Genomic DNA, 57,671 nt, shown 5'->3' with positions numbered 1-57,671 from the left:
CGGCGACGGTGGCTGTCTATTACAACATCGGCTTCCGCATCGAGCCGAAGGACCGCACGGGCTTCGCGCACCTGTTCGAGCACATGATGTTCCAGGGCTCGCGCAACCTGGGGAAGATGGAGTTCATCCGCCTCATCCAGAAGAACGGCGGCGTGCTCAACGGCTCCACGCGGTTCGACTTCACCAACTACTTCGAAATCGTCCCGGCCAACGCGCTGGAGACGATGCTCTGGGCCGAGGCGGACCGGATGCGAAGCCTGGAGGTGACGCCGGAGAACCTGAAGAACCAGCAGGGCGTGGTGGCCAACGAGGTGAAGGTCAACGTCCTCAACCAGCCGTACGGCGGCTTCCCGTGGCTGGACATGCCGCAGGCGGCGAACACCAACTGGTACAACGCGCACAACTTCTACGGCGACCTGAAGGACCTGGAGGCGGCGACGCTGGACGACGTGCGCTCGTTCTTCAAGACGTACTACGCGCCGAGCAACGCCGTGCTGGTGGTGGTGGGTGACTTCGAGCCCGAGCAGGTGAAGGGCTGGGTTCAGAAGTACTTCTCCGCGCTGCCCAAGATGGAGCAGCCGAAGAAGCCGGACATCTCCGAGCCGCGCCAGGAGCAGGAGAAGCGGCGCGACAAGCAGGACGCGCTGGCGCAGCGCCCGGCCCTCGCGGTGGGCTACCACATGCCGTCGCCGGGCACGCCCGAGCACTACGCGATGGCGCTCATCGACCAGGTGCTGGTGCAGGACAACGACAGCGCGCTCTACCAGCGGCTCGTGCAGCAGAAGGGGCTGACGGGCGAGGTGCAGGGTGGGGTGAACCAGCTGGGCAACCCGTGGAACTACTTCGGGCCCATGCAGTGGACGGCGTACCTGTACCACGACCAGGCCACGGCACCGGACGCCATCGTGAAGGAGATCGACGCGGCGGTGGAGGCCCTGCGCGAGAAGCCGCTCGACGAGGCGACGCTGGCGCGGGCCCGGGTGAAGGCGCGCTCGCAGCTCTACCGGCAGGTGGAGTCGCTGTACGGCTTCGGCCGGGCGGACCTGCTGGCGTCGTTCGCGCTCTTCTACGACGACCCGTCGCGCGTCAACCGCCTCGAGGGCGAGCTGATGAAGGTGACGCCGGAGCTCATCCAGAAGACGGCGCGTGAGTACCTGCGCCGCGAGAACCGCACCATCCTCACGGTGACGCCCGCGCCCGCGGCCGCCGCGAAGACCCAGGCCCCCTGAGGAGACCGCGACATGAACATGAACTCCCTTCGCACTCGCATCGTGCCCGCGCTGATGGTGCTCGGGCTGGTCTCCTCGCCGGTCGTGCTCGCCCAGGCCCCCGTGAAGGAGGCGCCGCCCGTGGCGGGCGCGCCCAAGCCGTTCAATCCGCCGGCCCGCACGGAGCTGAAGCTCGACAATGGCTTGCAGGTCTCCATGGTGCCCTATGGCGACATGCCCATGGTCACCATCCGGCTGATGGTGGATACGGGCAACATCCACGAGAAGACGAACGAGACCTGGCTCGCGGACCTGATGGGGCGGCTGTTGCCGGAGGGCACCACCACCCGGTCGGCGGAGCAGATCGCCCAGGCGGCGGCGCTGCTGGGTGGCTCGCTCAACGTGTCGACGCGCCAGGACCAGAGCGCCATCGGCATGGAGGTGCTGTCCGAGTCCGCGCCGGAGGCCGTGGCGCTGGTGGCGGACGTCGCGATGAACCCCACCTTCGCGCCCGCGCAGGTGGAGCGCTTGAAGGGCGACCTCCTGCGCGACATGGCCATCTACAAGAGCCAGCCGCAGGTGCTCGCCGACGAGAAGCTCGCGCAGTCGCTCTACGGGGACCACCCGTACGGGCGCACGTTCCCCACGGAGGCGATGCTCAAGGGGTACACGCCGGAGCTGGTGCGGGCCTTCTACGACGCGAACGTGGGCGCGGCCCGCTCGCGGCTCTACATCGTCGGGCGCTTCGACGCGGCGGCGGTGGAGAAGGCGGTGCGGGACGCGTTCTCCGGCTGGAAGGCGGGGGCCGCGCGCGTGCGCAACGTACCCAAGCAGAAGGTGGCGAAGACGGTGCAGTTCATCGACCGCCCAGGCGCGGTGCAGTCCACGGTGCGTGTCGCGGTGAAGGCCGTGTCGCCCACCAGCCCGGACTACATCCAGCAGCGGGTGATGAACGTCCTGCTCGGTGGCTACTTCAGCTCGCGCATCACCGCGAACATCCGCGAGAAGCGCGGGTATTCGTATTCGCCCATCAGCATGGTGACCCTGCACCCGGACGATGCCTTCTGGGTGCAGCGCGCGGACGTGACGACCGCCGTCACGGGTGAGTCGTTGAAGGAGATCCTGGGCGAGGTGGAGTCGCTGCGGAAGACGCCGCCGCCCGCGGACGAGCTGCGCTCCGTGCAGAACTACCTGGCGGGGACGTTCCTGCTGGAGAACGCGTCGCGCGAGGGCATCATCAACCAACTGGCGTTCGTGGACCTGCATGGCCTGTCGGACGCGTACATTCGCGACTACGTGCAGGCGGTGATGGCCGTCACGCCGGAGCAGGTGCAGCAGGCGGCGGCGAAGACGCTGGTGCGTGACTCGATGACGTTCGTCGTCGTGGGCGACCTGAAGACCGTGAAGCCGCAGTTGAAGGTCGTCACGCCCGCGCTGCGCTGACGTCGCTCCGGAGGGCGGAGGGCCGCGTGCCTCCGCCCTCTCGGGTGCCCGAGAAGTCTCGCGGGGCATCTGCTCCCTTTCGTGGGACACTTCCTGGAGTCGCGGCTTCGCCCTCGATGAAGCGAGGCAGGCCCGCCTGGTTGGGACACCCCGCCTGGAGACTCCCTTGAGCAACCGCCTGGACCCCCGCCGCCTCGAGACCTTCCGTGTGGTGGCGACCACGGGACAGGTGTCCGCGGCGTCCCGGTTGCTGCACCTGTCCCAGCCCGCCGTCACCGCTCAAATCCGACAGCTCGAGCGCGAATGCGGCCAGCCCCTGTTGGTGCGCACGGCGCGTGGCGTTCGCCTCAACGAGGCCGGACAGCGCCTGCTGGCGTATGCGCAGCGGCACCATCAACTCCTGGAGGAGGCCGCGCTCGCGGTGGCGGGTGAGGACGTCCTGAAGGGCGAGCTCGTGCTGGCCGCGAGCACCACGCTGGCCAGCTACGTCGTCCCGGACCTGCTGGCGTCCTTCCTGCGCGTGCACCGGGGACTGCGGGTGCGCCTGGAGGTGGGCAACTCCGAGCAGGTGCTCGGCTGGGTGGGGGAGGGCCGGGCGCCGCTGGGGTTGGTGGAGGGGCATGCCCGCGCCGCCGGCCTCCGCCTGGAGCACTACCTGGACGACGAGCTGCTGCCCGTCGTCGCCACGCACGCTCCCGGGGAGCTTCTGCGGGTGCGGACCCTCGACATGCTCCAGACGGTGCCGCTGCTCTGGCGCGAGCTGGGGTCGGGTACCCGCGCGGTGCTGGAGCGCGCGCTGAAGCGGGCCGGCGTGAGGCGCGGTCCCCAGGCGGGAGACCTCCAGCTCGGTGGCACCGAGACCATCAAGGGCGCGGTGGCGGCGGGGTTGGGGGTGGGGTTCCTCTCGCGCTGGAGCATCCAGGCGGAGCTGGGTTCGGGGCGCTTCCGAGTGCTCCCCCTGCCCGACCTGCGGGTGCGGCGGACCTTCTCCTGGGTGCTCCCGGTGGATGTCCCCGCCGGCATCGCGGGCCACTTCCTGCGCCATGCGCGCGCGGCGCCCCCTTCGCCATCCCATGCGTGAGGGGACCCCGCGGCCTCACGTGATGACGTGGAGGACGAGGGCTCCCAGGCTCAGGCCCGCCATGCAGAGCCACAGGGTGATGCCCTGGGCCAGCGGCTCGAGGCCCACGGAGCGGAGGGCCTGCCGCGAGAAGCCGGCTCCGATGAGGAACAGGGTCAGCACGAGGACTCGTTGGGACACGTGGGTCACGACGAGTCCCGCGGGCTGGAGCGAGGGCACCCAGGTCACCAGGGCCGCCACGGAGAGGAAGCCGAGGATGAACCACGGCCTGCGCGCGGGCCCTTGCCCTTGCGCGGGCGTCCTTCCCGTTCGCCGGAGCCAGGAGCCCACGGCCAACGTCAGCGGGACGATCCACAGCGCGCGCGCCAGCTTCACCGTGGTGGCCACCTCCAGCGCCTGCGGCCCGTACCGCATGGCCGCGCCCACCACGGAGCTGGTGTCGTGGATGGCCAGCGCGCTCCACAGGCCGAACTGGCGAGCATCCAGCCCCACGGCCTGTCCCACGATGGGGAAGACGAAGAGTGCCACGGCGTTGAGCAGGAACACCGTCCCCAGCGCGATGGACACGTCCTCCTCCCGAGGACGCAACACGGGCACCATCGCCGCGATGGCGCTGCCTCCGCAGATGGCCGTGCCGATGCTGATGAGCAGCCCTGCTCCGCGCGAAACACCCAGCCACCGCGTCAGCAGCGCCCCGAGCGTCAGACACGTGGCGATGCCCACCACCGTGTAGAGCGCGCCGCGAGCGCCCTCCGCGGCCACCACGCGCAGGTCCATGCCCGCGCCCAGGCCCACCACGGAGAGGGACAGCAGCATGTGCGTCGCGCGACGGGTGAGCGCCGCATAGGGGTTGCCCACGCTCAGGGCCACCAGCATCCCGGCGACCAGCGCGACCGCCGTGGACACGCCGGGCCAGAGACTCACCAGCGCCCCCACGGGAATCAACACGCGCCCGAGCGTCAGCGCGGTGTCGCGGAGGGAGCGAGGGGCTTCGGGCTGTGCGGGTGTCGCGGGCATGTCTCTTCACTGCCCGCCGTGCCATCCACGGACCAGTCGCAAGAACTGATGAGCCATCCGTGGATTTGATGGCTGTACAGCGCGCACGACGGTGGATGGGTGCCCGTGAAGGTGCTGGATTGCAGGTGGGCGGTGGGTGCCCTATCTTGAGGGCCTCCCCGCGTGTTCGCGGTCGGTCTCGCCAGCCGGACCCAAGTCGGCGTGCCATGTGTCAGCGCAGTCCAGGTTGAAGTGGTCCTCGCGCGAGAGTCTCCGCGCGCAGTTGCGTACCCTGTTCGACGAGACGCCCGCGGAACCCGTGGGGCCGAGGTGCCGGGCGCTCTGGCTGCTCGGCCTCGTCGGTGATGAGGCGCGGCTCCCGTTCTTGAAGGCCCTGCTCCTCGATTCGGAGGCGGATGAGGCGCTTCGAGACACGGCATTGCGTGTCGGGTCGAAGCTGGGGTTGCGCTTGTCCCAGGAGGAGTTCGTCCAGCTCCACGAGGAGCACACGCGGACGGGCGCCACGGGGCTCTCGCTCGAATACCTCCTGCTCTTCGCGAGGCTCGAGGCCTTCGGGCCCACGATGGAAGGATTGCTCGAGCAGTTGACGCCGGATGACCGGGCGCGCCTCCTCATCACGACCCGGGAGCGGCGCCGCGTGGAGGGATTGCGAGGGTTGACGAGGAGGCATCGGCTGAACCTGGCCTGGCTCGACGAAGACCAGGCGCGGTGCCTTCGCCCGTGTGTCGGGGTGCCTCAACCCGCCGCTTTCGAAGAGGCCTTGTTCGAGCGGTGGTATTGGAGTGACAGCTTCGTTCTCGAGGACCAGGGTGGCTCGGGAGGTCAGCGCAACTTCGATGTGGCGCTCGCCCAGCGCGCGCGTCCCGAGGCCTGGGCGCTGCTGGTGGAGTGGTGCCAGGACCTGTCCGCGCATGAGCTGGAGCGGAACGTCATCGCTCCGTGTTGGGGGCTGTCACGCGCCGAGCTGACACGACTGATGGAGGCGTGCCCCGAGCTGCGTCAGCGGGCGGCGGAGGGGCTCATGCTGTCCGTGGACGACCTGCGAGCCCACTTCGGCGACGGCAAGCTGGTCCAGCGTCTCTGGCACGTGGTCCGGGCCAGGAGCTTCGCGTACCTCTCGACCCGGAGGAGGAATCGGCCCTCACCCGCGTTCAACTGGGCGCTGGATGTTCTGCGGGAGTGGAGGGAGGCCCGTCATCACGTGTTGTACCGAGGGCTGTGTGACGTCGGATTGGTGCCGTGGGTTCGGTGTCACTTGCTCGAGCACCTGTGGGACCACGACCCCGCCGTGGTCATCCGCTGGGCGCTCGTCGCGCTGCGCTACCCCGACAATGCGCCGCTGCTCGCGGACGTCCTGCTCCTTGCCTGGCGGACCCGGCAGCCGGATTCGCGTCCTCTGTTCCTGGCTGTGTTGAAGGGCTCGGACGAGGCGCTGCAAGCCCTGGCCATCGCCGGACTGGTGGGGCTCGGTGAGTCTGGCGACGGCTGGTTCGACCGGCTGCTGATGCTGTCGAACTCCTCGCATCCCGAGGTCCGGTTGCAGGCGCTGGCGGGCTTGGTCCAGCAAGGGCAGCGTGAACGGCTCCCGTCGCTCCGGGAGCTGGCGCTCACGCCGGACGACCCGGGGTTGCGCGCCCAGGCGATTCATTGGCTCGGCGTGTTGGATGGGGAGGGCAGTCGGCCCGTCTTCAGCGAGGTCCTCGCCCAGGCGCCTTCGCGGGAGCGATGCGGTGTTCCCTTCTTCGGAGCCACGCCGCGTTCTGCTCCCGATGTCGAGGAGGCCATCCTGGCGCTCTCACGGCTTGGAGGCGACGAGGACCTCTCCGTGCTCGTGGAGCTGAGCCTGCGCGGACAGGGCTCCCGACTGCTGGACGACCAGCTCGTGTATCACCTGGCACGGCGTGAAGGGCGCGTCGTGGAGGGGGTTCCTCCTCACTGCGACGACATGGCCTCGCCCGTGACGAGGTCGATGCCCGTCCCTCGAAGTGTCATGAGGATTGAGGGGAAGCGGCGCGTGAATGAGGCATGGCCGCGCTCGGTGTCGTCGATGAGGGCGGAGCCTGTCCTGGACACGGAGATGCCGGCGCATGAGGTAGTACCCAGGCAGAATGGTCCGTGGGATGCCCTTTTCTCCGAGGCCGAACGAGCAGCGTTGGAGCAGGTCTCTCTGCGCTCCGAAGAACAAGGGATGGCAGACGTTCTTTCTATCGAAGGGTTGCTATGGAGTTGGATCTTCTTCACGTCGGGGCAGGGGCAGTCGATACCGTGGATCGTCGAGGAGTTCGAACAGGTCCTGACTCGTAGAAGCATGTTGGAGCGCGCGGTCCGAGAGTGCCCCGAGCCACTCGGGTTCAAACTCAAGGCCCTGGTCGATGCCGCCGACGCAGCGTACCGGAAGGTCTCCCGCGACGACCAAGGGCGTGCGCTCTCCAAGCGGATGAGGTTGGTCTACGTGACCGACATGTGGTGGTGGCACCGTCGACCGGTGACCGGCTATCCCGGTGTGGACCTCAACTGAGGCAGCTCACGCAGGAACGACGCGGCTACCGCGCCCAGGTGCTCGGGTTGGTCGTATGGCAGGCCGTGCGAGGCATCCTGGACCTGTTCGATTCGCACGCGCGGGTTGAGGCTCCGCAGCTCCGTTGCCATCTCGAGCGTGACGACGGGACTCCTGTCCCCGATGACGAGCAGGATGGGCACGTCGATCTCGCGTATCACGTCGCGATACTCGGGGTTGGGCGGCGTGAGGACGTCGAAGGCGTCGAGGCGGGTCTTCAGCCTCGCCTCGGCGAGGTGCTCGATGATTTCGAGCGAGCGCCCCGGGCTTCGGGCTCGGGCCTGGGCAACCAGCTTGGACTTGGGGAGGTCGAGGGTCCGGCGGTGTTGCTCGGCGACGTCGCTGTCGTGAACCTCGCGTTGACGCTCGGGGCTCAAGAACGTCGGGTCGACCAGCACGAGGCCACGGAGGCCCGCCGTCCTTCTGCTCGCCACCACCGCGGCGGTCATCCCGCCCATCGAGTGGCCGAGCAGCACCGGACGCGCGAGCCCCAGGCCGCGGATGAGTCCCACGACGTCGTTCGCGTGGTCGTCGTACCGGTAGCCGTGTCGCGGCGCGCTCGAAGCGCCGTGCCCTCTGGCATCGGGCATGACGACGTCGGATTCAGCTTCGAGCACGCGCGCCACGGGACTCCAGCACGCACCGCTCCCCATCAACCCATGGAGCAGGACCACGGGTGGATGGTCACCCCCGGTTCGGACGTAGTGGAGGTCGATGCCGTTCGCTTCGCTGACTCCATGTAACCAGGTCGTCATGGAACGGGCTCTTGGCATCGACGTGGCTTCCTCACGCCGGCAAGCGCGGTCGGGTGGGGAGGGTTCTCCTGGTGACCCCGTGGTGTGTGGGAGGCTCGTCGCCCTCGTCCTCGGGTCTACCGCGAAGTGAGGTCCTGCACGAGCACTGTGAGCGGCCCCTCCTTCCGCCAGCGCATCGGGGTCACCGTGACGAGACGCCGCATCGTGAGCCCGTCCCCACGCGGGGGGACGCTCCATCCAGGGCAAAGGGAGACACCGGTCTTCGGACACGTCAGGGCCGGGAGGATGCCATGCCGTGGCGTGGACGCGAGGATGTCTGTGAATGGAGCGCGCCCGGCGTCCGCTACTTGCCGTAGCTCGTGCTGTGGACGTCCGTCAGCTTGCCGTCCTTGAACGTGACGACCTGCATCAATCGATTGGGGCCGAAGTTGTAGGTCCACTCCTCGATGTGGATGGTGACCGAGGTCGTGGTGCTCTGGCTGGTGCTGTTCTCGCCATCGCCCTGACGGGCCTTCGTCCGGGTGGAGGTCGTCTCCTCGCGGTGGGCCGTCGACATGGGCTCGCCGCACTTGAACCGGACTTCGGAGGGGGAGTTGCCGTCCGAGGCGAGGTTGTTGCCACAACGGAGGGAGGCCGCTTCGCCACGGGCGGGCAGGGCGAGGGCGGCGAGGGCGAGGGCGGCGGCGAGGATTCGCACGAGAGACTCCAGGGCGGGGGTCGAACGCGAGCACGACGGAGGTCGCCGCCGGATATTCACGGTGTCCGCGCGATTCCCGGGTCGGCGCCTCCGGCCCCGGGGCGGTCGGCTATGCTTCGGGGCATGAGTGAGCTCCGGGAGATGCCTCGGACCGTGGTCGCGCGCCCCCTGTCACCCGAGGGCTTCGCGCCGTATGGCGATGTCATCTCCGCGGGCCTGGCGCCCGGTGCGCTGGCGAATCAGGGCACGGCGGTGCGGTTCGACTGGTCCGCGAGATTGGAGAACGGACGCGACGGCGCGAAGCCCAACCTCGCGGTGTTCCGGTCGGTGCCCCAGGCGCTGCCCTTCACGGTGAAGCTGCTGGAGCACCACCCACATTCGAGCCAGGCGTTCCTGCCCATGCGCTGCGAGCGCTACCTCGTGTGTGTCGCGCCCACCGCGCTCGATGGGGGGCCGGAAGTGGAGCGGCTGGAGGCGTTCATCTGCGGGCCGGGGGAGGGCGTGAACTACCACCAGGGCGTGTGGCACCACCCCATCATCGCGCTCGACGCGCCGGCGGAGTTCGCCATGCTCGCGTGGGAGGACGGCAGTGCGGGGGACTGCGTGGTGCGGCAGTTCGCCGCGGCGAGCCACGTGCGCGTCGAGGGGTGAGGCTCCACGCCCGCGCTGCCCGGGCTCGCGCCATGTCCATGCGGGCATGACCTGGACGCCGGCTCGCGCACCCGGGACTCGGAACCCCACCCGACGCGTTGGCCCCGGATTCGCAATGAGTCGCGACGTCGTCCGTGTCCAGGTGGGGAGACGCGGGACTCCGGGGAGCGGCCTCGATGGTGAGCCTGTGGGACATGTTGACGCTGATGTCGTGGTCCGCCGCGATGGGGGGCGCGGCCGCGGCGGCCCAGATCCAAGGCGGCGGTGTCGCCCGCTATGTGCTGGCCGGAGCCCTCGGCTGCGGGTTGGGCGTCCTGGCCGTGCTGGCCATCCGGAGGATGGGGGCGTACGTCTTCAGCACCCTCCCTCCCGACGACCCGGCGAACCCGGCGAAGAAGCCACCGGTCCGGTTGACCCTCACCTACGTGGGGGCGGGGGTGTGGTGGGTTCCCGTCACGGCGCTCAGCATGTGGACCGTCGGGTTCCTGCTGACCTGGACGTTCCCGTGAACGCGACGGATTGGCGCGCGGACCGCGGAGGCCCGCTGCCAACCTGTCAGTCCACCGGCAGGTCGTTGTGCGCGCCGCTGGTGGAGGCCGTCTCCCACGGGAACGCGTCGGCGCCGAGCGCGGGCCGCAGGTCGAACAGCCACGTGGCCTGCTCGTCGTACTTCGCGAAGAACGGTCGGCCCACCCACTCCGGGTTGCGCGCCTGGATGAAGTGGAGCACGAAGACCTTCTCCCCGCCGATGTCGGCGACGCCGTCCACGCAGACCTTGCCCGGCGTGGCGGACATGGAGGGCCCGCGCACGGTGCGCCCGAGGCCCGACACGCGCTGGTAGGCGCTCCGGAAGATGTCCACCGCGCGGGCCAGCGGCACCGCGAAGTAGTCCCGGGGGCCCGTGTCCCGCTCGACGAACATGTAATAGGGCACCATCCCGTGGCGCAGGTGCGTGCGCCACATGCGCTCCCACGTCGCCGCGTCGTCGTTGATGCCGCGAATCAGCGGCGCCTGCGTGCGGATGACGGCGCCCGTCGCGCGGATGCGCCGCACCGCCTCCAGCACCATGGGCGAGGCCAGCTCGTTCGGATGGGAGAAGTGGGCCATGAGCGCCAGGTTCTTGCCGGCGGCCACCACGCGCTCGAAGAGGCGCAGCGTGTCGTCCGCGTCCGGGTCGCTGACGAAGCGCTGCGGCCACCACGCCAGCGACTTCGTCCCGATGCGGATGGCCTCCAGGTGCTCGATGTCCAGCAGCGGCTCGATGTAGCGCGCGAGCACCCGCTCGTTCATCACCATGGGGTCGCCGCCGGTGAGGAGCACGTTGGTGACCTCCTCGTGCGAGCGCACGTAGTCCACCAACGACGCGATGTCGCGCGAGGCGAACTTCAGGTCCGCGTCCCCCACGAACTGCGCCCAGCGGAAGCAGTACGTGCAGTACGCGTGGCACGTCTGGCCCTGCTGGGGGAAGAACAGCACCGTCTCCGCGTACTTGTGTTGCAGGCCCGGCAGCGGCTCCGCGTTGGCCAGCCGGGGCACGTTGAGGTCCATCTGCCCGGCCGGGTGGGGATTGAGCCGGGCGCGCAGCGGCTGCACCACCGCGTTCAGCGCCTGCGCGGAGGCGCCCGCGCGCAGCAGGTCCGCGATGCGCGCCACGTCCTCGGCGGGCAGCATGTCCGGCTGGGGGAACAGCAGCCGGTACATGGGGTCGTCCGGCGCGGCCGCCCAGTCGATGAGCTCGTCGACGACGTAGCTGTTCGCCCGGAAGGGGAGGACCTGCGCCACCGCCTGCACCGCGAGCCGCTCGTCGGCGGACAGGCCCGCCCGCGTCGTCAGCTCCTCCAGGTGACGGGTCGTGTACGCCCGGTAGCGGGGCTCCGGGGACAGGGGCTTCACCGCGTGGGTTGTCACGCTCACGCCGCTCCTCCAATGGCAGGCAGGGGGCGGCCCGTCGGAACCCCTCACTCCGTCACCCCGTGCGACGAGGAGGTGGGTTCCGTTTGACCACCAAGTAACGAGCGGTCAGGACTACCATGGGCTCGTGGGCGGCGTCACCCGTCTCGGATGACGCGGCAGGTCGAAGCCAGACATGTGGTGCGGGTCGGCGGGCGGGTGGGGTCAGGTCCTCGCCAGCGGGAGGTGTTCCCCTATCATCGCGCGCTCTCGCGTCGAGCTCGGAGGATCCGAATGGGACAGCAGGCGGATGTCATCGTCGTGGGCGGAGGGTTGGCGGGGTTGGTGGCCGCGACGGAGCTGGCGGATGCGGGCAAGCGCGTCATCGTGCTGGACCAGGAGGCGGAGCAGAACCTGGGCGGTCAGGCGTTCTGGTCGTTCGGTGGGTTGTTCCTGGTGGACTCGCCGGAGCAGCGGCGCATGGGCATCCAGGACTCGCACGCGCTGGCGCTCGAGGACTGGATGGGGACGGCGGGGTTCGACCGGGAGGAGGACCGGTGGCCGCGCCAATGGGCGGAGGCGTTCGTCGCGTTCGCGGCGGGGGAGATGCGGCCGTGGCTGCACGCGCAGGGCATGCGCTGGTTCCCCGTGGTGGGCTGGGCGGAGCGGGGTGGCTACGGCGCGGTGGGGCACGGCAACTCGGTGCCGCGCTTCCACGTGACGTGGGGCACCGGGCCGGGCGTGCTCGCGCCGTTCGTGCGCCGCGCGCAGGCGGCCCGGGCGCAGGGGAAGCTCGAGTTCCTGTTCCGCCACCGCGTGGACGAGCTGCTCGTGCAGGACGGCGCCGTGGTGGGGGCGCGCGGCATGAAGCTGGTGCCGACGGACGTGCCTCGGGGCGTGAGCTCGCCGCGGGAGACGGTGGGGGACTTCGAGGTGCGCGCCTCGGCGGTCATCGTCACGTCGGGTGGCATCGGCGGCAACCACGAGCTGGTGCGCAAGAGCTGGCCCGCGCGGATGGGGCCCGCGCCGAAGTTCATGGTGCAGGGCGTGCCGGCGCACGTGGACGGGCGGATGATCGCCATCACCGAGGCGGCGGGCGCGCGGCTCATCAACCGCGACCGCATGTGGCACTACACGGAGGGGTTGCGGAACTGGAGCCCCATCTGGCCGCAGCACGGCATCCGGATTCTGCCCGGGCCCAGCTCGCTGTGGCTGGACGCCACGGGCAAGCGGCTGCCGCCGCCGCTGTTCCCGGGCTTCGACACGCTGGGGACGCTCGAGTACATCCTGAAGACGGGGCACGAGCACACGTGGTTCGTGTTGAACCAGCGCATCATCAAGAAGGAGTTCGCGCTCTCCGGGTCGGAGCAGAACCCGGACCTGACGAACAAGGACTGGCGCGGGGTGCTCAACCGGGCGGTGGGCAAGAAGGCGATGGGGCCGGTGGAGGCGTTCAAGGAGCACGGGGTCGACTTCGTCGTGGCCAACGACCTGCGCAAGCTGGTGGAGGGGATGAACGCGAAGACGGAGACGCCGCTGCTCGACTTCGCGACGGTGGAGCGGGAGGTGGTCGCGCGCGACAGGCAGTTGGACAATCCGTTCGGCAAGGACCTGCAGATCGCCGCCATCCGGCAGGCGCGGTCCTATCGCGGAGACCAGCTGGTGCGGACGGCGAAGCCGCATCGCATCCTGGACCCGGAGGCGGGGCCGCTCATCGGCGTGAAGTTGAACATCCTCACGCGCAAGACGCTGGGCGGGTTCGAGACGGACCTGTCCGCGCGGGTGTTCGGCGCGAACGGGCAGGTGGTCCCCGGGCTCTACGCGGCCGGCGAGGTCGCGGGCTTCGGCGGTGGTGGCGTGCACGGCTACCGCGCGCTGGAGGGCACCTTCCTCGGGGGCTGCATCTTCTCCGGGCGCGCGGCGGGCCGCGCGGCGGCCGGGGCGGTGTAGGGCGGAGGCGCGGGCACGAACTACCAATCTGGTACTAATTTCGTGGCTGGATTAGGAGTTCGGGGTCATGTGGTCGGTCCGTTGGCTCGGGGCCGCGACATGGCTGATGGGTGCAGCGCTATTGGTCGGCGAGCCAGTAGAGGCGGTTGTTGCTCGCGAGGGCGCGGGTGAGGAACTCCTGGAACGATGCCGCGACCTGCCGGACGCTTGGGTAGGTTTCGTGGAACGCGTCGAGCATCGGATAGGGGGCGGGACGCGCGACGTTCACGAGGATGAAGTCGCTGTCCTGGCAGTCCACCAACGTCCACCAACTGGCGGGCCCCATCGAGTCGTCATCGATGCCCCGCATCCTCACACGAGCACGTTGAAGCTCTGCCAGTGAGAGGATGGAGTACCGTGCGTCTGGGAGCGGTACGAACAGCTCCGCGCCGTTGCTCCGCCGATAGAATGCGTGCAACTCCGGGCCGAGGCGCCAACCCGCGCGCGCCTCGAAGTCCGAGATTTCTTGCTCAGACGCGGGGGCGTGCGGGAAGTGCTCGCGCACCACGATATCCAGCAGTTCATCGAGTGGCGTCATGGCTCAGTCGCTGTAGGGCCTGTCGAGCCCGACGGCGCTCCACCTGCTGCCACGTGTGTAGCACTGGGGATAGGCGTTGTTGATGACGGTGTGCACCGCATCGGGGACGGGGAAGATGTTGTGCGGGTCCGTGGGGTGCCCTCCATGGGCAAGGTCGCGGATGTGGTGACCGGGCCAGTTGCGCGCCCCGGTCTGCGGCCATGCACCGAACTCCTCGACCCAGTCGCGGCGGAACGCGTCACGTGCATTGTCCCATTGTCGCCGTCCAGGCGCGGGGTCCGTGGTCGCATAGTCGCAGCAACAGTGTGTCAGCGCGTAGCGGGTGCCGGCCTCTGCCGGCAGCGCGGCCCAGCGTCCCACCCAGTCTCCCTTGATGTCCGCCAACCAGATGCAGCCCATCAGGGCGCGTCCTTCGGTTGCGCATCGTCGCTGGCAACGTGACAGCCAGCGCTCATTGCATTGCCAGGGTCCGTAATAGAGCGCGTAGCGCACCGTCCCACCATCAGGTGTCGACACCGGTGGCCCGACCCATTTCGCGCTGGCAGGCGGGCCCGTGGAGCCGACAGTCGCGGAGCCACAGGCCATTGTGCAAATCGTGACGACCACCAAGGCGAGACGGAAGGAAGCCATGCAGGGGCAAGGATATCGCCAGTTCCGATTTGGAGGGTAGGTCGCCGGAGTTCATCCTCGTGAGGTAGGGTCACGGTGAGAGGACACGCGCCGGCGCGCCAGATGTCCGCGAGTCCACGCGCGTGTGACGTCGGCCTTGCCGCGCTCCACCAGCGGGGGATGCTCGGTCCCATGTGGACGACACCGGGGGTGACGACGACAGGCGCGTGGTGGGCGTGGGCGCGCACGGGCGGGGAGGTCTAGCCGCGTGGCGACCGTGTCCCTGGAGGACGTGCGCAAGGTGTACCGGGGGGGCGTGGTGGCGGTGAAGGGCGTCACGCTGCGGGTCGCGGACGGCGAGTTCGTCTCGCTCGTGGGGCCGTCCGGCTGCGGCAAGTCCACCACGCTCAACCTCATCGCCGGGCTGGAGGACCTGTCCGGCGGCACGCTGCGCATCGACGGCGCCGTGGTGAACGACCTGTCCCCGAAGGAGCGGGACATCGCCATGGTGTTCCAGAGCTACGCCCTCTATCCGCACATGGACGTGGCGCGGAACCTCGCCTTCCCGCTGGAGGTGCTCGGCATGTCCCGCGCCGACATCGACGCGCGCGTGCGCGAGGTGGCCACCACGCTGGGCCTGGAGTCCCTCCTCTCCCGCCGCCCGAAGGAGCTGTCCGGCGGCCAGCGCCAGCGCGTGGCCCTGGGGCGCGCCCTCGTGCGCCGGCCCAAGGTGTTCCTCTTCGACGAGCCCCTGTCCAACCTGGACGCCGCCCTGCGCACCCAGATGCGCGGCGAAATCAAGAAGCTCCACGAGCGGCTCGCCGCCACGTTCATCTACGTCACCCACGACCAGGCGGAGGCGATGACGCTGTCGGACCGCGTGGTGGTGATGAGCCAGGGCGAGGTGCAGCAGGTGGCCCCACCCCGCGAGCTGTACGACGCTCCCGCCAACCTGTTCGTGGCCGGCTTCTTCGGTTCGCCGCGCATCAACCTGGTGAAGCCCCGGACGCTGGGGCTCCCGGAGGGCGACGACGTGGTGCTCGGGCTGCGTCCGGAGCAGCTCGACATCACCTCGTCGGACGTCGCGGGCGCGCTGTCGGGCCGCGTGTACCTGGTGGAGCCCATGGGCCCCGAGTCCTGGGTGACGGTGGACGTGGCGGGCGAGCACCTGGTGGCGCGCGCGCCAGGAGACTTCCGCGCCGCCACGGGGTCGCCCGTCTGCCTCCGCTACGACCCCGCGAAGCTGCGGCGGTTCGACGCGCAGTCGGGCCGGGCGCGCTGACCGCGCGTCACGCGGGCGCGCCCACGCCCAGGTCCACGGGGGCCCGCCGTCCTGCCCGGTCGTGGACGATGTCGCCGAGCAGCGGCGCCTCCAGGTTCATGAAGTCGTCGAACCGCATCTCCAACGCCTCGGCGTGCGAACCCGCGCGGAACAACAGCCGCCCGGCGTCGCGCAGGTGCGCGTCCACCACCACCGGCAGGCCATAGAGCAGGCCGAAGGGCGGCTCGGCGCCTATCTCGCATTCGGGGAAGAGGTGCGCGAACTCGGACTCCTCCGCGAGCCGTAGCTGGGAGGCGCCCGTCAGCCGGGAGAAGCGGTCCAGGTTCACCGTGTCCGCCGCGCTCACCACGCACATCCAGAGCCGGTCCCGGGCCTGCAGCATGACGGTCTTCGCCACCTCGAAGCCGCTGACGTGCAGGGACGCGGCGAGCGCCTGCGCGGTGATGGCCTTGGGGTGCGGCCGGCGGTCGAAGGGAACACGGCTGCGCTCCAGGTATTGGATGATGCGCTGCGGAATCATGGCGGGCCTCCTCCGGTGCTCGCCGTGAAGGTGGTCCCGCGCCGCCCAGGCGCCACCGCGCCCAAGCACCTCCCGTGCCTCGCATGGCCGCCCGGGAGGCGGCCCGCGACGACGGTCGCTCAGGCGTAGACCTGGCTGTCCTCGAGCGACGACTCCAACCGTCGGGCCAGCGGCTCCAGCCGCTCGTACCGCTCGCGCAGCATCGTGCGGAAGGCATCCGTGTCCGTGTGGGCAATCTCGTCGAGCAGCTCGTGCAGCGCCGTGTCCAGCGCCTGCTTCAGCTCCCGTGCTTCCACCGCCGACAGCTCCAGCAGCATGGGTCACCTCCTGCGGCGAACGTTAGGCACCCCCCGCCGGGTCCGCCGCGCGTGGGCCGGATTCCCGCCCCGTCGCCCGCGGGCCCGCCCGGGTCTCCCGTGAGCGAGGGCCCGTCTGTCCGGTCCCTCGTCACCGGATGGCAGCGTCCGAGGTCGCTCGCAGGTTCTTCGAGAGGGGCCCCGGATGCGCCGGGCTCCCGACGAGCCACGAGGAGGCGGCGATGGTCCAGGCCGGTGCGGTGCGAGAGGGCATGACGGTGCGGACGTCCGACGGGCGCAAGGTCGGGCGCGTCGCCGCGGTCGGAGACATCCACTTCGAGCTGGAGCAGGGGCTGGTGCCCATTCCACGCAAGGACTACCTGGTGGAGTACCGCGACGTGGACTTCGTCAAGGCGGACGTCGTGTTCCTGGTGCAGGCGGACCACCCGTTGCTCCACCTGGAGGTGGATGACGACGGCGGCGCGCTGCCTCCACGCCACTCGCGCGGCATGGACACCGAGCCCGTCAACGCGTCCTCCCTCCCGGATGTGGAGCCCGCGCGCCACTGAGCGCCGACGCTCGCGGCCGCGACCCGCGGGCCCTTTCAAGCGTTCGGAATCACTCAGGTCGGACCCCCCGGAAATGTCAGACCGTCGGGCTACACGGTGCCTCCTCGAACAGCCAGCCGGGTGGCCTTCATGCGACGCGTTTCGACCTCGTGTATTGCCGTGGCGCTCTTTGCGCTCGTGTTCTCCTGCAGCTCCGGTCCGCGCGCGGACGAGGTGGACCCATCCCGCGCGGCGGCGCCAGGGACGCTGGCGACACCCCGCAAGCTGCTGCCCTTCGTCACGCTGTCGGACGGGCGCGTGCTGGCGTCGGGAGGCCATGATGGTCACCGCACGTTGTCGAGCTGCGAGGTCTTCACGCCGGAGACGGGGCTGTGGAGCGCGACGGGGTCGATGCGGATGCCCCGGCGCAACCACGCGGTGGTGCGACTGACGGACGGGCGGGTGCTCGCGGTGGGGGGGACGCACGGCGTGGCGATGGGCGCGATGTCGGACGCGGAGGTGTACGCGCCGGAGACGGGCGTGTGGACGCTGGTGGCGCCGATGAGCGAGGCGCGCAACGACCCGGCGGCGGTGCTGCTGCCGGACGGGCGCGTGCTGGTGGCGGGCGGGACGGACGTGGACCGTCGTCCGCTGCGCTCGGCGGAGCTGTTCGACCCCGTCACGGGCGCGTGGACGCGGGCCGCCGCGCCGGGCTTCGTGCGAGGTGGCGCGGGGACGGCGGTGATGCTCCCCAATGGGAAGGCGCTCTTCGCCAGTGGGCTCCAGGCGGAGCTGTATGACGTGGCCACGGGGGCGTGGGAGAAGGCCGGGCCCGCGGGGGGCGCGGCGGGGACGCATCGGTCGGGGCACTCGGTGACGCTGCTGCCGGACGGGCGCGTGCTGGTGGTGGGGGGCGGCACGGCGCGCGCGGCGAGCACGGCGGAGGTGTACGACGTGGTGACGGGGCTGTGGTCGCTGGTCGCCGCGCCGTCCGTTCCGCGCGAGCACCACGCGGCGGTGGTGACGGAGGATGGCGCGGTGCTCGTGCTGGGCGGCGAGCACTACACGACGGGCGCGCTCGCGTCGGTGGAGCGCTTCGAGCCGGAGACGGGGGCGTGGAAGGCCGCGCCCGCGTTGACGGACCCGCGTGGGATGCCGGGGGCGTGGCTCCTGCCGGACGGCGCGGTGTTGCTGGCCGGTGGCGCGAACGAGGCGGAGGGGATGCTCGTGGAGAGCGAGCGGTACGTCCCGGGTGGGTGTGTCCCGGTGACGTGCGAGGCCCGCGCGGGGGCCTGCGGCGCGGTGACGGATGGCTGTGGCGGGATGCTGTCGTGCGGCGCCTGTGTGGCGGAGGGATGTGTCTCGCCGGGTTGTGGCGACGAGGTGGGCACGCCGGTCGCCGTGGGCCTGCCGCGCCGGTGAGCACGCCGAGCCGGAGCACCGGGCGGGCGAGGGTGGCCGGGCGACGGTGGAGATGACGTCGAGCCCGCGTCCAGGTCAGATGCGGGCATGGGACGGTTCGTGTTCGCGGTGGTGCTCCTGGGGCTCGGAGGATGTGGTGGGGAAGGGGAGACGCAGCGCTCCTTCTCCGAGTGGTCCGAGCGGGCCTCCGCCACGATGTGCGCGTATGCCGAGCGCTGTGAGGGCGCGACGACCCCTCACGAGGACTGCGTGGTGGCGCTCCTCGATGCGTACGCGGCGCTGGAGCGCGACCTGGACGACGGGCTCGACGGCGCGAAGTCCGGCTGCGTGCGGTGCATGCGCACGCGCACGGAGGCGCTGGACGTGGCGCTCGCGAGCGGGTGCGAGCAGGCTCCCGACGTCGCCAGAATCGACGCGGCCTGCGGTGTCGACAACAGCGCTTGCGCGGGCGTGCCCTGAGCGCGAGGCGTGACGGAGAGGTCCATCGGATTGCCCCAGCTCACCTCCATCGACGACCCGATCGCCGAGGACGTCTGGTCCTACGAGACCGAAGCCGGGGCCCAGGTCCTCGCGCGCATCGTCGTGGGACGTCCCCTCCCGTTCCAGGTGACCCGGACGGGGATGGGTACTGCCCACTGCACATCGAGCAGGGCCAGCGCTCGGAGTGGCTGTCCGCCCCGGGGGTCGGCCCGGTCGACGTGTTGAAGAACGCCATCCAGGTGGTGAGCGACGGCTTCCGCGACGCGCGCAAGCTCAGCCCGCGCGCGAAATCCCCCACGACTCCCTGAGCGCTCGCGCGCCGGAAGCCGCGCAACCCCCGAAGCCCCCGCGCGCCCATGAGGCTCGCGTGGCGCGACGACCTGCCGGGTGCGTGCCACACTGCCCGGTCATGCGAACCCGCCTCCGCCTCCTCGCGCCGCTCATGCTGTCCACCGCATGCGCCTCCGTGTCCACGCAGACGCCGGAGTCCCCCGCCGTCCCGGCGAAGTCACCCGCGCGCCCCTTCGGCACCCTGCGGGAGCAGGCCGAACGCCAGCAGGCCTGGCTCCGCGAGCGCCTGGACACGGCGATTCCCCAGCTCATGCGCCGCTCCGGCGTCGACATGTGGGTCATCCCCATGCGCGAGTACAACGAGGACCCCGTCTTCAAGGCGCTCGCGGCCCCCACCACCTTCGCCGCGCGCCGCCGCACCATCTACGTGTTCTTCGACCGGGGACCCGAGAAGGGCGTGGAGCGGCTCGCGCTCGGCGGCGGCTCCCAGGGCGGCGTGTTCGTCCCCCGCCGCTCCGAGCGCCAGGTCGACCGCGGCGGCGCGAACCGTCAGGCCGAACTCTGGGGCCCCGACCAGTGGCTCGTCCTCAAGCAGGTCATCGAGGAGCGTCAGCCCCGGAGCATCGCCATCGACGTCTCGCGCACCTTCGCCTTCGCGGACGGCCTCTCGCACGGGGAATACGAGGGCATGGCCGAGGCGCTCGGCCCCCCGTGGACGCAGCGCTTCAAGCCGGCAGAGGGGCTCGCCGTCGACCTGCTCGCCTGGCGCGTCCCCGACGAGGTCCGCTTCTTCGAGGACGAGACGAAGCTCGCCTGGGACATCATCGGGACGGCCTTCTCCCGCCAGGTCATCACGCCCGGGGTGACCCGCGTCCAGGACGTGGAGTGGTGGATGCGCCAGCGCCTCACCGACCTGGGGCTCGACACCTGGTTCCAGCCCTCCGTGGAGGTGCAGCGCCAGGGCGCCACCGAGGCGTCGCTCGGGGACAATCCCATCATCGAACGCGGCGACGTGCTCCACTGTGACTTCGGCGTCACCGCGCTGCGCCTCAACACGGACACCCAGCACATGGGCTACGTCCTGCGCGAGGGCGAGACGGACGCGCCCGCCGGACTCAAGGCCGCGCTCGCCACCTCCAACCGGCTCCAGGACATCGTCTTCGAGGAGCTGCGCCCCGGCCGCACCGGCAACGAGGTGCTGCGCACCTCCCGTCAGCGCATGACCGACGCCGGCATCGACGGCACCGTCTACTCACACCCCATCGGCCTGCACGGCCACGGCGCCGGACCCATGGTCGGCCTGTGGGATCGCCAGGAGGGCGTGCCCGGCAACGGCGACCACACCGTCATGCCCAACGAGTGGTTCTCCATCGAGCTGCAGGCCACCAGCCCCGTGCCCGAATGGAACGGCCAGCGCGTGCGCTTCGCGCTCGAGGAGGACGTCGTCCTCGACGCCCAGGGCACCGTGCACTGGGCCTGGAAGCGCCAGACGGACCTCCACCTGGTGCGCTGAACCCTCCCGCGCGCGCACCCTCCCCGTGCCCTGGCGATGCGTCAGGGGCGGGGAGGGCTTCCTCCGCTCGGCAGACGAGCGGAGGCCCCGTGCGGTGTTGGGATTCGATGAACCGCCGGGCTCAGCCGCAGTTGACCGTGAAGTCGCGCGTGCCCGTGGTGTAGCTGTTCATCTTGATGGTGGACGGCTCCGGGGTGATGGTCGGCGCCGCGCCGCTGTCGCACTTCAGCGTGGCGTCGGAGACCGCGCTCACCTGCAGGTCCGTGTTGCTCGGAACGCCGGAAACCGTGAACGAGCAGCGACCACCGCGGCTCGTCTTCACCATGGCGTGACCGAGCGCGTCCGTGGGCGAACCCGGGTGCGCGACGATGACCTTCAGCTGGTCGCAGGCGTTCTCCGCCTGGGACAGGCCGCTCTGCGGCAGCTTGATGACGCCCGCGACAGTGGCGTTGCCCTCACGACCACCGCCGCTCGTCGTGGCACAACCAGTGGCGGCGAGAATCAGGGCGGCAACGGCGATGCGATACATGGAAGAGTCCTCGATTCTTGGGGGATAAAAGGAAGGCGGCTCGGTCGCCTCACGGACGACCTACGGCGCGCGCTCACTACAATTGCGATGGGATTTCATTCCACCCATTCCTTCCGCGCGCGCAGTGCCGGATTCCGAGCACGAGGCGCGACGCTTCGTGTGGTTCGTGACAGCTCGTCCCCGAAGGTGACACCGCCAGTGCTCTCTCGATGAGTGGGCTTCATCGCTCGAATCAAAGACAGACATGGGGCACGGCCCCGTCCCCGCCGCGCGTCCCACAAGCGGGCGTTCGTGCCGATTCCGGGAATGCATGCCGGAACCGGACGCAGCGCGGAGCATGCGGCCATGACGCAGCCGGGTCGCCTGCTGCGACACGTCCCGGCGACCCCCACGGTGAAGGCGCGAGACCACCAGAGAGGAGACGCGCCATGGCGATGCAGAGGCAGGAGACGACGCAGTCGTGGTCGGGGCTCGGCGTGGGGACGGACCGCAAGTCCTTCCTGGAGGCCGTGTCCGCCCAACTCCCCGACTACGAAGCGGACAAGGCCGTCGAAGCGGTGCTCTGCGGCTTGTCGGGGTTGCTGTCGGAGGGGCTGCTGCGGCAGTTGCGCGAGCAGCTTCCGGAGGACGTGCGCGACCTGATGGACGTCTGCCCCCGTCACGAGGGCGCGGCGCGGGGGGAGAAGGTGGACCGCGACGACTTCTACCTGCAACTGGCCAACCACCTGAACGCCGAGCCGGAGAACATGCGCCTGGTGCTGCACGGCGTGTTCGCCGCGCTGCGCACGCAGGTGACGGACCAGGAGGCGCGCAAGGTCGAGAGCCAGCTTCCCCGGTGGCTGCAGGGCACGTGGGCCGCGGCGCGCCTGGGCGTCGACCGGCCCTTCTGAGGTCGCGACCTGACCTGGAGGGCGTCCGGGCTCCCCGCGTCCGGACGCCGTCCTGTCTTCCGGGCGCCCGCATCTCAGTAGGTGCCGCCGACCTGGAGCGTGGCGATGTAGCGGCCGTCCATCCAGTCCGGCTTGGCCGCGGTGGGCGCGAAGTCCTGGTCGAACAGGAAGTTGTAGCTGACGCGCGCGTCGGCGGTGACGAGCTTGCCCACCTGGTAGCGCAGGCCGAGGCCCGCGGGCACGTAGCCGGCGGTGTCGTCGTGGTAGCCGAAGCGCTCGCCCACGCTGTTGTGCCGGACGTTGTAGTCGTCCACGCCGATGCCCGTCACCGCGTAGGGCTGCAGCCTGGCGTCGGTGAAGTTGCCGAGCACCAGCGCCTGGCCGCCGTTGCGCACCAGGTCCACGCCCCGGTCGATGTTCACCGAGCGGCCCGGGACGTCCAGGGTGTTGATGCTGCCCTGGTAGCCCAGCTCCACCGCGAGGTACGGCATGGGGCGGTAGCCCACGGCGGCGCCATAGGCGAAGCCCGCGCCCGTCTCCGGGTTGAGCTGGCCGGTGTAGCCCTCCACGCCGCCGCCCAACTGCGCGTAGAGCCCCAGGTCCGCCTGGTCCCGCTCCTTCGTGGACTGCACCTGGAGCGGCTCGATGTCCTCCCGGGTGGCGCGCTGCGCGCTGGGCCGGTAGTCCTCCTCGGCCACCGCCGCGCATCCCCACACCGTCGCCACGCACCCCGCGATCCGCACGAATGCCTTCATTGCCGGACTCCTTTCCCGAGCGTCCGGAAGGCAACGTGGCGTCCGCGCCGCGGCGCGACAATGTTCCGCCGTCGCGGCAGGAGGAGACCGCCCCCTCGGCCCTCCCGCCCCGGAAGGTGGGGCGGGGCCCCGCTCAGGGCCTGGGGCCGGCCAGGGCCTCGAGCGCCGCGCGCGCCTGCACCAGGCCGTGGCCGTAGCCGTCGTCGAAGCCGTTGGGGCCCAGGTCCTTGGCGGTGGACAGCATCGCGCGCTTCACTTCCTCGGGCGTGGCCGTGGGCACCGCGCTGAACAGCAGGGCCGCCACGCCGCTGACGTACGGCGTGGACATGGACGTGCCGGACATGTACGCGTAGTCGGCCGCGTTCACGCTCACCTTGGCGGTGGACCCGAGCATCCGCCCCAGGAGCGAGCTGCCCGGCTGGCTGATGGTCACCGCGGGCACCCACTGGCCGCGCTGCGGCACGGCGAGGATCTCCACGGTGCTCTCGACGGTGTCGTTGCCGAAGATGACCGCGCGCGCGCCCTGCATCATCACGTTGACCATGATGTGGTCGGCGGGCGTGGGGCTGGGCCGCACGTAGGCGATGAAGCCGTCACAACTGCCGCCCTCGCCACACGAGTCCAGCGTCTCTCCCGTGCCACAGTCCACCAGCGCGCCGGTGGTGTCCCCCTTGGGGCCGTACAGCAGCGAGCGGGAGAGGGGCTGCGTCTCGCCCACCTCCAGCGAGGCGAAGGCGCCCAGCGCGCGGGGGAAGGTGGACAGCACGTCCACGCCCGGCGCCACCAGCCCCATGCTCGACCCGCCCGAGGAGAAGAAGGCGCGGCGGTTCTGCGCGTCCACCGCGCCCACCGCCAGCACCGACGGGTCCGACGCCGGATAGGACACCAGGTTGCCGCCGTCGTTGCCCGACGCGGCCACCACCAGCATCCCGTGCTCGAGAGCCGCCTTGAACGCCTCGCGCGTGGTGGGCGTGCCCAGGCCTCCGCCCAGGGACAGCGACGTCACCTTCGCGCCCTGCTCCTGGCAGTACTCCAGGGCGAGCATGACCAGGCTCATGTGCGTGCGGCCGTAGAGGTCCAGCACGCGCACGACGATGAGCTCCGAGCCCGGGGCCACGCCCATCACCCCGCGCTCGTCGAGCACCGGCGGCCCCATGCCGCCATGGCCCGGCCTCGCGCCGATGATGCCCGCCACGTGGGTGCCGTGGCCCGTGCCCCAGCGCTCGCTCCCCGAATCCGTGGGGATGTCGTCCCCGTCCAGCAGGTCCCGGCCCGCCACCATGGCTTCCCGCAGCTCCGGGTGGTCCGGGTCGATGCCGCTGTCGATGATGCACACCTTCACGCCCGTGCCCGTGGGCGCGCCCGGGTCCAGCACGCCGTCGTTGTCCCGGTCCCACACCGCGTTCGCCTGCACCTGGCGCAGGCCGTCCGTGTACTCCCCCTGGACGGTGCCCCGGCTCGCCGCGCCCGCGAACGCCAGCGCGGGCAGGGTCGCGGGGCCCAGGGCGCGCAGCTCCTCGTCCGGCTCGATGGCCTCCACCGTGGGGTCCGCCGCCAGCGCCTGCCGCTCGCGGGACGTCAGCCGCGCGGCCACCGCCGGCACGGTGCGGAACGCCGCCGTCACCCGTCCGCCCAGCGCCTGCACGCGGGAGGAGGCCGCCACCCGCGCGTCCTTCCGATAGCGGACGATGAAGCGCTCGCGACCCTCTTCCCCGCGCGCGGCCGGTGGGCTCATCGCGAGCGTCGCCTCGGGAAGCTCGCCCGCGGTGACACCGGGGCAGATGTGCTCCAGTGCCTCCGGAGTCGTCGGTCCGTCCGGCATGCACGACACCAGTGCCACGAGCCCCATGAGTCCCCAGCGCTTCATGAGCCACTTCCTTCCATCACGAACAGGGCGCCACCCGGCGCGGCCGCGACGGCGCGCACCCCGGTGTCCTCCCAGGGAGTGCATCCCTCCCCCCCACGGCAATGTCGGCGGCGCGCGCCCGGCGCTCGGAGGTGCGCGGGTTCACATCCGGTGTTGTCCGGGTGTTCCAAACTGGCTCCCGAGGAGCGACCACCCCAGCCGCCTCATGTCCTCCCGCCAGCCCCCGTCACCCACTCCGCGCGGGGAGTGGGCCCACGCCGCACCCGGTCCCCACCCTGCCTGGAGGGGGGCGCGCGACCTCTTCGGGAGGGGGGACCCGGGGGCTTGCGAGCCCCTGACGGCCTGGTCCCGGGGGGCGGGCTTTGCCTTGGGACGGGTGTGCGGTGTCTGACAGGAGGGAGAGTGTCCCCGGCTGCTTGATTCCGTGTGTGTCCGGGTGCTTCGCTGCCAGGAGAAGCCAATGAGCACCGCACCTACAGAGACCTCCCGCTTCCTCGGGCGCTACGAGCTCGTCCACCCCCTGGGCCAGGGGGGCATGGGGGAGGTCTTCCTGGCGAAGATCAGCGGCGCGGCCGGCTTCGAGAAGCCGTGCATCGTCAAGACCATCCTCCCGTCGCTGCTGAAGGACCGGCAGTTCCTGGACCGCTTCCACCACGAGGCCAAGGTGCTGGTGCACCTGGTCCACTCGTCCATCGCCCAGGTGTACGACATGGGCGAGGCCGAGGGCACGTACTACATGGCGTTGGAGTACGTGGCCGGCGTGGACCTGGCGTACCTGCTCGAGCAGTCGCGCGTGCAGGGCGTGGCGGTGCCGGTGCCGGTGGCGCTGTTCCTCGGTCAACGCATGGCGGAGGGGCTGGGGTACGCGCACCGCAAGGCGGGGCCGGACGGCACGCCGCTGGGCATCGTCCACCGCGACGTGTCCCCGCACAACGTCATGGTGTCCTACGAGGGCGAGGTGAAGGTCATCGACTTCGGCCTCGCCAAGTCCGCCGCCCGCAGCAAGTACACGCTGCCGTCCACGGTGATGGGGAAGCTGGGCTACATGTCCCCGGAGCAGGTGCGGGCCGAGCCGCTCGACCACCGCAGCGACATCTACTCGTGCGGGGTGGTGGTCTGGGAGATGCTGGCCGGCCGGTCGCTCATCCCGCACGGGACGGTGGGCGAGATGATGGCGGCCATGTCGTCGCCCACGGTGCCGGCGCTCGGCTCGCTGCGGCCGGACGTGGACGCCTCGCTGGACGCGGTCGTCCACCGGGCGCTCGCCATCAAGCCGGACGAGCGCTACGGGCGCGCGGACGAGCTGGCGCGGGCGCTCAACGGGGAGCTGGTCCGCTCGGGGTCGGCCGTGGGCGCGGAGGAGGTGGGCCAGTTCGTCCGCTCCCTGTGTCCGGAGGCCTTCGCGACGCAGCGCGAGCTCATCTCCAAGGTGACGTCCTCCGCCAGCCACCGCCGCACGCCCACGCCGTACGTCCAGCCCGCCGCCGGCACCGGCACGGGGATGTTCGGTACTGGACCCCAGGGCCCCGCGTCGCAGGCCCCGGGCGCCGACGCGCCGGGCTCGGACGCGACGCTGATGCGTCAGGGCGGTGAGGCCGCGCCGGGCAAGCCCCGCTCGGGCGGCATCGCTCCGCCAGCCGCCGCGGCGGGAGGCTTCGAGCCGACGATGATGCGGTCGGGTGGCGACGTGGCCCCGGGCGCGCCGCGCTCGGGTGGCATCGCGCCGGGAGGCTTCGAGCCGACGATGATGCGGTCGGGCGGCGACGCGGCGCAGGGCGCGCAGCGCTCGGGCGGCATCGCCCCGTCGGACGCGGGGACGGTCGGTGGCTTCGAGCCGACGATGATGCGGCCGGGGAGCGAGGTCGCGTCGCGCTCGGGCGGGGTGGCTCCGGTGGGTGCGCAGGGGGCCGGGTCCGGCGTGGCGCCGGCGGTCCCCTCCCACGTGGCTCCCGTGCCCACGCCCCGGCGGGAGGAGAAGAAGGGCTCCCGGACCGCGCTCGTGGCGCTCTGTGTCCTGTTGCTGATGGCGGGCACCGCGGCGGGCACCGCCTACTTGATGCGCGGGGTCGGCGCGACCGCGCCCGGGACGCCGCCGGTCTCGGGGGGGACTCCCACTCCGACCCCGCCGAGCGAGCCCCCGAAGCAGCCCGCTCCGCCGCCCGTCGTCGCGGACACCCCGAAGCCGCCCGAGCCGACGCCTCCTCCCGAGAAGCCCACCGAGCCGGACAAGGTCGCCACGAAGGACCCCGTCACCCCCAAGCGCCCCACGACGTCGAAGGCGCCCAAGCCCCCTGTCACCAAGGCGGCGGAGACCGCGTCCGTGACCTACGTCACGCCCGCCGCGTCCTCCGTGCTGCCGGTGTTGGAGGACGCGGGCGGGGTCGTCGTGAAGGGCCCGCTCGCCACGCACCTGGAGGCGGGGACGGTGCTCCAGGTGGTGGGGCCCCCGAACAAGGGCGGCCAGCGGGTGCTGCTGGGCACGGCCCGGGTGCTGCCCATGGCGGGCGGCCTGGGGACGCGGAAGGCGATGCGGGTGCTGGAGGTGGCGAGGGTCCGGCTCGACGAGGATGCGCTCTCCGCCGAGGGCACCCTCTTCGCCGTCGTGCCGGCCTCGGTCGTCGCCAACTCGAGCGAGGAGGAGGCACCCGAGGCGCCCCCGGCGGAGACGAAGCCGCCGCCCAAGCGCGCCCTCCAGGGCGTCGTCCTCGTGGCCACGGGCCTGGGGCACCTGAGCAAGCGCGACGTGCTCGTGCGCAACACCGACACCATCAACTGGACCAACTGCTACGTCGTGAAGCGGCTGCGCCAGCGGGGACGGCTGGGAGACCTGCCCAAGGGCTCGGAGCGCATCGTGTCGAGCTTCGCCCCGTGGGCGGAGTTCCTGGTGGGCAACAACGAGGTGGGCGTCTTCTGCAAGGAAGGCGAGCTGAAGGCCTACCTGCCCAACGTGCGGTGAGGAGTGGCCCCCGCCAGGGGGCTCACTTCGCCGTCAACCGCTGGGTGGCCACCGGACAGTCGGCCACGACGGCCTGGAGCTGCGCGTCGTCCGGATGCGAACGGGCGTTGCGCACGACGCGGTCCAGCGACGTCCGGCACTCCCACGTGACGTCCCGTGTCCCGTGGCAGCAGTGCCACCCCGTCAACGTCCGGCCCAGGTACTTGAGCATCTCCGCGCGTGTCGGCGTGACGAGCAGCCACGCCGTGCCCGCGAGCACCCCCAGCCAGGGCAACTGCCACGTCAGGCCCTTGAACCAGGCGCGCGTGCTGGTGCCCGCCTGCTCCGCGTAGAGTTCCAGGCGGGTGTCGAAGGGTCGTCGCAGCAGCACCGCGGTCAGGAGCAGATCCAACGGGGTGGTCAGCCCGCGGGCCAGTCCCCGGAGCGCGCCGGGCGGACGTCCCCCGCGCACCAGGCGCACGCCCAGGAGCTGACGCCATAGCGTCCTGCCCGTCAGCCCCCCCACCACGGACAGCGCGAGCCAGGCCAGTGTCATGGCGAGCACCATCTTCCCCGGCGTCCGCTCCTGCTCCAGCCCCCGCAACGCGGCCCAGCCGACGAGCGCCGCCGTCGCCATGTCCAGCACGTCCGCGCCCCACAGCCGCCACTGGTAGCGGGACTCGGTGCTCACCCTGTCCGTCGAAAACAACGCCCCGTCGCTCATCCACCCTCTCTTCGGGGCGCGGAGCATAGACCGGCGCGACCACGCGGGGAGTGGGCTCGCGAACCATGTGTCCGCGGACGACGCGAGCCGCCATCCGCGGGGTGCGGATGCACCTCACGCGGTGCGTAGGCCGCCGCGTCGTCGGGACCTGACCGAGGCCGGGCGGGAAGGCCATGCGCCGCCGGGCCGCCTGGGCACACCGGGGGACGTGACTGCTGTCTCCTTCCCGCAGTGGCGCGGGAATACGCCACCTCCCATCTTCCTCCCAGCGCGATGCGGCGAGACTCCCTCCACCACCGGAGCCTCGACGCGATGAGCGCTCGGGCCATGGCCCCGGCTTTCCGGGAGCACGGCTCTTGGGGCCGGCGGTGGTGGCGTACGAGGCGACAGCGGCGGGGGGAAGTTTGGATGTCGAGGGGGGGAAGGTGGTCCCCCGCCGCTGTCGCCGAGGCCGTTATGACCAACGTTCCACTATCCGTGAATGCCGGGGGTTTGGCCTCCCGGGCATTTCTGCCGGACACTGGGGAGCGGCATGGTCAACACGGGGCATCGGCTCCGCGCGGTGTGGCGCGGATTCGTCGGGCTTGTCTTCGTCGTCGGGTTCGTCCTGGCGCGGCCCGGCCATGCCCTGGACCCGCAACGCCGTGTCTCCCAGTTCAGCCAGGACTCCTGGCGCAGCGACGATGGGTTGCCGCAGAACAGCCTGCTGTCGCTGGCGCAGACGCGTGACGGCTACCTGTGGCTGGGCACGTGGGAGGGGCTGGCGCGCTTCGACGGCGCGCGCTTCGTCGTGTTCGACAAGCGCAACACGCCGGAGCTGCGCAACCACACCATCAAGGCGCTCGCGGAGGACGCCACCGGCGTGTTGTGGGTGGGCACGGACCAGGGCCTGGTGACGTACGCCAACGGCCGCTTCGAGCGCGCCCCGGGCGCCTCCGCGCCGCTGGAGGGCGTGCGCGTCGAGGAGCTGCTGGTGGGCGAGGGCGTGCTGTGGGTGGGCACCACGGGCGGGCTGTGGCAGGTGCCGCTGTCGGGAGGCGTGGCGCGCCAGTACACGGAGGTGGATGGGCTGCCCTCCTCGACCATCACCGCGCTGGCGCACGCAGGCGGCGACAACCGGCTGTGGGTGGGGACGAAGGCCGGCGTGGCGTTGATGACGGGCGGACAGCTGGAGCCCCACCCGTTCCCCGTGCCCGGTCCGGACGCGCGGCCGGAGGTGACGGCGCTGTTCCGGGACGCTGCGGGCGTCCTGTGGATGGGCACGGAGTCCGGGCTCGTGTCGTGGAACGGGACCGTGGCGCGGCGCTTCACCGGCGTGGATGGCCTGCCCGCGGGCGTCACCTCGCTCCTGTCGGACAGCCGGGGCAACCTCTGGGTGGGCACGCGGCGCGGCGGCCTGGTGCGGCGCGAGTCGGACGGCTTCAGCTCGCCGCTGCACGGCGCGGGGCTGGCGGACGCGGAGGTGCTGTCGCTGCTCGAGGACCGCGACGGCAACCTCTGGGTGGGCACGTATTCGGGCCTGTTCCGGCTGCGCGACGGGCCGTTCGCGACGTACGGCATCCCGGAGGGCCTGTCGAACGAGACGGTCAGCACGGTGCTGGAGGACCGCGGCGGCACGGTGTGGTTCGGCACCGTGGGGGGAGGGCTGTTCCGGCTGCGCGACGGGCGCATCCAGCACGTGGACGACTTCGGCGGTGGGGCGGACGCGGTCATCACCGCGCTGCACGAGGCGCCGGACGGGGCGCTGTGGGTGGGCTCCAACGCCGGCGCGTTCCAGTACGACGGCCAGCGGTTCGTGCGCACGGCGCTCACGCAGGGGCTGCCGGACGACGTCGTGACGGCGATGCTCATCGACTCGCACGGCAGCGCGTGGTTCGGCACGCGCAAGGGGCTGGCGCGGGTGCGCAATGGCGACGTCACGGTGTTCGGGCCCCGGCAGGGGCTCATCCACCCCATCATCGTCATGGCCGAGGACGCGTCCGGCGCGATGTGGTTCGGCTCCGAGGGCGGGCTGTGGCGCCACGAGGAGGGCAAGGGGCTGCGTCGCTTCACGGTGAAGGACGGGCTGCCGGGCGAGGTGGTGCTGGCGCTGCTGGCGGACCCGGACGGCACGGTGTGGGTGGGGACGGAGTCGGGGCTGGGGCGGTGGCGGGAGGGCGCGTGGACGCGCTACACGGTGTCGCAGCAGGGGCTGTACGACGACGCGGTGTTCAGCATCGTGTCGGACGGTGACGGGCACCTGTGGATGAGCAGCAACAAGGGCGTGTCCCGCGTGTCGCGGCGCGAGCTGGACGACGTGGCGGACGGCAAGCGCTCGCGGTTGCAGGCCATGGGCTTCGACCAGCGCGACGGCATGCGCAGCGCGGAGTGCAACGGCAACACGCAGCCTTCGGGGTGGCGGGGGCGGGACGGGCGGCTGTGGTTCACCACGATTCAAGGCGCCATCGTCGTGGACCCGGTGCGCCTGAGCGCCAGCCGTCAGGCGCCGGAGGTCCGCATCGAGGAGGTGCGGGTCCAGGGGCAGCCGGTGGAGGTGGTGAGTCCGGTGGAGCTGCGGCCGGATGGCTCGCGGCTGGACATCCGCTTCACGGCGTTCACGCCGGGGGACGCGGCGCGGCTGCCGTTCCGCTACCGGCTGGTGGGGCATGACGACGGCTGGGTGAAGGCGGAGGTGCGCCGGGCGACGTACACGGGGCTGCGGCCGGGGCGCTTCCGCTTCGAGGTGCAGGCGGAGGGGCGCGACGGGCAGTGGACGGAGCCGGTGACGCTCGAAGTCCTGCTGGAGCCGAGCCTCTGGCAGCGCACGGACTTCTGGGCGCTGTTCGTGCTGGGGATGGGGATGCTGGGCGTCAGCGTGTACCTGCTGCGCGTGGGGCAGTTGAAGGCGCGCGAGCGGTGGCTCGAGGCGCGTGTGCAGGAGCGCACGCGGGAGCTGGCGCGGGCGAACGAGGAGCTGGAGTCGAACGTGCGCACGCTGCGGCAGACGCAGGCGCAGCTGGTGCAGGCCGGGCGCATGGCGGCGGTGGGGCAGCTCGCGGCGGGCGTGGGGCACGAAATCAACAACCCGCTGGCGTACATCGTGTCGAACCTGGAGCACGCGAGCGAGGAGTCGGATGCGCTCGCGAAGGAGCTGGGGGACCGGCGCGACGCGGGGCCGAGGTTGCGGGAGGTGAGCCAGGCGCTGCGCGAGGCGTTGCATGGCGCGGACCGCGTGCGGCGCATCGTGCGGGACTTGAAGACGTTCTCCCGGCCGGACGACGAGAAGCAGGGGCCGGTGGAGCTGGCGGAGGTGCTCGACTCCGCGGTGAAGATCGCGATGGGCGAGCTGCGTCCGCGCGCGAAGGTGGTGCGGGACTACGGCGACGTGACGTGGGTGGAGGGGAACGAGGCGCGGTTGGCGCAGGTGTTCCTGAACCTGCTCATCAACGCGGCGCAGGCGTTGCCGGAGGGGCGCGCGGAGGAGAACGAGGTGCGGCTCGTCACGCGCGCGGGGCCGGAGGGGTGGGCGGTGGCGGAGGTGCGCGACACGGGGAGTGGGATTGCGCCGGAGTCGCTGGGCCGCATCTTCGACCCGTTCTACACGACGAAGCCGGTGGGTGTGGGCACGGGGCTGGGGTTGTCGCTGTGCCACGCGTACGTGACGGCGATGGGCGGGTCCATCTCCGTGGAGAGCGAGCTGGGGAAGGGGTCGGTGTTCCGCCTGATGTTGCGGCGGGCGAAGGAGGCGCCGCGGTCCGCTTCGGACGTGCTGGGCCGCCCGAGGGACTCGCGCCCGTCGCTGGAGGCCAATGGCCGGGGCGTGCGCGAGCGGCTGTCGGCGAGTGGCTATCCGGTGATGGGGAATCGCTCGGTGACGGAGCGCCCCTCGTCTCCGACGGGGATTCCCACGGTGGGCGAGGCGTCGCGGACGGTGACGGAGCGCGTGTCGTCTCCGACGGGGATTCCCACGGTGGGCGAGGCGTCGAGGGCGGTGACGGAGCGCGTGTCGTCTCCGACGGGGATTCCCACGGTGGATGAACACTCGCGCCCGGGCCGCGCGGTGACGGAGCGGACCTCGGGCACGATGAGTGCGCCCGTGGTGTCCGGTTCGACTGGGCGCGCGGTGACGGAGCGGACCTCGGGCACGACGGGTGTGCCCGTGGTGCCGGACACGACTGGGCGCGCGGTGACCGAGCGGACCTCAGGCACGACGGGTGTGCCCGTGGTGCCGGACACGACTGGGCGCGCGGTGACCGAGCGGACCTCAGGCACGACAGGTGTCCCTATGGTGTCCGAGGAGAGGGCAGGGCGCTCGGTCACAGAGCGGACTTCGGGGGCGATGGGAGTCCCAGCGGCGTCAGTGGATACGACGGGGCGCTTTGCGTCGGAGTCGACCTCGGACCCGATGCGCTCCGTGGAGTCGACGGGGCGTTCAGTGACGCAACGGACCTCTGGAACGATGGCGTATCCGTCGCCGGCCGTAGCGGGCACGGGTCGTCCGGAAACGGAGCAGACGTCTGGAGCGATGGGTGTGCCGACCACCTTCTTGGATGCGGCAGGTCGCTCAGTGACGGAGCGGACCTCCGAAGCGATGGGTGTGCCGACCACCTTCGTGGATGCGGCAGGTCGCTCAGTGACGGAGCAGACTTCTGGAGCGATGGGCGTGCCGACCACCTTCGTGGATGCGGCAGGTCGCGCGGCAACGGAGCGGACCTCTGGAGCGATGGGCACCTCGAGCCTGTCCAGGGATGCGGCGGAGAGGGCGTTCGGAGCGGCGGGTGTTCCATCCACCCCCGTGGATGCGGCAGGTCGCGCGGTAACGGAGCGGACCTCCGGAACGATGGGCGTCCCGTCCGTGTCGATGGATTCGGCAGGCCGCGCGATGACGGAGCCGAGCCCCGGAGCGATGGGCACCCCGAGCCTGTCCAGGGATGCGGCGGAGAGGACGTTCGGAGCGGCGAGTGTCCCGCCCACCTCCGTGGATGCGGCAGGGCGCGCGGTGACGGAGCGGACCTCCGGAACGATGGGCGTCCCGTCCGTGTCGATGGATTCGGCAGGCCGCCCCGTCGCGGAGAGGACTTCTGGCTCGATGGGCGTTCCATCGAACCAGACGAGTCCCGCGGAAAGCGCGGGTGTGATGGGCCCTCCGACCGTGCCCACGAGTTTCGCAGATCGCTCGGTGATGACGCGGACCCCTGGCGCAACGGGAGCGCCAACGGAGCTGGAAGTCACAGGTGGTCACGCTGTGGCGGAGCGAGGCTCTGGCGCAGCGGGAGCGCCAACGGTCCCGATGGGCGCAGGCGGCCACTCGCTGACGGAGAGGACCCCTGGAGCGATGGGCGCCGCGCGGGGCTCCATCGATGCCGCCGAGCGTCCCGTGACGGAACGGACCTCGGGAGCGATGGCCGCTGGTCCGCTGGAACCGCAGCGCTCCCGAGCAGACTCCGTGGCGGAGCGGGGCACAGGGGCCACGGGTCACGCACCATCGCCCGAGCACTCCACTGCGCGCTCCCTGGACGACAGTGCTGGAACGCGGGCCCCACAAGCGCTGGCAGGTTCTTCGGCGGGGCACATGACCGTGTCCGCGGATGCCACGGGACGTTACGTGGTGGAGCGGACCCTGGGCGTGACGGAGTACCCGTCGGTGCCCCTGGATGCAGGCGGTCGCTCGGTGACGGAGCGGACCTCCGGCGCGACGGGTCACCCGACAGTCCCCACGGATGCGACCGGGCACCCCGTGCTGGAGCGAACCGTGGGAGCGACGGGATACCCGACGGGGCCCGGTGTCGTCGAACACGCATCCGCGAACCACCCGGCCGGTGCGCGAGGCGATGACCCCCAAGGCGCGTCGATGCGAAGCGCGCACGAGCACGCGTCCGTGCAGTCGACAGGCTCGGAGCCGTGGACCTCGGACTGGAGGCCGGCTTCATCGTCCCCAGGCGCGGGGGCACCTCCCGCGGTGGACACTCCACCCGGCGGCGCGGCGCCCGTGGAGGCGGAGTCTCCACCGCGCCCGGTCCGGGGCCGGGTGCTCGTGGTGGACGACGATGCGCTGGTGAGTGGCGCCATCCGCCGCACGTTGGCGCGCGAGAACGACGTCGACGTGGCGGTGGGCGCGCGTCAGGCGCTGGAGCGGCTGCTCCAGCCGGAGCCCCCTCGCTACGACGTGGTGCTCTGCGACCTGATGATGCCGGAGATGACCGGCATGGACCTGTACGAGGCCCTGCGTCGCACGGTCCCCGCGGTGGCGGAGCGCGTGGTGTTCATCACCGGAGGCGCCTTCACGCCGACGGCGCGCAACTTCCTGGAGCGCGTGGAGAACCCGCGCGTGGAGAAGCCGTTCGACCCGGAGGCCCTGCGGGGACTCATCCGCGAGGAGGTGGCCCGCTCGCGTCGGGAGTCCTCCGGCTGGGCCGCCTGAGTCACAGGTCCAGCACCAGGCGCTTCGAGCGGGCGCGGGACACGCAGACGAGCATGCGCTGGTCGCTCGCGCGCTCGTCCTGGAAGAACGTGTCCCGGTGCTCGACCTGTCCCTCGCAGACGCGGGTGACGCAGGTCCCGCACGAACCCGCCTCGCATTCGCTGGGGACGCGCAGCCCGTTGCGGCGCAGGATGTTGAGCACGGACTGTCCCTTGGGCACGCTCAGCACCTGCCCGGTGCTGCGGATGGTCACCTCGAACTCCTGGTCCTCCTTTCCGGAGGCGGCGCTCGTGCCCTCCGCGGAGAACGATTCGAAGTGGACCTTCTCCCAGGGCCAGCGGTGGCGCGTCGCCGTCTCGCGCACGGCCTTCATCAGTCCGGCGGGGCCGCAGCAGTAGAGCCGCGAGCCCGGCTCGCGCGTGGAGAGCAGCGCATCCAGGTCCAATCCCTTGGCGGCGTCTCCGCCGTCGAAGTGGAAGAGCACCTTGTCGTCGAAGGGGGGCGCTGACAGCAGCGCGCGGAACGCGGCGCGCTCGGGCTCGCGGACGCAGCAGTACAGCCGATACCGGGCGCCCGTGCGCTGGAGCTGCCGCGCCATGGCCAGCAGCGGCGTGATGCCGATGCCTCCCGCGACGAGCACGTAGCTGCGCGCGAAGAGCAGGGGGAAATCGTTGCGGGGTCGGCTGACCACCAGCACGTCGCCCTCGCGGACCTGCTCGTGCATGGCGCGCGAGCCGCCGCGGCCGGCCTCCTCGCGCTGCACCGCGATGACGTAGCGGTGCGTCTCCTGCGGGTCGTTGCAGAGCGAGTACGAGCGCAGTGACGCGTCCGCTCCGGGCACTCGCACGTCGATGTGTGCGCCGGCCTCGAAGGAGGGAAGCGGTTCGGCTTCCTCGCTCATCAGCTCGTAGGAGCGGATGCCCGCCGCTTCCTGGGTGATGCGAGCCACCCTGACGCGCAACACGTCATTCATCACGATGTTCACAGCGCTTCCCCTCTCCCCGTCACCCTGCGATGCCTCTCTCTTCGTCCCGACGGGCGCACATTGCGCAGAGGTGGGGCGGCGTGGGACTGCCCTGGAGGACGGCCGCTCCGTCGCCCTCGCCACCCTGCGCCCCTCGCCAGGAGGCCCGGGGGCCCCACCCACGCCTCCGTGCTTCCCGGAAAGGTGAAGGGGGCTTCCTCCAGAGGGCAGCCCGCCCCCCGGGAGTGGGGCGGACGTGGGCGCGACGACAGTCCATCGTCGCCCGGTCGCTCGCCGGGCGCGCGGGAGGCCGGGCCATGTCCCCGTTGCTCCAGCATCGCAAAGGGGCCGTCCCCACCATTCGGGACATGTCGCGCCGGGCGCCTTGTGCCTCGCGACGCGGACGAGGGCCCGGGTGGGCCGGACAGGAGGCGAACCACATGGATGCCATCGCGTTGCTGAAGGCGGACCACAAGACGGTGGAACAGCTCTTCCGCAAGTTCGAGAAGACGGGCCCCAACGCCCACAAGTTGAAGCGCAGGCTGGTGGACCAGATGGTGCTCGAGCTGTCCATCCACTCGGCCATCGAGGAGCAGGTCTTCTACCCGGCGGTCCGGGCCCGCTCGGTGCCGCTCCTGCACGAGGTGCTGCGCTCGCTGGAGGAGCACCACGTCGTGAAGTGGCTCCTGTCGGAGCTCGACGACCTGCGGCCGGACGCGGAGCGCTTCGACGCGAAGGTGCGGGTGCTGATGGAGAACGTCCGCGCGCACGTGCTCGAGGAGGAGGGCACGCTGTTCCCGGAGGTGAAGAAGGCCTTCCGTCCACAGGAGCTGCGCGCGCTGGGCTCGCTGTTGGAGAGCGCGAAGAAGACGGCGCCCACGCACCCGCACCCGCTCGCGCCGGACACGCCGCCGGGCAACCTGGTCGCGGGGGCCGTGTCGGCGGTGATGGACATGGGCCGGGACGCCCTGCGCGCCGCGCGCCGCAAGGCGACCTCCAAGGTGCGTGAGGTGACGGGCCGGACGGACAAGTCGCCCAAGCCCTCCCTGTACGACGCGGGAGACGCCGCCAGTCCCTGAGCGAGCGGTCCCACGAGTGGGACGAGCGGCCTTCCTCCGAGCGAAGGCCGCCGTGTTCCCCGCGGCGAGGAAAGTCATGGCGGGCACGTGAATGTTGGCGGAAAGGGTCCGTCCTAGAGGGTAAGGAAGCGGCACCACGACACCCGCGGTACCGGATACCCCCGCCCCAAGGAGGCGCCATGCTCCAGACCCGATCCCTGCGTTCCCTGTTGCTCACCGCGGCCCTGTTCACCTCGCTGGGCGCCGTGGCCCAGCCCGCGCCGCCGCCCCCGCGTCCCGCGTTCGACGCGTCCCTGCGCACCCTGCGCGTGGAGGGCACCGGCGAGGTGAAGGCGCAGCCCGACGAGGCCTTCATCGACCTGGCCGTGGAGACGCTGGCCCCCAACGCGAAGGCGGCGGGCGAGCAGAACGCGAAGAAGATGGAGAAGGTGATTGCGGCGCTGACGTCCGCGGGCATCAACCGCAAGGACATCCAGACGCGCAACTACTCGGTGTACCCCGACTACGCGCCCCCGGCGCCGAACGAGACGGAGCCGAAGCTGAAGGGCTACCGCGTGAGCAACGTGGTGAGCGTCCACGTCACGGAGCTGTCGCGCGTGGGCAGCCTGCTGGACCAGGCCCTGGCCGCGGGCGCCAACCGCGTGGACAACGTGCGCTTCGGCCTGGCCAGGCAGGACGCGGTGCAGGGTGAGGCGCTGCGCCAGGCGGTGGCGCGGGCCCGCAAGTCCGCCGAGGTGCTGGCCGCGTCGCTGGGCGTGAAGCTGGGCGCGGTGGTGGACGCGAGCACGGTGGCCGAGCCGCCGCAGTTCTACCCGGCCCGCTTCGCGATGGCGGAGATGGCGTCGGACGCGCGGGTGGCCACGCCCATCCAGCCGGAGGAGCAGACGGTGCAGGCGAAGGTGACGCTCGTCTACCTCATCGAGGCCGCGCGCTGAGCGCCGCTTCCTGACGAAGTCGCTTGGGTGGCACCGGGACGCGGGTGGCGAGTCATCGCCGCCCGCGTTCGCTTTTTCGGGGGAGCGGGGCCTCGCTCGGATGTCAGCCCGGGCCCCTATCGTCGGGGGTCCTCGCGCTCGGTCGCGCCGGCTCGCACGAGCAGCCTGGTGGAGGGGCGGGCGGGCCGCGCGGCGCCGTGCCGACAGTCCATCGGGCTGTGGGGCTGGGGGCATGGGTCTCCCGGGTTCTCGGCTGCCTGGACCGTCCTCATGTTGACGAGGGGTGGGAAGGAGGTGGGGGGCGTCGATGCGCGAGCAACTCGAGCCGACGGGTCGGCAGGAGGTCACGGGACGATGGACCGCGCGGGTCGTGGAGTGCTGTTCCTGGCGGCGCTCGCCATGGGCGTGCTGGGAGCGGGCTGCGGAGAGCAGCGGGACGGGGGCCATCGTGGGGGAGGAATCCCCTCGGCGGACGACCGTGAGCGACGCTCGGCGTTGATGCGGGACCTGGTGGCCTCCCGAGAGCGGGCTCCGGATCCCGACGCGTTGCGAGGCCCGGAGCAGCAAGGGGTGGGGGAGCTGGGGCAGGGGGGCTCGGGCAAGCCCGCCCCCACGGGGAGCTTCCATGGCTCCGTGGCGTGGGTGGGAGACAACGAGCTGCTCATCCGCGACGCGCAAGGGGCGGAGCGGGACGTCGGCGTGGTGCAGGCCACGCGGTTGCTGCTGAACGGGCACCCGGTGGGGCTGGCGGCGATGAAGGAAGGAGACCCCGTCGACGTGACGTACGACGACGGCCCCGGAGGCTGGGTGGCGCGGGAGGTGACGGTCGTCCCACGCGCCGACTCCCTGATTCCCACCGAGCAGGAGGTCCGCGAACGACGGGCCCGCGAGCGGAGCACGCAGAGCGTGGAGTCGAGCCGTTGAGGGCGCGGGGCACCGCGCCCTCCTGCGCGGGCTAGAACGAGGTGCCGTCCGCGCGCCGTCCGGGTGAGGAGGTCAGGGCCGGGTTGAGGAGGGTGTGCAGGATGAAGTCGGCGCCGCTCGTGGTGTCGGGGTCCCGGTTGATGGACACGTTGTCCACGGTGCTGCCGTAGGTGAGGATGTCCACGACGGTGTCGTCCGCGGCGCGCAGGCTCACGGCGTCGCCGGTGTTGTTGAGGCCGAGCTGCCCGGTGGACGCGGCCACGGTGTTGGGCGTGCCCGGTGGGAATCCCCGAGGGCCGCCGAAGACGACGTAGGCCTTGCCTGGGGCGACCACGGTTCCTGGCGCGAAGACGTGGCGGGTGGTGGTGGAGTCCCAGAGCGTCCAGCCGGACAGGTCCGCGGGAGAGCCGCCCGTGTTGACCAGCTCGACGAACTCGTAGTGGGTGTCGGGCGTGGTGCCGCCGTCGGCGTTGGGCAGGGCGGGCTCGTTGGCGAGCACCTCGTTGATGAACACGACGGGCGGTGAGCCCGTGCCTCCATCGGTGGGCGTGCCGCCGTCCGTGGGCGTGCCGCCGTCCGGATTGGAGGGGCCGCCGTTGCCGAAGTCGTAGCGGCTGATGACGGGGTAGTGGTCACTGACGGTGTCGACGTAGTCGGGGTAGGTGGCGTCGGGGCGTAGGACGCGGACGGAGTTGGTGACGTAGGCCGGGACGAGGTCGTCGCTGACGAGCGTGTGGTCGATGGCGTCGCGGTACTCGACGGTGGTGCGCTCTCCGCGCAGGGAGAGCTCCCGGGTGATGAAGGTGTAGTGGGTGCTGTCGGAGAGGAAGTTCTCGAAGGGCGTGGGCAGGTAGACGCCGTTGCTGCGGGTGATGGACACGTCCACGTCGTCGTTCCAGTCGCCGAGGACGAAGACGCGCGTGGTGGAGGGCAGGGCGTCGAGGTACGCCTTGAGCGCGATGCTGGCCTCCTGCCGACGGGTATAGGAGTCCACGTCGGAGAAGGCCTTCATGTGCATGACGATGACGACCAGGGTCGCCGGCGCGCCGTGGATGCTCGTGACCAGGTCGACGCGCAGGGGTGGCCGGCCGCCGAAGGAGAAGGCGCTCTCGGTGAGGATGAGCTGCGCGCCGCTGAGGGTGAGCGTGCTGTCGTAGAGGATGCCGGGCTTCTGCTCGCCCGTCGTGTACCAGGAGGCGCCGCCGGGGACGTAGGTCGTGTCGTTGGCGAGGAAGCCGCTGTAGCCGGGGAGCTGGGACTTGAGGGTGGCGAAGTCCTGGGAGTCCACCATCTCGACGAAGCCCCAGAGGTTGGCGCCGGTGTCGAGGAGGATGTCGCGTGCTCGGGAGAGCTGGAGGTCGTCGGGCGGGCCCAGGTTGTCCGCGCCGAACCACTCGAGGTTCCACTGGCCCACGGTGAAGAGCTGGCCCGAGGTGCTGACGACGAGTGACAGGGGGCGCGAGGCCGACGTCCCGCGCGCGTCCTGTGCGACGACGGTGAAGGAGGTGGTGCCCGTGAGGGTCGGGGTGCCGGAGAGGCTCCCGCTGGACGAGAGGGTGATGCCCGCCGGCAGCGCGCCGACGGCGCTCCAGGTGAAGGGCGGGCGTCCGTTCGAGGCGGCGAGGGTGGTGGTGTAGGGCTGTCCGACGGTGGCGGACGGCAGGACGGAGGTCGTCACGGTGGGCGGCAGGTAGACGGAGAGCGTGAAGGTGCGCTCGGCGGAGCGGCCATTGGCGTCGGTGACCTGGGCGGTGAAGGTCGACGCGCCGGATGTGGTGACACCGGTGATGGCGCCGGTGCTGGAGAGGGAGAGGCCGGTGGGGAGGGCGCCGCTGGAGACGCTCCACGTGTACGGGGACTTGCCGCCGGTGGCCGCGAGGGCCTCCGAGTAGGACTCGCCGCTCCACGCCTCGGACAGGTTGCTCGTGGTGATGGAGGGGAGTGTGTAGACGGTGATGGCGAACGGGTACGAGGTGGTGCGGCCGTTGGCGTCGGAGACGAGGACGGTGCCCGAGGAGGTCCCCGTCAGGGTGGGCGTGCCCGTCAGCGCTCCGGACGCGGCGAGGGTGAGCCCGGACGGCAGCGTGCTGTTGGTGAAGAAGGAGTAGGGGCTCCGACCTCCGGAGGCGACATAGGTCGCGCTGAAGGAGGTGGAGACGTAGGCGCTCAGCGTGGTGGAGACACCGCCGATGGTGGGCTGCGCGAGGACGTGGAGCTGGTAGCCCTGCACAGAGGCGCGACCGCCGCTGTCGGTGACGCGGAGGGAGAACGAGGCGGAGGACGGGGTCGAGCCGGGCGTGCCGGAGATGGCGCCGGTGCCGGGCGCGAGGGTGAGGCCGGTGGGGAGGGTGCCGGAGGCGAGGCTCCAGGTGTAGGGGGCTCGGCCGCCGGAGGCGCTGACGGTGGCGGAGTAGGGCGTCGTCACGTAGCCGTCCGCGAGCGTGGGTGGGGTGATGAGCGGCGGACCGTAGACGGCGAGCGACAGCGTGCGGCTGTCGGCGCGTCCGCCTCCGTCGGTGACGGTGATGGTGAACGACGCGGTGCCGGCGGTGGTGGGCGTGCCGCTGATGCCCCCGTTCGCGCCGAGCGAGAGGCCCGAGGGAAGGGCACCCGACGCGAGCTTCCAGGAGAGGGCGCCCTGTCCGCCGGTGGCGGCGAGCGGCTGGGTGTAGCTCTGTCCCGTGGTGGCGTCTGGCAGCGTGAGGGTGGTGATGGCCGGACGGGCGTGGACGGTGAAGGTGATGGCGCGCGAGGCGATGCGGTTGTTGGCATCGCGGGCGGAGGCTTCGAAGGAGAAGGCGCCGGCCTGGGAGGGCTGGCCGTGGAGCAGTCCCTCGGGGGAGAGCGTGAGCCCTGGGGGCGTGGTGCCGGAGGCGCTGAAGACGAAGGGCCCCTTGCCCTGCGAGGCCTGGAGGACGACGGCGACGGAGTCCTGGGTATAGGCGCTCGAGGCGGACGGGGCGGAGAGGAGGGGCGGGAGGTACGCGGTGAGGCTCAGCTCGCGGGTGTCGGTGGCGCCGGCGGCGTCGGTGACGCGGACGCTGAACGTGGCGGTGCCGGGAGCGGCCGGCGTGCCCTCGACGAGGCCCGAGTCCTGGAGCGAGAGGCCTTGGGGCAGTGCGCCTCGGACGAGGGCCCAGGTGTAGGGCGCCTTGCCGCCGATGGCGGAGAGGGGGTGGCGATAGGAGGCGTCCGTGTAGCCATCCGGGAGGGTGGCGAGGGGGATGGTGATGCCGTCTCGGATGGAGAGCTCGAAGCTCGCGGAGGCCACGTGGCCGTTGGCGTCACGGACCTGGAGGGTGAACGTCGCGGTGGTGGCGCTGGTGGGCGTGCCCGAGAGCGAAGGACCGTCGAGGGAGAGTCCTGGGGGCAGGGTGCCCGTGGTGACGTGGAGGCTCAGCGGGGCACGTCCGCCGCTGATGTCGATGAGGGCGGAGTAGGGGACGCCGATGACGCCGAGCGGAAGTGGGGCGCTGGTGATGGCGGGGGAAGGGAAGACGGAGAGCGAGAGGTCGCGTGAGGCGGAGGCGCCGGAGGCGTCCTGGACGGAGACCGCGAGGGAGAAGGTGCCCGAGGCGGTGGGGGTACCGGAGAGGTGGCCAGAGGCGGGGTCGAGTTGGAGACCCGCGGGGAGCGCCTCTGGCGCGACGTGCCAGTTGCGCGGGGCCTTGCCGCCGGAGGCGGTGAACGTGGCCGCGTAGGCATCACCGAGGTAGGCGTCGGCGAGGGACGTGGTGTCGAGCGTGAGGATGGTGTCGCCACCATCGCGTGTGCCCGCGTCCTGTTCAGGGCCCGATGGGGGGCTGGGCTTGGAGCCAGGACATGCGGTCAGCAGCAGGGTGAGCAGGAGCGCGAGGGCGCGGGTGAGCTGCATGGGAGCTCCAATCCAGGAGAGCGGAAGCAGGTCGTCGCTCTCGGAAGAGTCCGCACTGTAATCACCCAGGGTGACAGCAACTCAAGGGCTCGCCGTGACGTGGACGCATGAAAAAGGCCGCGGCCCCCGAAGGGACCGCGGCCGGATGTTTCAGTGACTCATCCCCTGACTACGGGTTGGCCACGCCCCAGGAGGGGGCACCCACTGCCCAGTCGTCCTTGGTGTTCGTGTCCGTGGTGCTGATGCGGCGCACGGTGACCGACGCGGGCGTCACGGAACCCGTGGCCGGGATGTTCGACCAATCCGCGGAGATCGCGGCAGCGGTCGGCGTAGAGTTCGTGGTGCAGAGCGCGCCGCCGCAGTCGGCGGGCAGCCACTGCCCCGCAGCCTGGATGGCCTGCACATTGCCAGGGAACGCTGCGGGAGGAGTGCCCGCAGTCCTGGCGAACGGAACCGCGTCCATGATGTCCCCGGCGGCGCTCTTCACCAGCACGATGCGGCTGGAGAAGGTGATACCGGTGGCCCCGCCCTTGATGTCCCAGGCGGTGTCGTAGTTCACCGGGTTCGTTTCGGTCGGGAACTGGGTCTTGGAAGTGGTCTCACTCTCGTACGTGGTCGCCTCGGCGATGTGCACGACGATGATGTCGTTGGCCGCGACCGTGATGTCGGGGAACGTGGCGAGCACCGTGGGCGAATTCACGTCCTGCTGGAGGACAATCCCGTTCGTCGAGCCACCCGTCAGGGCCACGAGTTCCACCAGGTCCTTACTGCCGGACATGTTGGGCTGCACCTCCGTGATGCGAAGCACGGCCGTGGCGCGGTAGCCCTTGAACGCCGCGGTGTTGTTCGGAGCGGCAACAGGCTTGCCCGCGAGGTCGAGCACTTCACCCGACACCGTCGCGGTGTAGTCGTTCCCGCTGATCTGGGACGCCGTGGTGAGGAGCACGCTCAGCCCATCAACGGAAGCCTCCGTGATGGTGAGGCCGTTGATGCTGAAATCAGAGGCCTGCACGGACGCGGGCGCGATCTTGCGGTCGAACGTGAGCAGCACCGACGTCGCGCTGCGCGCCGCCGCCGAGACGAGCTTGGGCGCCGGGCAGTTCACGCTGAACTGCGAGGAGTTGAAGACAGACGGCTGCGTCACGGCGTTGAAGCGCCACGTCGCTCCCGTGGTCACGGTGAACTGGCATCCCTGAACGACCTCCAGGTCGCTCACGAGCGTGCTGGGCACGCGCAGCCGGAGGTTGGTGGCGGTCGCCTGCATTCCAGCCGTGGTGATGGGGAAACCAGTGAAGCCAGCACCCGAGCCGCCAGCCGCGCCGGCGATGCTCCCCGAGAAAGACACGAGCTTGGACTCGTAGGTGTCTGCGGTGGCCAGATCGGTCGCGGCCGAGACGTCGGCCTTCAGGCCCGCGGGCGTCGCAGTCGACAGATTCTGGACCGGATGCCCACGGCTGATGACCGAGAGGTTGGTCACGGCGAGGGCGATCCGCATGCCCGCCGTACCCGTGGTGGTGGGATCGGAACGCTGGGTGACGGTCAGGTCGACGCGGTCACCCACGGCGACCTGCCCCAGCGCGGTGGCGTCGGAGACGTACACCGCGGGGCCATTGGCCTCCGCCTGGAGGAAGAAGCCGCTGACCTCGGCGCTGCCGGTGACGGTCGGCTTGATGAACGTGACGAACGCACCATTGATGAGGAGGCTCACGTCCCCAGCCGCTGCATTCAGGACCGCGGTAATCTGGGTGCTCGTGTCGGCGGGCGTGCCACCGGAGGCCTCGCAGGCGCCCGTGTTGGTGTTGCACACCTGGGTCAGGCCACAGTCGCTGTTGGTGTGGCACACGCACGCGGTCCCGTTGTCGCAGCTGGGGCGGTTCGGGTCCGTGCACTCCGCGTTGGTGATGCACACCGCGCACTCACCACGGCCATTGTTGGCGGAGGTGTTGCAGACGTCGCGGTTGCTGTCGGGGACAGCGGCGCACTGGGTGTTGTCCGTGCAGCCACACAGGTTGTTGGCATTGCAGACAGGCCTGCCCGCGTCGCAGCGGCCCGCGTTGTCGCTCGTGCACTCGACGCAGACGGTCGGCTCGGTGTCGGTGCGGCACACCGGGGTCTCGGCGGAGCAGGAGGAGTTGTCCGCGCAGCCCTCGCAAGCGGTGCCCTCGGCGTTGCAGGTCTGGTTGCCCTGGCAGCCCTCGGTCTCCCCGCTGATCACCGCGCACACCTTGCACTGGCCCACGCCGTTGTTCGCGGCGGTGTCGCAGATGTTGGTGGGGGACGTGCAGCCCAGATCCGGGGTCGTCGCGGTATCCATGCAGGCCTTGCACGCGCCCGCGCCGTTGTTCGCGGCGGTGTCGCAGATGGGGGCCGAGGCGGAGCAGCCGTTGTCCTGGCCGGCGCCCGTGGCGGTGTCCGAGCAGGTCGTGCACGCGCCCGCGCCGTTGTTCGCGGCGGTGTCGCAGATGGGGGCCGAGGCGGAGCAGCCGTTGTCCTGGCCCGCGCCCGTGGCGGTGTCCGCACAGGCCTTGCACACGCCCACGCCGCTGTTCGCGGTGGTGTCGCAGATGGGGGCCGAGGCGGAGCAGCCGTTGTCCTGGCCCGCGCCCGTGGCGGTGTCCGTGCAGGCCTTGCAAGCGCCCTTGCCGCCCGACGCGGCGATGTTGCAGATGGGCGCCGTCTCGGAGCAGCCCTCGTCCTGACCGGTGCCCGTGGCCGTGTCACGGCACGTCTTGCACACGCCCACGCCAGAGCTGGTGTCGCAAATCTCACCCGACGCGCAGGCCGGGGTGCAGGTCACAGGCTCGGTGCCGCCGTCGGTGCCACCATCGGTCGTCCCACCGTCCGTCGTGCCGCCGTCGGTGGTGCCACCATCGGTCGTCCCGCCGTCAGTGGTGCCACCGTCGGTGGTGCCGCCGTCAGATCCACCGTCGGGCGTCGGCGTGACGTCCACGTTCTCCTGCTCGCAGGAGCCCTCGTTGCAGGTCCACTTCTTGCCTTCGGCCGGCTGGCCCTTGTCGTTACGACAGTCGAACTCGTCGACGCACTCGTCTCCACAGCCCGTGCCCAGCGTGACGAGCACGGCGGTCATGAGAGCTGGAAGCCAGTTTCGCTTCAGCATGAGGTCCCCTCCAGGGATGCAGGTTGTGACCTGCCCCCCTTACACCTGAACCTGGAGAGGATCCATCTGGGCTCCCCTGCTGACACAGGCATGTCACGCAGGAATGCCTTGGAATGGCTGGTTTTCAGGGAGTCTTGCGTGGCTTCTGGGGCTTCGAACCCGCGTAAAGGTCGATGACCTGGGAGATCGCGCTCTGACACACCGCGCAGAAGGGGACGCGGTCTCGCGTGAACATCACGCAGTCGAGCTGGGGTCGGTAGTAACCCCGGGCCTCGTAGTTCGCGCCCTCGAAGGCGCCCACCTTGCCGGAGTACTTCTGGGTGGAGAGGAACTTCTCCTCCCAGTCGCGCTGGGAGATGAAGAGCGCGTCCATCTCCGACTCGGGCTTGCGCTCGGCCCTCACCTGCTTGCGCTGCTTCTGCACGTTGTTGGAGTGGGTCTCGTACTCCTCCTTGCTCCAGGGCGTGGGCAGCGGCGTCCCGGGAGCGACGAGGTGCTTCCACTTGAGCTGCTCCGGGTCCTTCAGGGCGGTGACGTTCTTCTCCCAGGGCTCCAGCCGGTCCGCACTGGGCGCGTAGACGTTCTCGGAGGTGTAGTACTCGTCGGCGAGGCCGGCGAAGTGGTGCCCGAACTCGTGGACGAACACGTAGGGCGCCCAAAGGCTGTCGGCGGCCACGGTGCCGTAGAGGCCGAAGATGCCACCGCCTCCGTAGGTGTTGCCGTTCGCGAGGATCTCCACGAACTCGTAGGGCGCGAAGGCGGACAGCTCGCGGAACGCCTTGTTGTCGAACGTGAGCACGTATCGCTCGCTGCCGAAGGCGTCATAGGTGGCCCCCACGGGCGAGCGCCGGTGGATGCCCGTGGACGGCCGGGAGATGCCGGACTGGGCCGCGGCGGGCATCAGCCCCCACACGTTGAAGTCGGACTTGCGCTCCTTGAACGGGGAGAAGGTGAAGAGGATGTCCACCATGCGCCGGGCGTCCTTCTCGAACTTGGCGCGCTCGGCCTCCGTGTAGCCATCCCCCAGGATGAGCAGGTCCACCTTCTGCTCCGGCGGCCCGTTCTCCAGCAGCTTCAGCACGGGACCCGGCGCGGGAGGCGAGGACGGGTCCACGAACATGCTCTTCGGGTCGACGATGAACGACCACACCTCGCGGAAGGCGTTCTGGGCATCCCGCTTCTTCAGGAGGACCTGGACGGGACGCTCCGGCGTGGGGAAGCGGAGCGACTCGTGGAAGGTCTGGTTCTCGCTCTTCGCCTCGGTGGTGAGCTCCCACTCTCCATAGATGGAGGCGAAGCCACGGGAGAAGAGCAGCTTGTTGGTGTCCCGGTCCCGGACCTCGAAGAGGTACTTGCCGAGGTTGGTGTCATCGACGGTGCGGTCGGGATGGCCCGGCCAGGCGAGCGGCTCGATGACGACCTTGTCGAGGCTGAAGCGCTCCTCGGTCGCGTTCCCCGTGTGGAAGTAGTCCACGCGGAGGGTGCGCGGGGCGGCGGAGGCACTCGTGGCCAGCAGCAGGGCAAGTAGGGCTTGCGTCATGGGCGGCACTCTACGCGGCTGGTTGGCGGGGTGGTGCCAGCGATGAAGCGCGGCCCGAAAAGAAGACAGGTGTGCGAGCCGACTCGGAGTGGAGGCCCGCACTCCGTCCGTCAGAACTGGCCGCTGACGCTCGCGGCGAGGCCAGCCCCGTCGACCGCGACGTCCACCGAGACAGGACGCGAAGGGGACGAGTCGGGAGCGAGCAGGTAGAACACGGCGCCCGCCGCAACGGAGGCTCCGCCCCCCACGAGCAATCCCGTGAGCAGGTTGCTCTTCTGGACGAGGGCGTCTCGCAGCCTCAGCGCCTCCTGGTCCGTGGAGAGGATTCGCCCGTTGTTCAGGCGCTTGTTGAGCGCGTCCGCGTCCTTCTGCGCGAGCAGACGCACGACGCCCGCTCCACCGAGCGCCGCGGCCCCCGCGCCGACGAGGACGTAGGAAGCCACGCGCAGTGTCGGGGGCGACGAGGTCCTGGTCGTCGAGACGTTGTCCGTGAGCAGGTCGGGCGCGCTGATGTCCATCCCGCTCGCGTGTGTGGGGCCCGGTTTGTCGGCGGGAGCGGGCTGTTCCCAGGGGGCGCGGCCGTTCGAGTTCATCACCACGAGGCTCGACGGAGAGCGTCCGGTGGTCACGAAGTCCACGAGCGCGGAGAGGGCCTCGGCGGGGGCATCGAGCCCCTGTGTCTTGAAACCTCCTTCGCGCAGCTTCTGGCCTCCCTCGACGTTGAGCACGGTGGCCGCGAACCACTTCGGTCCACTGCTGGGATGCTCCAGCCGGACGACGATGACCTCCTCGACGCCCAGGGTGCCACCGAGCCGGACCGCGTGGCTGAGCGTCCGCTCGTCACTGCCTTCTCCCGTGGTGAGACACGGGAACGGGCTCGCGGAGACCGAACCCTCGTAGGCCAGGTCGACCAGCATGGGCGTGTCCGCTCCTTGGACCTGGATCTGTCGGGGGAAGCTGAGGGCGTCCCCCTTCATGAGGGTCAGGTCGTAGGTCCCCGCCAACAGGTCGAGCATCAGCGGCGTCTGCCCCACCTTGAGCCCATCCAGGTAGACGTCCGATGAGGGAAGGGTGGACTTCACGGACAGCTTGACCTTCCGCGTGCGCGGAAGCTCCTTCTTCAACTTGTCGAAGCCTTGGCGCACGGAGGGCGCGAAGTACTCGGGGTCCAACTCGTGGGTGGGCTGGAGTCGCAGCACGTTGCGGAACGCCGCGTCGCTCTCCTTCGCCTTGTTCATGGCGCGGTAGTTCAGCCCGTGGAGGAGCTGGGCGCTCACGTAGAGCTTCCAGCGTCCCTCCCCCACGGGGAGTCGACCGATCTGCTGGAGGGCCTCGTCGACCGCCTGGGCCGCCTTGCCGTTGCGGTTCTCGTAGAAGTGGTCCTGGGCGGTGTCGAGCTGACGCTGGATGTCTTCGTAGCTCTTGGTCGGCTGCGGGAAGAGGCGCTCACTGAATGCACTCGCGCTCTGGACATCCTGCTCCGGGCGAGAGGTCAACGCGCCGAGGAAGGCATTGGCCTGGCTGCTCAGTTCGGCGTCCTTGCAGTCACCAGCCGCGATGACCAGTCGACGGGGAACGGCCGTGCTCGTGAGTGGAATGGCTGCCACCAAAATGGACAGGAGCACGCTCGCTCTGGGGGATGTGCTGGAGGTGGGGATTGGCATGATGAGTGGCACTCCGCGAAGTCACTGGTTGACGCTGGGGCGGATGAGCACGCTGTCGCCACCATCCATCAGGCCGACAGCATGGAAGAGGTGGGACTCTGACGCCGAGAACGCGGTCAGTGTCTTCACTGGAGCTCGGGGGGAGACCAAGTCGTTGTCCCCCGCGAAGAAGGACCAGGTCGAGCGCGAGCAGTGCTCGATGCGGAAGCTCGAGGCTCCCGGATGGCTCCATGCGAACCAGAGTGAACCCTTGCTGAAGCCAAAGTACGAATCGGGCTGGCTGGAAATCCCTAGGAGGGGGAGGGCGGTACATCGCTCGGTCCAGTTCTTCCCGTCCCATGAATAGGAAAAGACCTGGTACCCGCCCAGTCCGCCGGCAGAACCGAGCCATGCAAGTGTCGGCCGTTGTTGGTCATCGAGCGCGAAAACGATGTTCGAGGCCCGGGTAGCGCTGCCGGGGAGCTTGACCTGTGCAAGTGTCTGTCCATCGAGGAGTCGCCAGGCGGTGCCGGTCCATTCGAAGACGTAGAGCCCCGAGTTGTCGGGGCTGGTTCCTGCCAGGGCGATCAGCGGATGTTGGGATTGCTTGAGGATGAGTGAAAGAGGCGTGGTGCGGGTGAATCCGTGGTCCGGACCGATGGCGTCGCCAAGCAACTTCCACGCGGTACCAGACCACTGGTGGACCTCCGTGGTCTGCTCATTGTCGTTGGAGACCGCAACGAGCGGTCGTCCGGCGGCGTCTATCTCCATGACGGGGTCTCTCGAGAAGACACTCGCGGAAGTGATTCCCGGGTTCCCGAGAGGTTGCCAGCTACTACCGTTCCAGCGTGCGACGTAGATGAGCTCGGATTCGTTGCTGCCATTGCCTTCATGCCAGGCGACGATTGGGAGGTCAGTGACAGGGTCGGTCTTCAGGTTGATGCTGTATGGCTCATAGTCAGAACCTCTGGAGGCCATGTCGCTTCCGAGCTGGGACCAGCTACCGGTGTCGTCCTGCTGAATGATGCGTAGGCTGTGCTCGTAACCCGTGCGGTCGACTCTCGCGATGATGCCTCGCCCCCGCTTGTCGGTGGTGAAGGCCATCGTGAACGCGGCATCCGTGCCCGCGGGGCGGGCCAGTGGCTCCCCGACCGGAACGAGCTTGACGGCCGCATAGGTCCACGACCACGGCGCCGTGGCGTCCACGAGTGTGTTCCCCGCCAGGTCCGTCAGCGTCGCCGCCAGCGTGAGACTCCCTGGAGCAGGGGCGGTGGGGGGCGCGTTGGGAGAAACCGTCACCGTCCTTCCATCCGCCGACAGCGACACGGTCCGCGCGACCTCCACATCCCCCACGGTGAGGCGCACGGAGTCGTCCGTCACGGTGCTCGCCAGCAGGGGCTCGGAGAACACGGCCTGGATGGGACTCTTCACCCACACCTCCGTGGCGCCGGCCGTGGGACTCCGGGACACCACCTGCGGCGCCGTCCGGTCCACGACCACTTGCCGCTCCTCGCTGGTGAACGGCGTCTCCCCGAACACCGCGCGCGCCGTCAGCCGGTACGTCCCCTCGGGAAGCTCACGGGTGTCCCAACGGAACGCATACGGCGACTCCACCGTGGCGAAGGGCTCGCCGTCCCGGAGCAACTCCACGCGCTCGGGCGGGTCTCCGGTGAGCTCCAACCGGACCTCCAGCACGCCATTCGTATGCGCGGTCCCCGCGGGCGCGGTGATGCGCACCTCCGCCTTGGGTGGGGCGATTCCGGGGACGTCGATGCACGCGGAGGCGGACAGCAGGAGGGCCACCGCCAGGGACGGCAGGACGGGTCGTGTGAGGGTCATCGTTCGGGGGCTGTGCAGGCCACGTTCCGTTGCCTGGTGCACGGTCGCGGGCTCATACCAGCCCTCGTCCCCTCGCTCCAAACCACCCCCAGGCCCAGTGATTCCAACCCCTTGTCGGACACTTCGACCTCGTTCCACTCCCGCTGGAACCCCAGGTCTCCGTCCTGGCCCTGGACGCCCCCGTCCGCGATCAGCGCTGGCTCCACCGCCTGGTGTCCGAGGGGGCTCGGGGTGGGCCGGGGCGTTGCCCGCCCCCATCCCCATCTTCCCCAGGAGCGCCGCGACGAGCACCCCTCACCCCTGGAGGCCGGCCATGAAGCGCGTCGGGAGGGCCCCTGCCTGGGGATTCCCGCTGTCGGACCCGCACTCCGAGTGTCGGACCCGTCCTCGCCGCCAGTGGCCATTCCGGGTCGGCGGCAGCCTCCCCAGGCATCCCGAGTCCGCTCGCTCCCCGCACTCCGGGTCCTCAGGACACATTCATGTCACGGGGTGGCCCGCCCCGCGTCGCCGTGACCGGGCCATGACACAGCCTGGGGAAAGTCCGCCCTCCATGAGTGACATCGCAGTCCTCGTCAATCTGCGCGCGCGCCGGGGTACCGAGGGAGTCGGCGGTCTGGTCCAGCGCTTCCTCCCCCGGGCCCGGCTGGCCCTGACCCGCTCGCTCGAAGAAGCCCGCGAGTGGATCTCCCACCAGCTCCGCCCCAACCCGCCCGCGCTCCTGCTCGCCGGAGGCGGTGACGGCACCATCACCGGACTGCTCAACGAGCTGCGTGACGCGGGGGTCGCGCTCCCCGCCATCGGCGTGCTCCCCATGGGCACCGGCAACGCCTGGGCACGCGTCACCGGCGCGCCTCGCCCCGCCGTCGCGCTCAAGCAGATCGCCGCCGTGGAAGGCCGCCTGCCTCCCCTGCGCCCCTTCGCCCTCGTCCGCGTGAACGGCAAGGTCGCCCCCTTCGCCGGCACGGGCTGGGACGCGGAGATGATCCAGGACTTCAAGGATCAGCTCGCCTCCGCCGGGCCCCTGCGCAGCCAGCAGGCGGGCCTGCGGGGCTACCTGACCGCCATGTTCACCCGCACGGTGCCCCGCCACATGTTCGGCGAGGGAAACCCCCAGGTGTCCGTCTACAACCTCGGCGACGACGCCCTCACCGTGGACGACCAGGGCAAGGTCGTCCCCCTCCCCAATGGCCAGAAGGGCGCGCTCCTCTACCAGGGACCCGCGGGCGTGGCGGGCGCGGCGACGACGCCCGAGTGGGGCTTCGGCTTCAAGGCCTTCCCGTTCGCCCAGGCCGTTCCCCACCGGCTGTCCGTGCGCGTCTACGGCGCGGGCGTGCTCGAGGCCACCCGCAACATGTTCCGCCTGTGGAAGGGCGCCCACCCGCTGCCCCACATGAACGACTGGTTCGTGCAGCGGCTGCGCATGGACTTCGACCGCGAGGTCCCCTTCCAGATGGGCGGCGACGTCATCGGCATGCGCCGCTCGGTCGAGTTCGACCTCGCCGAGGAGAGCGTCCAGCTCGTCGACTGGCGCGAGCTGTCGCGCATGGTGTCCGTGTAGCGCCGACCCGAGCGGCGCTGCGTCCTCTCCGTTGACTCGCGTGTGCTCCGGACACTATGCCGGCGCGCGTGAGCCACACGTACGAGTACCCGAGACCCGCGCTGACCGTGGACTGCGTCGTCTTCGGCCTGGACGAGGACGACCTCAAGGTCCTGCTCATCCAGCGCGGCGTGGAGCCCTTCGCCGGGCGGTGGGCCTTGCCCGGCGGCTTCGTGCGGATGGAGGAGTCCCTCGACGATGCCGCGCGGCGCGAGCTGGAGGAGGAGGCGGGCATCCGTCCAGGCCACCTCGAGCAGCTCTACACCTTCGGCACCCCCGAGCGGGACCCCCGGGGCCGGGTCGTCACCGTGGCCTACTTCGCCCTGGTGAAGCTCAGCGCCCACACGCTGCGGGCCGCCACCGACGCACGCGAGGCCGCGTGGTTCTCCGTCTGGGATACGCCCAAGCTGGCGTTCGACCACGTGGACATCCTCGCCACCGCCCTGCAGCGCCTCAAGGGCAAGGTGCGCTACCAGCCCATCGGCTTCGAGCTGCTGCCCCCCAAGTTCACCCTCACCCAGTTGCAGCGCCTCTACGAGGTCGTCCTGGAGCGCGAGCTCGACAAGCGCAACTTCCGCAAGAAGATCCTCGCCATGGACCTGCTGGAGGAGCTGGACGAGGTGGAGCAGGACGTCTCCCACCGCGCCGCGCGCCTGTACCGGTTCGACCACAAGAAGTACCGCCAGCTCGAGAAGGCCGGCTTCAACTTCGAGCTCTGACCGGCCCTGTCCACCCGACGTCACGCCTCCTGCCCCTCCGTCCCGGCCCCTTTGCGTTGACATAGTGTCGATGAGACACTATGTTGGTGTCATGGAGACACGAATGCGGGTGGTCGTCACCCGAGGAGAGCTGCGCCCGAGGCGCTTCCCTCCAGGTTCGTGAGCACGGAGCGCTCGTGGGTCTCCACGGGCCCGCCACGTCGTTCCGAGTCTGTCGCGCCCGCCAGCGGGCCACGGGAGAGCCATGTCCATGCTGCCCTTCGAGCTCATCGCCGCATCGGTGCAGGGCCGCGAGCACGTGCGGACGGGGCGCAACAACCAGGATGCGTGGTGTGTGCGGGGCAGCGAGCACGGCCTCGTGGCGGTGGTGGCGGACGGGTGTGGGAGTCAGCCCTGCAGCGAGCTGGGGGCGCAGCTCGGGGCCCGGCGGGTCGCGCACGCGGCGTTGGAGCGGTTGGCGACGGGGGCTCGGGTGGACGAGGACTCCTTCCTCCCCGGTCTTCGCGAGGACGTGCTGTGTCTGCTGGGGGAGTTGAGGAAGGACCTCGGTCGCGACGTCCTGGCGGATTGCCTGTTCACGCTCGTGGGCGCGGTGGTGACGCCCGCCCACACGCTCGTCTTCGCGGCGGGAGATGGGGTCTGGGCGCTCAACGGCGAGCTGCACCCGCTCGGGCCTTTTCCCGGCAACGCGCCGCCGTACCTGACCTACGCGCTCCTGAATGACGTGGACACGGCGCTGACGTCGCTGGCGCTCGTCGCCACGGAGGACGTCCATGCCTTGTTGCTCGGCACGGACGGAGTGGCGGACCTGGCGAAGCTCGCGGACACCGCGCTGCCCTCGGGGGAGGAGCGCGTGGGGCCGCTCTCGCAGTTCTGGACCCAGGACCGCTACTTCGCGAACCCGGATGCGTTGAGGCGGCGGCTCGCGTTGCTCAACCGGGAGTCCGTCCGCGCCGACTTCGACGCGAGGCGGCTCGTGCGCTCGCCCGGGCTGCTCGCGGACGACACGACGCTGGTGGTGCTGCGCCGTCGCATGGGGAGGGCGTGACGCCATGGACATCTGGCTCGACGGCGCGAAGGTGCGGGTGGACGTGGCCCGGGCGCTCGGCAAGGGGGGCGAGGCGGACGTGTTCGACCTGGGCGGAGGGCGCGCGCTCAAGCTCTTCAAGCCGCCCGAGCACCCGGACTTCACGGGGCTCGTCGCCGAGCAGGACGCGGCTCGCCATCGCTTGGACGAGCACCAGCGCAAGCTGCGCGCCTTCCCCTCGGGTCTCCCGGCGCGGGTGGTGGCGCCGCAGACGCTCGCCACGGACAGGAAGGGGCGGCTGGTGTTGGGCTACACCATGCGAAAGCTCGACGACGCGGAGCCGCTGCGCCGCTTCGGAGAGCCCTCCTTCCGACGCGCGGGCGCCAGCTCCGCGCGCGTGGTGAAGGTGCTGTGCGACCTGCACCAGACCCTCGCCGGCGTCCACGCGGCGGGCGTGGTGGTGGGCGACTTCAACGACCTGAACGTCCTGGTGACGGGCGAGGCGGACGCGCACCTCATCGACACGGACAGCTTCCAGTTCGGAGGCTTCACCTGCTCGGTGTTCACCGAGCGCTTCCTCGACCCGCTGAGACTGCCGGGCGCAGGTCAGGCCCTGGTGCCCACGCGCCCCGCCTCGGAGCCGAGTGATTGGTATGCCTTCACCGTGGCGGTCCTCCAATCGCTGCTCTGTGTGGGACCCCATGGCGGCATCCATCGCGCGAAGGGGCCGACGGCGCGCCTGACGCCCGCGGGGCGGGTGGCCCAGCGCATCACCGTGTTCCATCCCGACGTGCAGTACCCCAAGCCCGCGTTCCCGCTGCGCACGCTGCCCGACGCGCTCCTCCATCACCTGGTCCGCGTGTTCGTGGAGGACCAGCGTGGGGTGTTCCCCCTCCCGCTGCTCGAGCAGCTGCGCTTCCAGGCGTGCCCGTCCTGCGGTGTGGAGCACGCGCGCTCCGCCTGCCCCACGTGCCAGCCCCACGCGACGGCCGCCGCGACACCGGTCTCGTCCGCGCGAGGGCAGGTGACGGCCACGGCGCTGTTCTCCACCCGGGGCGTCATCGTCCACGCGAGCGTGGAGGAGGGCGCGCCGCGCTGGCTGTATCACGCCGACGGTGCCTATCGCCGGGAGGATGGTCGCGTGGTGTTGCGTGGGCCGCTCGACCCGTCCCTGCGGTGGGCGTTGCAGGGCGACGTGACGCTGGTGGGGCGAGGAGGCAGGGTGGCGGTGTGCGCGCCCGACGGGACGCCCGAGGTCCTCGGCGTGGATGCGCCCGGAGGCCATCCCGCCTTCGCGGCCAACGCGCGACACCGCTACTGGGCCACGGCGGGTGGGCTGTGGCGTGACGGCGTCCATGGCCCGGAGCGTATCGGCGAGGTGTTGCAAGGGCAGACGCGCCTGTTCGTCGGAGCGCGCTTCGGCCTGGGCTTCCATCGCGCGGGAGGGCTTCGTGGCGCCTTCGTGTTCGACGCGGAGCGCCTGGGGCTGCGGGATGGCTTGAGCCTGCCGTGGCCCGCGGGGCCGCTGACGGACGCGACGTGTGTCTTCGACGGAGCGCTCGCGTGGCTGTTCCTCGCGGAGGAGGCGGCGGGCCGCACGCGGCACCACTGCATCGTGGTGGGCGCGGACGGTGGGGTTCGCGCGCAGGCCGTGGCCGAGGCGGGAGAGGACTCCTGGCTCGGAGGGCCGCTCCGGAGCGGACGGTGCGCGGTGGGGGACGCGCTCTTCTGCGCCACGGACGCGGGGCTCGTGCGCGTGGAGCTGGGCAACGGCCGGTTGGAGGCGGTGCGCGGGTTCCCCGACACCGAGCCGTTCGTGGATTCGGGGTGCCAGGTGTTGCTGTCGCGACAGGGATTGCTCGTGGTGGGCCGACAGGCGCTCACCACGCTGCGCATGGCGTGAGCGGAAGTCCATTCACCGCGCGAGGGCCCCGGGTCTTCGCGCCAGACGAGGGGTCGGACGATGAAGACGCAACTGAAGGAACTGCCGATGCCGGGCTTCTACCGGCCGGAGCACGCCGCACGGTACGCCTACGGGCCCGACGCGGGCCGCCTCCAGGCGGAGGCCGGGGCCTGGCGGACCGCGCAGGGAGTCACCGCCTCCGCGGTGGACTCCTTCAACCTGCACCTGCTGCTCATCGACGTGCAGAAGGACTTCTGCTTCCCGGAGGGCTCGCTCTACGTCGCGGGCCGCAGCGGCCACGGCGCCGTGGACGACAGCCGGCGCATCGCGGAGTTCATCTACCGCAACCTCGGCGCGCTCACGAACGTGACGGCCACGCTGGACACCCACTTCGCGTACCAGATCTTCTTCCCGGCCTTCTGGGTGGACCAGGACGACCAGCCCCTCACGCCCTACCGTGAGGTGACGCGGGAGCAGATCGAACGCGGCCAGGCGCGCCCCAACCCCGCCGTGGCGAAGTGGCTGTGCGGCGGCAACTACCCGTGGCTCCTCAAGCAGGTGAAGTACTACTGCGAGGAGCTGGAGCGCGCGGGCAAGTACACGCTGTACCTGTGGCCACCCCACTGCCTGCTCGGGAGCGACGGGCACGCCCTGGCGGGCGTGGTCCAGGAGGCGCGGCTGTTCCACTCCTTCGTGCGCGGCATCCAGTCCTGGGCCGAGGTGAAGGGCGGCAACCCGCTCACGGAGAACTACTCCGTGCTCCGGCCGGAGGTGCTGGGCCGGCACGACGGGCAGCCGCTGGCGCAGCGCAACACCCAGTTCCTCAAGACGCTGCTCACGGCGGACGCGGTGGTCATCGGCGGGCAGGCCGCGAGCCACTGCGTGAAGAGCTCCATCGACGACCTCTTGGGGGAGATCGTGGCGCAGGACGCGGCGCTGGCGCGCAAGGTGTACCTGCTGACGGATTGCATGTCGGCGGTGACGGTGCCGGACGGCAAGGGCGGCTTCGCCGCGGACTTCACCCCGCAGGCCGACGCGGCGCTCCAGCGCTTCGCCGACGCGGGCATGCACCTGGTGAAGTCCACCGACCCGCTCACGCGCTGGCCGGACCTGCGCATCGGCTGAGGCGGCGCAATCGCTGACACGCAACGCGGTGCCCGCCCGTGTCCTCGCGGACGCGGGACGGGCGGAGCCATGCCCTCGACGAGAGGGGACAGGAGACGGACATGAGCAGCACGAATCCCAATGGGAAGCAGGCCCTGCAGAAGCTCTTCGATGACGCGCACGCGGAGGGGACGCTGAGCGCCGCGGGCCTGCAGGCGCTGACGGTGGTGGACCTGGGCGCGCAGATTCAAGCGGGGCTCGGCGTCCGCGTGGAGGACGTGCAGTCGAGCGAGGTCGTGCTGGTGACGGTGATGCCGGACGACTCGGGGAGCATCGCGGGGCACGTGAAGACGGTGTGCGACGGGCACAACCTGGTGCTCGACGCGCTGATGGCGAGCAAGCAGAAGGACGGCGTGCTCTTCCACACGCGCTACCTCAACGGCGACGTGCTCAACCCCTACCGGCCGCTGGAGGACGTGGTGCGGATGCACTCCGGCAACTTCCGCCCGGACAAGGGC

Annotated in this window: 42 protein-coding genes (2 of these 42 running past the window's edge); 24 read left to right on the top strand and 18 right to left on the bottom strand. The window is 70.7% G+C overall.

The window, feature by feature from the left end:
- From LZ198_RS27630 to LZ198_RS27620, 3 genes are all read left to right on the top strand, one after another.
- Positions 1 to 1,229: the 3' portion of a M16 family metallopeptidase gene (locus LZ198_RS27630; RefSeq protein WP_253975070.1), read on the top strand. Its footprint begins 196 nt before the window's first position; the window shows 1,229 of its 1,425 coding nt (coding positions 197-1,425); its start codon lies off the left edge, out of view; the stop codon is at positions 1,227 to 1,229.
- 18 nt (positions 1,230 to 1,247) lie between these two features.
- Entirely contained in the window at positions 1,248 to 2,651 is a 1,404-nt protein-coding gene (locus tag LZ198_RS27625) for a M16 family metallopeptidase (protein WP_253975069.1), read from the top strand.
- Positions 2,652 to 2,817: 166 nt separating this feature from the next.
- The gene (locus tag LZ198_RS27620; RefSeq protein WP_253975068.1) at positions 2,818 to 3,732 is read left to right on the top strand and encodes a LysR family transcriptional regulator; all 915 of its coding nucleotides are present in this window, start codon (positions 2,818 to 2,820) and stop codon (positions 3,730 to 3,732) included.
- Positions 3,733 to 3,747: 15 nt separating this feature from the next.
- Here LZ198_RS27620 and LZ198_RS27615 read toward each other — a convergent pair whose 3' ends face one another.
- Entirely contained in the window at positions 3,748 to 4,749 is a 1,002-nt protein-coding gene (locus tag LZ198_RS27615) for a YeiH family protein (RefSeq protein WP_253975067.1), read from the bottom strand.
- Positions 4,750 to 4,975: 226 nt separating this feature from the next.
- Here LZ198_RS27615 and LZ198_RS27610 point away from each other — a divergent pair, with 226 nt between their 5' ends.
- A complete protein-coding gene (locus LZ198_RS27610) occupies positions 4,976 to 7,267 on the top strand; it encodes a HEAT repeat domain-containing protein (protein ID WP_253975066.1) in 2,292 nt (763 codons plus the stop codon).
- Here the strand turns inward: LZ198_RS27610 and LZ198_RS27605 are convergent.
- Positions 7,243 to 8,061 (bottom strand): alpha/beta fold hydrolase, encoded by an 819-nt coding sequence (locus LZ198_RS27605; RefSeq protein ID WP_256559951.1) that lies wholly within the window; start codon positions 8,059 to 8,061, stop codon positions 7,243 to 7,245. The two genes, LZ198_RS27610 and LZ198_RS27605, sit on opposite strands and share 25 nt — an antisense overlap.
- 343 nt (positions 8,062 to 8,404) lie before the next feature.
- Complete coding sequence (locus tag LZ198_RS27600) at positions 8,405 to 8,758, bottom strand: DUF2845 domain-containing protein (protein WP_253975064.1); 354 nt, start codon at positions 8,756 to 8,758, stop codon at positions 8,405 to 8,407.
- A 141-nt stretch (positions 8,759 to 8,899) separates the two neighbouring features.
- On the opposite strand from LZ198_RS27600, the gene LZ198_RS27595 reads away from it, so the two are divergent.
- Positions 8,900 to 9,409 carry an ureidoglycolate lyase gene (locus LZ198_RS27595; RefSeq protein ID WP_253975063.1) on the top strand — a complete coding sequence of 170 codons (510 nt, stop codon included), beginning with the start codon at positions 8,900 to 8,902 and terminating at the stop codon, positions 9,407 to 9,409.
- A gap of 176 nt (positions 9,410 to 9,585) precedes the next feature.
- Positions 9,586 to 9,918 carry a hypothetical protein gene (locus LZ198_RS27590; RefSeq protein WP_253975062.1) on the top strand — a complete coding sequence of 111 codons (333 nt, stop codon included), beginning with the start codon at positions 9,586 to 9,588 and terminating at the stop codon, positions 9,916 to 9,918.
- Between the two features lie 46 nt (positions 9,919 to 9,964).
- Here the strand turns inward: LZ198_RS27590 and LZ198_RS27585 are convergent, their stop codons facing one another.
- Complete coding sequence (locus tag LZ198_RS27585; protein ID WP_253975061.1) at positions 9,965 to 11,323, bottom strand: KamA family radical SAM protein; 1,359 nt, start codon at positions 11,321 to 11,323, stop codon at positions 9,965 to 9,967.
- A gap of 270 nt (positions 11,324 to 11,593) precedes the next feature.
- Between LZ198_RS27585 and LZ198_RS27580 the strand changes: the two genes are divergently transcribed.
- Complete coding sequence (locus LZ198_RS27580) at positions 11,594 to 13,249, top strand: FAD-binding dehydrogenase (protein ID WP_253975060.1); 1,656 nt, start codon at positions 11,594 to 11,596, stop codon at positions 13,247 to 13,249.
- 118 nt (positions 13,250 to 13,367) lie between these two features.
- Here the strand turns inward: LZ198_RS27580 and LZ198_RS27575 are convergent, their stop codons facing one another.
- Entirely contained in the window at positions 13,368 to 13,826 is a 459-nt protein-coding gene (locus LZ198_RS27575; RefSeq protein ID WP_253975059.1) for an SMI1/KNR4 family protein, read from the bottom strand.
- Positions 13,827 to 13,829: 3 nt separating this feature from the next.
- Complete coding sequence (locus tag LZ198_RS27570) at positions 13,830 to 14,225, bottom strand: hypothetical protein (RefSeq protein WP_253975058.1); 396 nt, start codon at positions 14,223 to 14,225, stop codon at positions 13,830 to 13,832.
- 478 nt (positions 14,226 to 14,703) lie between these two features.
- Here LZ198_RS27570 and LZ198_RS27565 point away from each other — a divergent pair, with 478 nt between their 5' ends.
- Complete coding sequence (locus LZ198_RS27565; RefSeq protein ID WP_253975057.1) at positions 14,704 to 15,717, top strand: ABC transporter ATP-binding protein; 1,014 nt, start codon at positions 14,704 to 14,706, stop codon at positions 15,715 to 15,717.
- A 7-nt stretch (positions 15,718 to 15,724) separates the two neighbouring features.
- Here the strand turns inward: LZ198_RS27565 and LZ198_RS27560 are convergent, their stop codons facing one another.
- Positions 15,725 to 16,237, bottom strand: a complete 513-nt coding sequence (locus tag LZ198_RS27560) for an aminoacyl-tRNA deacylase (RefSeq protein ID WP_253975056.1) — start codon at positions 16,235 to 16,237, stop codon at positions 15,725 to 15,727.
- A 119-nt stretch (positions 16,238 to 16,356) separates the two neighbouring features.
- Entirely contained in the window at positions 16,357 to 16,554 is a 198-nt protein-coding gene (locus tag LZ198_RS27555) for a hypothetical protein (RefSeq protein ID WP_253975055.1), read from the bottom strand.
- 221 nt (positions 16,555 to 16,775) lie between these two features.
- Here LZ198_RS27555 and LZ198_RS27550 point away from each other — a divergent pair, with 221 nt between their 5' ends.
- The 4 genes from LZ198_RS27550 to LZ198_RS27535 all read left to right on the top strand — a co-directional run bounded on the left by LZ198_RS27550 (position 16,776) and on the right by LZ198_RS27535 (position 20,787).
- Positions 16,776 to 17,102, top strand: a complete 327-nt coding sequence (locus tag LZ198_RS27550) for a PRC-barrel domain-containing protein (RefSeq protein ID WP_253975054.1) — start codon at positions 16,776 to 16,778, stop codon at positions 17,100 to 17,102.
- A 159-nt stretch (positions 17,103 to 17,261) separates the two neighbouring features.
- Complete coding sequence (locus LZ198_RS27545; RefSeq protein ID WP_253975053.1) at positions 17,262 to 18,503, top strand: kelch repeat-containing protein; 1,242 nt, start codon at positions 17,262 to 17,264, stop codon at positions 18,501 to 18,503.
- Between the two features lie 87 nt (positions 18,504 to 18,590).
- The gene (locus tag LZ198_RS27540) at positions 18,591 to 18,962 is read left to right on the top strand and encodes a hypothetical protein (protein WP_253975052.1); all 372 of its coding nucleotides are present in this window, start codon (positions 18,591 to 18,593) and stop codon (positions 18,960 to 18,962) included.
- A gap of 430 nt (positions 18,963 to 19,392) precedes the next feature.
- A complete protein-coding gene (locus LZ198_RS27535) occupies positions 19,393 to 20,787 on the top strand; it encodes a M24 family metallopeptidase (RefSeq protein WP_253975051.1) in 1,395 nt (464 codons plus the stop codon).
- Between the two features lie 121 nt (positions 20,788 to 20,908).
- Here the strand turns inward: LZ198_RS27535 and LZ198_RS27530 are convergent, their stop codons facing one another.
- Positions 20,909 to 21,316 (bottom strand): hypothetical protein, encoded by a 408-nt coding sequence (locus LZ198_RS27530; protein ID WP_253975050.1) that lies wholly within the window; start codon positions 21,314 to 21,316, stop codon positions 20,909 to 20,911.
- A 428-nt stretch (positions 21,317 to 21,744) separates the two neighbouring features.
- On the opposite strand from LZ198_RS27530, the gene LZ198_RS27525 reads away from it, so the two are divergent.
- Positions 21,745 to 22,206, top strand: coding sequence for a DUF2267 domain-containing protein (locus LZ198_RS27525; protein ID WP_253975049.1), 462 nt, complete (start codon positions 21,745 to 21,747; stop codon positions 22,204 to 22,206).
- Between the two features lie 74 nt (positions 22,207 to 22,280).
- Here the strand turns inward: LZ198_RS27525 and LZ198_RS27520 are convergent, their stop codons facing one another.
- Together LZ198_RS27520 and LZ198_RS27515 are read right to left on the bottom strand one after the other, a co-directional pair.
- On the bottom strand, positions 22,281 to 22,961 hold the full coding sequence (locus LZ198_RS27520; protein WP_253975048.1) for an outer membrane protein: 681 nt from the start codon (positions 22,959 to 22,961) through the stop codon (positions 22,281 to 22,283).
- 133 nt (positions 22,962 to 23,094) lie between these two features.
- Entirely contained in the window at positions 23,095 to 24,828 is a 1,734-nt protein-coding gene (locus LZ198_RS27515) for a S8 family serine peptidase (protein ID WP_253975047.1), read from the bottom strand.
- A gap of 460 nt (positions 24,829 to 25,288) precedes the next feature.
- Between LZ198_RS27515 and LZ198_RS27510 the strand changes: the two genes are divergently transcribed.
- A complete protein-coding gene (locus LZ198_RS27510; RefSeq protein WP_253975046.1) occupies positions 25,289 to 27,784 on the top strand; it encodes a serine/threonine protein kinase in 2,496 nt (831 codons plus the stop codon).
- A gap of 22 nt (positions 27,785 to 27,806) precedes the next feature.
- Here LZ198_RS27510 and LZ198_RS27505 read toward each other — a convergent pair whose 3' ends face one another.
- Positions 27,807 to 28,487 (bottom strand): hypothetical protein, encoded by a 681-nt coding sequence (locus LZ198_RS27505; protein WP_253975045.1) that lies wholly within the window; start codon positions 28,485 to 28,487, stop codon positions 27,807 to 27,809.
- 532 nt (positions 28,488 to 29,019) lie between these two features.
- On the opposite strand from LZ198_RS27505, the gene LZ198_RS27500 reads away from it, so the two are divergent.
- Complete coding sequence (locus tag LZ198_RS27500) at positions 29,020 to 34,887, top strand: two-component regulator propeller domain-containing protein (RefSeq protein WP_253975044.1); 5,868 nt, start codon at positions 29,020 to 29,022, stop codon at positions 34,885 to 34,887.
- 1 nt (position 34,888) lies between these two features.
- On the opposite strand, the gene LZ198_RS27495 is transcribed toward LZ198_RS27500, so the two are convergent.
- The gene (locus LZ198_RS27495) at positions 34,889 to 35,872 is read right to left on the bottom strand and encodes a PDR/VanB family oxidoreductase (protein WP_253975043.1); all 984 of its coding nucleotides are present in this window, start codon (positions 35,870 to 35,872) and stop codon (positions 34,889 to 34,891) included.
- 419 nt (positions 35,873 to 36,291) lie between these two features.
- On the opposite strand from LZ198_RS27495, the gene LZ198_RS27490 reads away from it, so the two are divergent.
- The 3 genes from LZ198_RS27490 (at position 36,292) to LZ198_RS27480 (ending at position 38,789) form a co-directional block, all read left to right on the top strand.
- On the top strand, positions 36,292 to 36,930 hold the full coding sequence (locus LZ198_RS27490; RefSeq protein ID WP_253975042.1) for a hemerythrin domain-containing protein: 639 nt from the start codon (positions 36,292 to 36,294) through the stop codon (positions 36,928 to 36,930).
- A 179-nt stretch (positions 36,931 to 37,109) separates the two neighbouring features.
- Positions 37,110 to 37,865: an SIMPL domain-containing protein gene (locus LZ198_RS27485; protein WP_253975041.1), complete on the top strand. Its 756-nt coding sequence runs from the start codon at positions 37,110 to 37,112 to the stop codon at positions 37,863 to 37,865.
- Positions 37,866 to 38,219: 354 nt separating this feature from the next.
- Positions 38,220 to 38,789 (top strand): hypothetical protein, encoded by a 570-nt coding sequence (locus LZ198_RS27480; RefSeq protein ID WP_253975040.1) that lies wholly within the window; start codon positions 38,220 to 38,222, stop codon positions 38,787 to 38,789.
- A 31-nt stretch (positions 38,790 to 38,820) separates the two neighbouring features.
- On the opposite strand, the gene LZ198_RS27475 is transcribed toward LZ198_RS27480, so the two are convergent.
- The 5 genes from LZ198_RS27475 to LZ198_RS27455 form a co-directional block, all read right to left on the bottom strand.
- Positions 38,821 to 42,663 (bottom strand): putative Ig domain-containing protein, encoded by a 3,843-nt coding sequence (locus LZ198_RS27475; protein ID WP_253975039.1) that lies wholly within the window; start codon positions 42,661 to 42,663, stop codon positions 38,821 to 38,823.
- A gap of 169 nt (positions 42,664 to 42,832) precedes the next feature.
- Positions 42,833 to 45,781: a hypothetical protein gene (locus tag LZ198_RS27470; RefSeq protein WP_253975038.1), complete on the bottom strand. Its 2,949-nt coding sequence runs from the start codon at positions 45,779 to 45,781 to the stop codon at positions 42,833 to 42,835.
- A 124-nt stretch (positions 45,782 to 45,905) separates the two neighbouring features.
- Positions 45,906 to 47,321: an IgA Peptidase M64 gene (locus LZ198_RS27465; RefSeq protein WP_253975037.1), complete on the bottom strand. Its 1,416-nt coding sequence runs from the start codon at positions 47,319 to 47,321 to the stop codon at positions 45,906 to 45,908.
- Between the two features lie 110 nt (positions 47,322 to 47,431).
- On the bottom strand, positions 47,432 to 48,946 hold the full coding sequence (locus LZ198_RS27460) for a PEGA domain-containing protein (RefSeq protein WP_253975036.1): 1,515 nt from the start codon (positions 48,944 to 48,946) through the stop codon (positions 47,432 to 47,434).
- Positions 48,947 to 49,006: 60 nt separating this feature from the next.
- Positions 49,007 to 50,767 carry an Ig-like domain-containing protein gene (locus LZ198_RS27455; RefSeq protein ID WP_253975035.1) on the bottom strand — a complete coding sequence of 587 codons (1,761 nt, stop codon included), beginning with the start codon at positions 50,765 to 50,767 and terminating at the stop codon, positions 49,007 to 49,009.
- A gap of 586 nt (positions 50,768 to 51,353) precedes the next feature.
- On the opposite strand from LZ198_RS27455, the gene LZ198_RS27450 reads away from it, so the two are divergent.
- The 6 genes from LZ198_RS27450 to LZ198_RS27425 all read left to right on the top strand — a co-directional run.
- Entirely contained in the window at positions 51,354 to 52,361 is a 1,008-nt protein-coding gene (locus LZ198_RS27450) for a diacylglycerol/lipid kinase family protein (protein WP_253975034.1), read from the top strand.
- A gap of 56 nt (positions 52,362 to 52,417) precedes the next feature.
- Complete coding sequence (locus LZ198_RS27445) at positions 52,418 to 53,119, top strand: NUDIX hydrolase (protein WP_256559948.1); 702 nt, start codon at positions 52,418 to 52,420, stop codon at positions 53,117 to 53,119.
- Between the two features lie 244 nt (positions 53,120 to 53,363).
- On the top strand, positions 53,364 to 54,167 hold the full coding sequence (locus LZ198_RS27440) for a protein phosphatase 2C domain-containing protein (RefSeq protein WP_253975032.1): 804 nt from the start codon (positions 53,364 to 53,366) through the stop codon (positions 54,165 to 54,167).
- 4 nt (positions 54,168 to 54,171) lie between these two features.
- Positions 54,172 to 56,049 carry a hypothetical protein gene (locus LZ198_RS27435; protein WP_253975031.1) on the top strand — a complete coding sequence of 626 codons (1,878 nt, stop codon included), beginning with the start codon at positions 54,172 to 54,174 and terminating at the stop codon, positions 56,047 to 56,049.
- A 60-nt stretch (positions 56,050 to 56,109) separates the two neighbouring features.
- The gene (locus tag LZ198_RS27430; RefSeq protein WP_253975030.1) at positions 56,110 to 57,174 is read left to right on the top strand and encodes a cysteine hydrolase family protein; all 1,065 of its coding nucleotides are present in this window, start codon (positions 56,110 to 56,112) and stop codon (positions 57,172 to 57,174) included.
- A gap of 101 nt (positions 57,175 to 57,275) precedes the next feature.
- Positions 57,276 to 57,671, top strand: the start of a protein-coding gene (locus LZ198_RS27425; RefSeq protein ID WP_253975029.1) for a hypothetical protein. Its footprint extends 402 nt past the window's final position; only the first 396 of its 798 coding nucleotides appear in the window; its start codon is at positions 57,276 to 57,278; the stop codon falls past the right edge of the window.

The organism is Myxococcus dinghuensis, assembly GCF_024198235.1.
GTDB classification, from domain to species: domain Bacteria; phylum Myxococcota; class Myxococcia; order Myxococcales; family Myxococcaceae; genus Myxococcus; species Myxococcus dinghuensis.
Note: the sequence above shows the minus strand (reverse complement) of the source record. Positions and strands in the feature narration are given on the sequence as shown.

What these genes read in the sequence shown, in the direction of transcription:
- LZ198_RS27445 (WP_256559948.1), top strand. Translation starts at nt 52,418, where the DNA reads ATGCCGGCGCGCGTGAGCCACACGTACGAGTACCCGAGACCCGCGCTG.
- LZ198_RS27510 (WP_253975046.1), top strand. Translation starts at nt 25,289, where the DNA reads ATGAGCACCGCACCTACAGAGACCTCCCGCTTCCTCGGGCGCTACGAG.
- LZ198_RS27555 (WP_253975055.1), bottom strand. Translation starts at nt 16,554, where the DNA reads ATGCTGCTGGAGCTGTCGGCGGTGGAAGCACGGGAGCTGAAGCAGGCG.
- LZ198_RS27485 (WP_253975041.1), top strand. Translation starts at nt 37,110, where the DNA reads ATGCTCCAGACCCGATCCCTGCGTTCCCTGTTGCTCACCGCGGCCCTG.
- LZ198_RS27540 (WP_253975052.1), top strand. Translation starts at nt 18,591, where the DNA reads ATGGGACGGTTCGTGTTCGCGGTGGTGCTCCTGGGGCTCGGAGGATGT.
- LZ198_RS27615 (WP_253975067.1), bottom strand. Translation starts at nt 4,749, where the DNA reads ATGCCCGCGACACCCGCACAGCCCGAAGCCCCTCGCTCCCTCCGCGAC.
- LZ198_RS27475 (WP_253975039.1), bottom strand. Translation starts at nt 42,663, where the DNA reads ATGCAGCTCACCCGCGCCCTCGCGCTCCTGCTCACCCTGCTGCTGACC.
- LZ198_RS27580 (WP_253975060.1), top strand. Translation starts at nt 11,594, where the DNA reads ATGGGACAGCAGGCGGATGTCATCGTCGTGGGCGGAGGGTTGGCGGGG.
- LZ198_RS27525 (WP_253975049.1), top strand. Translation starts at nt 21,745, where the DNA reads ATGGCGATGCAGAGGCAGGAGACGACGCAGTCGTGGTCGGGGCTCGGC.
- LZ198_RS27575 (WP_253975059.1), bottom strand. Translation starts at nt 13,826, where the DNA reads ATGACGCCACTCGATGAACTGCTGGATATCGTGGTGCGCGAGCACTTC.
- LZ198_RS27570 (WP_253975058.1), bottom strand. Translation starts at nt 14,225, where the DNA reads ATGGGCTGCATCTGGTTGGCGGACATCAAGGGAGACTGGGTGGGACGC.
- LZ198_RS27470 (WP_253975038.1), bottom strand. Translation starts at nt 45,781, where the DNA reads ATGCTGAAGCGAAACTGGCTTCCAGCTCTCATGACCGCCGTGCTCGTC.
- LZ198_RS27490 (WP_253975042.1), top strand. Translation starts at nt 36,292, where the DNA reads ATGGATGCCATCGCGTTGCTGAAGGCGGACCACAAGACGGTGGAACAG.
- LZ198_RS27480 (WP_253975040.1), top strand. Translation starts at nt 38,220, where the DNA reads ATGGACCGCGCGGGTCGTGGAGTGCTGTTCCTGGCGGCGCTCGCCATG.
- LZ198_RS27440 (WP_253975032.1), top strand. Translation starts at nt 53,364, where the DNA reads ATGTCCATGCTGCCCTTCGAGCTCATCGCCGCATCGGTGCAGGGCCGC.
- LZ198_RS27430 (WP_253975030.1), top strand. Translation starts at nt 56,110, where the DNA reads ATGAAGACGCAACTGAAGGAACTGCCGATGCCGGGCTTCTACCGGCCG.
- LZ198_RS27605 (WP_256559951.1), bottom strand. Translation starts at nt 8,061, where the DNA reads ATGACGACCTGGTTACATGGAGTCAGCGAAGCGAACGGCATCGACCTC.
- LZ198_RS27530 (WP_253975050.1), bottom strand. Translation starts at nt 21,316, where the DNA reads ATGTATCGCATCGCCGTTGCCGCCCTGATTCTCGCCGCCACTGGTTGT.
- LZ198_RS27550 (WP_253975054.1), top strand. Translation starts at nt 16,776, where the DNA reads ATGGTCCAGGCCGGTGCGGTGCGAGAGGGCATGACGGTGCGGACGTCC.
- LZ198_RS27625 (WP_253975069.1), top strand. Translation starts at nt 1,248, where the DNA reads ATGAACTCCCTTCGCACTCGCATCGTGCCCGCGCTGATGGTGCTCGGG.
- LZ198_RS27505 (WP_253975045.1), bottom strand. Translation starts at nt 28,487, where the DNA reads ATGAGCGACGGGGCGTTGTTTTCGACGGACAGGGTGAGCACCGAGTCC.
- LZ198_RS27560 (WP_253975056.1), bottom strand. Translation starts at nt 16,237, where the DNA reads ATGATTCCGCAGCGCATCATCCAATACCTGGAGCGCAGCCGTGTTCCC.
- LZ198_RS27535 (WP_253975051.1), top strand. Translation starts at nt 19,393, where the DNA reads ATGCGAACCCGCCTCCGCCTCCTCGCGCCGCTCATGCTGTCCACCGCA.
- LZ198_RS27465 (WP_253975037.1), bottom strand. Translation starts at nt 47,321, where the DNA reads ATGACGCAAGCCCTACTTGCCCTGCTGCTGGCCACGAGTGCCTCCGCC.
- LZ198_RS27595 (WP_253975063.1), top strand. Translation starts at nt 8,900, where the DNA reads ATGCCTCGGACCGTGGTCGCGCGCCCCCTGTCACCCGAGGGCTTCGCG.
- LZ198_RS27450 (WP_253975034.1), top strand. Translation starts at nt 51,354, where the DNA reads ATGAGTGACATCGCAGTCCTCGTCAATCTGCGCGCGCGCCGGGGTACC.
- LZ198_RS27500 (WP_253975044.1), top strand. Translation starts at nt 29,020, where the DNA reads ATGGTCAACACGGGGCATCGGCTCCGCGCGGTGTGGCGCGGATTCGTC.
- LZ198_RS27435 (WP_253975031.1), top strand. Translation starts at nt 54,172, where the DNA reads ATGGACATCTGGCTCGACGGCGCGAAGGTGCGGGTGGACGTGGCCCGG.
- LZ198_RS27590 (WP_253975062.1), top strand. Translation starts at nt 9,586, where the DNA reads ATGGTGAGCCTGTGGGACATGTTGACGCTGATGTCGTGGTCCGCCGCG.
- LZ198_RS27520 (WP_253975048.1), bottom strand. Translation starts at nt 22,961, where the DNA reads ATGAAGGCATTCGTGCGGATCGCGGGGTGCGTGGCGACGGTGTGGGGA.
- LZ198_RS27515 (WP_253975047.1), bottom strand. Translation starts at nt 24,828, where the DNA reads ATGAAGCGCTGGGGACTCATGGGGCTCGTGGCACTGGTGTCGTGCATG.